General features: G+C 71.9%; 53 protein-coding genes and 1 tRNA gene (1 of these 54 cut by a window edge). 39 read left to right on the forward strand and 15 right to left on the reverse strand.

The window, feature by feature from the left end; translation table 11 throughout:
* Positions 1-152 precede the first annotated feature (152 nt).
* On the reverse strand, positions 153-917 hold the full coding sequence (locus tag ACWD4A_RS20640) for a hypothetical protein (RefSeq protein WP_451195805.1): 765 nt from the start codon (positions 915-917) through the stop codon (positions 153-155).
* 248 nt (positions 918-1165) lie between these two features.
* Here ACWD4A_RS20640 and ACWD4A_RS20645 point away from each other — a divergent pair, with 248 nt between their 5' ends.
* From ACWD4A_RS20645 to ACWD4A_RS20665, 5 genes are read left to right on the forward strand one after another with little or no spacing between them, the layout of a single operon-like run.
* Positions 1166-3811: a sensor histidine kinase gene (locus tag ACWD4A_RS20645; RefSeq protein WP_451195807.1), complete on the forward strand. Its 2646-nt coding sequence runs from the start codon at positions 1166-1168 to the stop codon at positions 3809-3811.
* Positions 3808-4317 (forward strand): roadblock/LC7 domain-containing protein, encoded by a 510-nt coding sequence (locus tag ACWD4A_RS20650; protein ID WP_451195809.1) that lies wholly within the window; start codon positions 3808-3810, stop codon positions 4315-4317. The genes ACWD4A_RS20645 and ACWD4A_RS20650 overlap by 4 nt, the downstream gene beginning before the upstream one ends.
* On the forward strand, positions 4314-4703 hold the full coding sequence (locus tag ACWD4A_RS20655) for a DUF742 domain-containing protein (protein WP_451195811.1): 390 nt from the start codon (positions 4314-4316) through the stop codon (positions 4701-4703). Before ACWD4A_RS20650 ends, ACWD4A_RS20655 begins: the two co-directional genes overlap by 4 nt.
* A 22-nt stretch (positions 4704-4725) precedes the next feature.
* Positions 4726-5358, forward strand: coding sequence for a GTP-binding protein (locus tag ACWD4A_RS20660; protein ID WP_451195887.1), 633 nt, complete (start codon positions 4726-4728; stop codon positions 5356-5358).
* A 21-nt stretch (positions 5359-5379) separates the two neighbouring features.
* Entirely contained in the window at positions 5380-6636 is a 1257-nt protein-coding gene (locus tag ACWD4A_RS20665; protein WP_451195813.1) for a styrene monooxygenase/indole monooxygenase family protein, read from the forward strand.
* Between the two features lie 10 nt (positions 6637-6646).
* Here ACWD4A_RS20665 and ACWD4A_RS20670 read toward each other — a convergent pair whose 3' ends face one another.
* Together ACWD4A_RS20670 and ACWD4A_RS20675 are read right to left on the reverse strand one after the other, a co-directional pair.
* Positions 6647-7747 carry an NlpC/P60 family protein gene (locus ACWD4A_RS20670; protein WP_451195814.1) on the reverse strand — a complete coding sequence of 367 codons (1101 nt, stop codon included), beginning with the start codon at positions 7745-7747 and terminating at the stop codon, positions 6647-6649.
* A 166-nt stretch (positions 7748-7913) separates the two neighbouring features.
* Complete coding sequence (locus ACWD4A_RS20675) at positions 7914-8183, reverse strand: hypothetical protein (protein WP_451195816.1); 270 nt, start codon at positions 8181-8183, stop codon at positions 7914-7916.
* Between the two features lie 435 nt (positions 8184-8618).
* Here ACWD4A_RS20675 and ACWD4A_RS20680 point away from each other — a divergent pair, with 435 nt between their 5' ends.
* Positions 8619-9362, forward strand: coding sequence for a TetR/AcrR family transcriptional regulator (locus ACWD4A_RS20680; RefSeq protein ID WP_451195817.1), 744 nt, complete (start codon positions 8619-8621; stop codon positions 9360-9362).
* Between the two features lies 1 nt (position 9363).
* Here ACWD4A_RS20680 and ACWD4A_RS20685 read toward each other — a convergent pair whose 3' ends face one another.
* A complete protein-coding gene (locus ACWD4A_RS20685; RefSeq protein ID WP_451195819.1) occupies positions 9364-10296 on the reverse strand; it encodes an AurF N-oxygenase family protein in 933 nt (310 codons plus the stop codon).
* A gap of 192 nt (positions 10297-10488) precedes the next feature.
* Here ACWD4A_RS20685 and ACWD4A_RS20690 point away from each other — a divergent pair, with 192 nt between their 5' ends.
* Both ACWD4A_RS20690 and ACWD4A_RS20695 read left to right on the forward strand, forming a co-directional pair.
* Positions 10489-11625: a ferritin-like domain-containing protein gene (locus tag ACWD4A_RS20690; protein WP_451195821.1), complete on the forward strand. Its 1137-nt coding sequence runs from the start codon at positions 10489-10491 to the stop codon at positions 11623-11625.
* Between the two features lie 92 nt (positions 11626-11717).
* Positions 11718-12599: a polysaccharide deacetylase family protein gene (locus ACWD4A_RS20695; RefSeq protein WP_451195822.1), complete on the forward strand. Its 882-nt coding sequence runs from the start codon at positions 11718-11720 to the stop codon at positions 12597-12599.
* A gap of 25 nt (positions 12600-12624) precedes the next feature.
* Here ACWD4A_RS20695 and ACWD4A_RS20700 read toward each other — a convergent pair whose 3' ends face one another.
* Together ACWD4A_RS20700 and ACWD4A_RS20705 are read right to left on the reverse strand one after the other, a co-directional pair.
* Positions 12625-14139, reverse strand: coding sequence for an amino acid permease (locus ACWD4A_RS20700; protein WP_451195889.1), 1515 nt, complete (start codon positions 14137-14139; stop codon positions 12625-12627).
* Between the two features lie 197 nt (positions 14140-14336).
* A tRNA-Arg gene (locus ACWD4A_RS20705) sits at positions 14337-14408 on the reverse strand.
* 109 nt (positions 14409-14517) lie between these two features.
* Between ACWD4A_RS20705 and ACWD4A_RS20710 the strand changes: the two genes are divergently transcribed.
* The 25 genes from ACWD4A_RS20710 to ACWD4A_RS20830 all read left to right on the forward strand — a co-directional run bounded on the left by ACWD4A_RS20710 (position 14518) and on the right by ACWD4A_RS20830 (position 40376).
* Positions 14518-15018: a response regulator gene (locus ACWD4A_RS20710; RefSeq protein WP_451195824.1), complete on the forward strand. Its 501-nt coding sequence runs from the start codon at positions 14518-14520 to the stop codon at positions 15016-15018.
* A 90-nt stretch (positions 15019-15108) separates the two neighbouring features.
* A complete protein-coding gene (nrtL, locus tag ACWD4A_RS20715; protein WP_451195826.1) occupies positions 15109-15936 on the forward strand; it encodes an ArgS-related anticodon-binding protein NrtL in 828 nt (275 codons plus the stop codon).
* Positions 15937-15949: 13 nt separating this feature from the next.
* A complete protein-coding gene (gene lysA / locus ACWD4A_RS20720; protein WP_451195827.1) occupies positions 15950-17341 on the forward strand; it encodes a diaminopimelate decarboxylase in 1392 nt (463 codons plus the stop codon).
* A 142-nt stretch (positions 17342-17483) separates the two neighbouring features.
* On the forward strand, positions 17484-18776 hold the full coding sequence (locus tag ACWD4A_RS20725) for a homoserine dehydrogenase (RefSeq protein WP_451195828.1): 1293 nt from the start codon (positions 17484-17486) through the stop codon (positions 18774-18776).
* A gap of 15 nt (positions 18777-18791) precedes the next feature.
* Positions 18792-19880, forward strand: a complete 1089-nt coding sequence (thrC, locus tag ACWD4A_RS20730; RefSeq protein WP_451195829.1) for a threonine synthase — start codon at positions 18792-18794, stop codon at positions 19878-19880.
* Between the two features lie 272 nt (positions 19881-20152).
* Entirely contained in the window at positions 20153-21067 is a 915-nt protein-coding gene (gene thrB, locus ACWD4A_RS20735; RefSeq protein WP_451195830.1) for a homoserine kinase, read from the forward strand.
* Positions 21068-21486: 419 nt separating this feature from the next.
* Entirely contained in the window at positions 21487-23547 is a 2061-nt protein-coding gene (gene rho, locus ACWD4A_RS20740; RefSeq protein ID WP_451195831.1) for a transcription termination factor Rho, read from the forward strand.
* Between the two features lie 339 nt (positions 23548-23886).
* Complete coding sequence (locus ACWD4A_RS20745; RefSeq protein ID WP_451195833.1) at positions 23887-25002, forward strand: LCP family protein; 1116 nt, start codon at positions 23887-23889, stop codon at positions 25000-25002.
* A gap of 156 nt (positions 25003-25158) precedes the next feature.
* Positions 25159-25368 carry a 50S ribosomal protein L31 gene (gene rpmE / locus ACWD4A_RS20750; protein ID WP_361527219.1) on the forward strand — a complete coding sequence of 70 codons (210 nt, stop codon included), beginning with the start codon at positions 25159-25161 and terminating at the stop codon, positions 25366-25368.
* Between the two features lie 100 nt (positions 25369-25468).
* Positions 25469-26548 carry a peptide chain release factor 1 gene (gene prfA, locus ACWD4A_RS20755; RefSeq protein ID WP_451195834.1) on the forward strand — a complete coding sequence of 360 codons (1080 nt, stop codon included), beginning with the start codon at positions 25469-25471 and terminating at the stop codon, positions 26546-26548.
* A 42-nt stretch (positions 26549-26590) separates the two neighbouring features.
* Positions 26591-27436 carry a peptide chain release factor N(5)-glutamine methyltransferase gene (prmC, locus tag ACWD4A_RS20760; RefSeq protein WP_451195836.1) on the forward strand — a complete coding sequence of 282 codons (846 nt, stop codon included), beginning with the start codon at positions 26591-26593 and terminating at the stop codon, positions 27434-27436.
* Positions 27437-27489: 53 nt separating this feature from the next.
* Complete coding sequence (locus ACWD4A_RS20765; RefSeq protein ID WP_451195837.1) at positions 27490-28137, forward strand: L-threonylcarbamoyladenylate synthase; 648 nt, start codon at positions 27490-27492, stop codon at positions 28135-28137.
* Positions 28134-28790: an arsenate reductase/protein-tyrosine-phosphatase family protein gene (locus ACWD4A_RS20770; RefSeq protein WP_451195839.1), complete on the forward strand. Its 657-nt coding sequence runs from the start codon at positions 28134-28136 to the stop codon at positions 28788-28790. Before ACWD4A_RS20765 ends, ACWD4A_RS20770 begins: the two co-directional genes overlap by 4 nt.
* 195 nt (positions 28791-28985) lie before the next feature.
* Entirely contained in the window at positions 28986-30275 is a 1290-nt protein-coding gene (locus tag ACWD4A_RS20775) for a serine hydroxymethyltransferase (RefSeq protein WP_451195841.1), read from the forward strand.
* A 112-nt stretch (positions 30276-30387) separates the two neighbouring features.
* Positions 30388-31710: an MraY family glycosyltransferase gene (locus ACWD4A_RS20780; RefSeq protein WP_451195843.1), complete on the forward strand. Its 1323-nt coding sequence runs from the start codon at positions 30388-30390 to the stop codon at positions 31708-31710.
* 266 nt (positions 31711-31976) lie between these two features.
* Positions 31977-32414: a hypothetical protein gene (locus tag ACWD4A_RS20785; protein ID WP_451195845.1), complete on the forward strand. Its 438-nt coding sequence runs from the start codon at positions 31977-31979 to the stop codon at positions 32412-32414.
* Positions 32415-32693: 279 nt separating this feature from the next.
* A complete protein-coding gene (gene atpB, locus ACWD4A_RS20790) occupies positions 32694-33488 on the forward strand; it encodes a F0F1 ATP synthase subunit A (RefSeq protein WP_451195891.1) in 795 nt (264 codons plus the stop codon).
* A 77-nt stretch (positions 33489-33565) separates the two neighbouring features.
* Positions 33566-33817 carry an ATP synthase F0 subunit C gene (gene atpE, locus ACWD4A_RS20795; RefSeq protein ID WP_087926250.1) on the forward strand — a complete coding sequence of 84 codons (252 nt, stop codon included), beginning with the start codon at positions 33566-33568 and terminating at the stop codon, positions 33815-33817.
* 56 nt (positions 33818-33873) lie between these two features.
* On the forward strand, positions 33874-34428 hold the full coding sequence (locus ACWD4A_RS20800; protein WP_451195847.1) for a F0F1 ATP synthase subunit B: 555 nt from the start codon (positions 33874-33876) through the stop codon (positions 34426-34428).
* A complete protein-coding gene (locus ACWD4A_RS20805; protein WP_451195848.1) occupies positions 34425-35240 on the forward strand; it encodes a F0F1 ATP synthase subunit delta in 816 nt (271 codons plus the stop codon). The genes ACWD4A_RS20800 and ACWD4A_RS20805 overlap by 4 nt, the downstream gene beginning before the upstream one ends.
* 139 nt (positions 35241-35379) lie before the next feature.
* A complete protein-coding gene (gene atpA, locus ACWD4A_RS20810) occupies positions 35380-36954 on the forward strand; it encodes a F0F1 ATP synthase subunit alpha (protein ID WP_451195850.1) in 1575 nt (524 codons plus the stop codon).
* Positions 36955-36956: 2 nt separating this feature from the next.
* Positions 36957-37877, forward strand: a complete 921-nt coding sequence (locus ACWD4A_RS20815; RefSeq protein WP_451195852.1) for a F0F1 ATP synthase subunit gamma — start codon at positions 36957-36959, stop codon at positions 37875-37877.
* Entirely contained in the window at positions 37877-39319 is a 1443-nt protein-coding gene (gene atpD / locus ACWD4A_RS20820; protein WP_451195854.1) for a F0F1 ATP synthase subunit beta, read from the forward strand. The genes ACWD4A_RS20815 and atpD overlap by 1 nt, the downstream gene beginning before the upstream one ends.
* Before the next feature lie 114 nt (positions 39320-39433).
* Positions 39434-39808, forward strand: a complete 375-nt coding sequence (locus ACWD4A_RS20825; protein ID WP_451195856.1) for a F0F1 ATP synthase subunit epsilon — start codon at positions 39434-39436, stop codon at positions 39806-39808.
* 118 nt (positions 39809-39926) lie between these two features.
* The gene (locus tag ACWD4A_RS20830; protein ID WP_451195857.1) at positions 39927-40376 is read left to right on the forward strand and encodes a DUF2550 domain-containing protein; all 450 of its coding nucleotides are present in this window, start codon (positions 39927-39929) and stop codon (positions 40374-40376) included.
* Positions 40377-40621: 245 nt separating this feature from the next.
* Here ACWD4A_RS20830 and ACWD4A_RS20835 read toward each other — a convergent pair whose 3' ends face one another.
* The 3 genes from ACWD4A_RS20835 to ACWD4A_RS20845 all read right to left on the reverse strand — a co-directional run bounded on the left by ACWD4A_RS20835 (position 40622) and on the right by ACWD4A_RS20845 (position 45353).
* Entirely contained in the window at positions 40622-42937 is a 2316-nt protein-coding gene (locus ACWD4A_RS20835; protein WP_451195858.1) for a glycosyl hydrolase family 18 protein, read from the reverse strand.
* Positions 42938-43077: 140 nt separating this feature from the next.
* Complete coding sequence (locus ACWD4A_RS20840; RefSeq protein WP_451195893.1) at positions 43078-43737, reverse strand: response regulator; 660 nt, start codon at positions 43735-43737, stop codon at positions 43078-43080.
* 440 nt (positions 43738-44177) lie between these two features.
* On the reverse strand, positions 44178-45353 hold the full coding sequence (locus tag ACWD4A_RS20845; protein WP_451195860.1) for a sensor histidine kinase: 1176 nt from the start codon (positions 45351-45353) through the stop codon (positions 44178-44180).
* Positions 45354-45511: 158 nt separating this feature from the next.
* Here ACWD4A_RS20845 and ACWD4A_RS20850 point away from each other — a divergent pair, with 158 nt between their 5' ends.
* The gene (locus tag ACWD4A_RS20850; RefSeq protein WP_451195862.1) at positions 45512-46063 is read left to right on the forward strand and encodes a hypothetical protein; all 552 of its coding nucleotides are present in this window, start codon (positions 45512-45514) and stop codon (positions 46061-46063) included.
* Here ACWD4A_RS20850 and ACWD4A_RS20855 read toward each other — a convergent pair.
* The gene (locus tag ACWD4A_RS20855; RefSeq protein ID WP_451195863.1) at positions 46060-46632 is read right to left on the reverse strand and encodes a cob(I)yrinic acid a,c-diamide adenosyltransferase; all 573 of its coding nucleotides are present in this window, start codon (positions 46630-46632) and stop codon (positions 46060-46062) included. The two genes, ACWD4A_RS20850 and ACWD4A_RS20855, sit on opposite strands and share 4 nt — an antisense overlap.
* Before the next feature lie 257 nt (positions 46633-46889).
* On the opposite strand from ACWD4A_RS20855, the gene ACWD4A_RS20860 reads away from it, so the two are divergent.
* From ACWD4A_RS20860 to ACWD4A_RS20870, 3 genes are all read left to right on the forward strand, one after another.
* The gene (locus tag ACWD4A_RS20860; RefSeq protein ID WP_451195865.1) at positions 46890-47738 is read left to right on the forward strand and encodes a 3-hydroxyacyl-CoA dehydrogenase family protein; all 849 of its coding nucleotides are present in this window, start codon (positions 46890-46892) and stop codon (positions 47736-47738) included.
* A 136-nt stretch (positions 47739-47874) separates the two neighbouring features.
* Complete coding sequence (locus tag ACWD4A_RS20865; protein WP_116213923.1) at positions 47875-48198, forward strand: STAS domain-containing protein; 324 nt, start codon at positions 47875-47877, stop codon at positions 48196-48198.
* 328 nt (positions 48199-48526) lie between these two features.
* On the forward strand, positions 48527-51124 hold the full coding sequence (locus ACWD4A_RS20870) for an ATP-binding protein (protein ID WP_451195867.1): 2598 nt from the start codon (positions 48527-48529) through the stop codon (positions 51122-51124).
* A 259-nt stretch (positions 51125-51383) separates the two neighbouring features.
* Here ACWD4A_RS20870 and nucS read toward each other — a convergent pair whose 3' ends face one another.
* Positions 51384-52046, reverse strand: a complete 663-nt coding sequence (gene nucS, locus ACWD4A_RS20875; RefSeq protein ID WP_451195869.1) for an endonuclease NucS — start codon at positions 52044-52046, stop codon at positions 51384-51386.
* A 210-nt stretch (positions 52047-52256) separates the two neighbouring features.
* On the opposite strand from nucS, the gene ACWD4A_RS20880 reads away from it, so the two are divergent.
* Positions 52257-52649 (forward strand): SCO5389 family protein, encoded by a 393-nt coding sequence (locus ACWD4A_RS20880; protein WP_451195871.1) that lies wholly within the window; start codon positions 52257-52259, stop codon positions 52647-52649.
* Positions 52650-52792: 143 nt separating this feature from the next.
* Here the strand turns inward: ACWD4A_RS20880 and ACWD4A_RS20885 are convergent, their stop codons facing one another.
* The gene (locus ACWD4A_RS20885) at positions 52793-53818 is read right to left on the reverse strand and encodes an LLM class flavin-dependent oxidoreductase (protein WP_451195873.1); all 1026 of its coding nucleotides are present in this window, start codon (positions 53816-53818) and stop codon (positions 52793-52795) included.
* Between the two features lie 205 nt (positions 53819-54023).
* On the opposite strand from ACWD4A_RS20885, the gene ACWD4A_RS20890 reads away from it, so the two are divergent.
* Positions 54024-54356: an ATP/GTP-binding protein gene (locus tag ACWD4A_RS20890; RefSeq protein WP_451195875.1), complete on the forward strand. Its 333-nt coding sequence runs from the start codon at positions 54024-54026 to the stop codon at positions 54354-54356.
* Between the two features lie 31 nt (positions 54357-54387).
* On the opposite strand, the gene ACWD4A_RS20895 is transcribed toward ACWD4A_RS20890, so the two are convergent.
* The 3 genes from ACWD4A_RS20895 to ACWD4A_RS20905 form a co-directional block, all read right to left on the reverse strand.
* On the reverse strand, positions 54388-55305 hold the full coding sequence (locus tag ACWD4A_RS20895; protein WP_451195877.1) for an ABC transporter permease: 918 nt from the start codon (positions 55303-55305) through the stop codon (positions 54388-54390).
* Positions 55302-56474: an ABC transporter ATP-binding protein gene (locus tag ACWD4A_RS20900; RefSeq protein WP_451195879.1), complete on the reverse strand. Its 1173-nt coding sequence runs from the start codon at positions 56472-56474 to the stop codon at positions 55302-55304. Before ACWD4A_RS20900 ends, ACWD4A_RS20895 begins: the two co-directional genes overlap by 4 nt.
* A gap of 89 nt (positions 56475-56563) precedes the next feature.
* Positions 56564-57328, reverse strand: the 3' portion of a protein-coding gene (locus ACWD4A_RS20905) for a hypothetical protein (RefSeq protein WP_451195881.1). It continues 72 nt past the right edge of the window; the window shows 765 of its 837 coding nt (coding positions 73-837); its start codon lies off the right edge, out of view — the gene reads right to left on this strand; the stop codon is at positions 56564-56566.

Below are 57328 nucleotides of genomic sequence, written 5' to 3' on the forward strand. Positions count from 1 at the left end.
CCCGGCCCCGGCCCCCCCCCCCGCGGCCGCAGGCCGCCCCCGCCGCAGGCGGCCAACCGGCCCGCGGCCGGAGTTCCGGCCGCACCCGGCACGACGCGGCCTCCGCCGCAGGCGGCAACGGTGCCGCACCCGAACGCGGAGCCCCGGAGCGGCTACAGCTCCACGTACGCCACCGCCGCATCATCATGCGGCTTCCGCTTGCCGGGCGCCGGCCCCCGCCCCTCCAACTCCCGTACGGCGTCGATCAAGGACTGCGGCCCGCCCTTCGACAGAAGGGCGAAGCACGCGGCCCAGTCGCCCTCGTGGAAGACCTCGACCCAGCGCCCCGCGCCGTCGGTGAGGGCCGCCAGCGCCCGTACCTCCGGGCGCGGCAGCGTGCCCGTCACCGCCAGCCCGGCGACAGCCGGATCCGCCGCGGCGGTGAAGAAGCCGCCCTCCGCGTTGCGTTGCGCGTCCGTCACCGGACCGAGTGACCGCAGCCGTTCGATCCGGTCGTCGAGCACCGCCGAGACCGAACCGTCCGGTGCCTCCAGGAGCAGCGCGGAGTCGGAGAGGACGAGGAAGGAGACCAGTTCGTCGTCCCACCGCGCCAGGACGACGGTCGCCTGCGGCGTGAGCCGGTGGGTGAGGTCGCACGTGTCGCGGTGGTCGTCCGCGGTGCGGGAGACCGCCTCGGCGAGACACCGGGGGAGCGACAGGTCCGGCCGGGAGACGGCGAGTTCGAGGAGGGCGCCGCCGAGCCGCGCGGTGAACCAGGGGACGCCGTGCGCACAGCCCGTCTCCCCGGACGGCGGCGGGGTCACCCCGTCCAGCAGCACCAGCGCCCCGCCCCGGCCCGAAGCGGGCAGCGCAACGGAGACGAAGTCCTCGTTCGGGTGGCGGGGATCCCCCGGCTGGGTGGCGAGTTCGATGCGCATGGGGCCAGTGTGCCGGATGCCGGAAATCCACGCGTGCGAGTGCGCATCCTGTGGGCACCCGCCGCGTTCTCCAGGTGACGTGCTGACCTGGCCCGTATGCGATGAGTGAAGCATCGCGAGTCAATTCCCTTGTCAGGTTCACTCCTTCGAGTGGCCGGATGAGGGGAAGGGCACCCTCTCCTCAGAGGTGCTGAAAGGGTCAAATCAGTACCAGGGGCGGGGCAGGCCAGAGAAGAATGAGAGCACCGGTGCGGAAGAAGCGGCTTCGGGGCGGCGAGCGAGAGCGGCAGTCCACGGCGGTGCGCGAGCGCACGGCTCGCGTGCGTAACCGGCTGACCGCCTCCGTCGCGGTCACCGCCCTCACGGTCCTCGCGGGGAGCGCCCTCGGCACCGCGGACGCCGCCCGCGACCTCACCCGCGCCCAGCGGCTCGCGGCCCTCGCCGACGCCGACGGCCCGGCCCTCGCGCTCGCCCACTCCCTCGCGGACGAGCGCGACGCCATGACCCAGTACGTGGCGGGCGGCCGCACCGACGCGGCGGAAGCCGCGGCGATCAAGAGCCAGCGCGCCCATGTGGACCAGCAGGTCGCCGACTTCCGCCCGGACGCCTCCGCGGCCGTGCGCGCCCGGCTCGACGCCCTCCCCGCCGCGCGCGGCCGGGCCGTCTCCGGCGGCGACGACGCCCTGGCCGTCTTCACCGCCTACACCGGCATCGTCCAGGCCCTCCACGGCGCGGCCGACACCGCGGGACAGCGCGCCCCGGACGGCGGCGAGGGCGACGCGGCCGCGCTCCCCTTCCTCGGGCGCGCCGTCGAACAGGCCTCCGCCACCCGCGCCCTGCTCCTCGGCGCCCTCGGCGCACACGGCGAGGCCGCCCTCGCCCTCGCCGCCCAACGGGCCGCCGCCGCGGAGCGGGACGCCCTCGCCGACTTCAACGGCTTCGCCACCGCCCGCACCCGCGAGGCGTACAGCGGCACGGTCAGCGGCCCCGACGTCACCACCGCCGAGAGCTTCGTCAACCGCCTCACCGGCCCCCAGGCCACCGCGGCGGAGCAGCCCGTCGAGCCCGTGCGCTCGGCGCTCAGCTCCCGCCTCGACCTGATGCGGCAGGCCGAGGCCGACCTCGCCGCCCGCCAGGCCGACCACCTCGAAGCACAGCGGCACGCCGCGCTCACCGGGCTCGAACTGCGCGCGGCGCTGAGCGCGCTGTGCCTCCTCGTCGCCCTCTTCGCCGGCATCCGCACCGCCCGGTCCATCACCCGGCCGCTCGGCTCGCTGCGGCTCGGCGCCCGCCGGGTCAGCGCCGACCCGGTCGTTGAGAGGCCCGTGGACTTCAAGGGCCGCGACGACGAGTTCGCCGAGACCGCCCGTTCCGTCAACCTCCTGCACGAGAAGGTCATCCGCCAGCAGGAACGGATCGCCGTCCTCGAAGGCGAGCGCACCCGCCTCATCGCCGCCCGGCACCTGCTCGCCGAGGAGCACGACGCCCTCCGCGACCGCCACCAGGAACTGTCCGGGCAGCTCGCCGAGGAGGTGACCACCCGCACCGCGGACCGCCCCGACGCGTGCGCGGAACGGGCGCGCGGCCTCTTCGTCGGCCTCTCCCTGCGCACCCTCGGGCTCGTCGAGCGCCAACTCGCCGTCATCGAAGGCATGGAGGCCCACGAGACCGACCCCGAGCGCCTGGAGACCCTCTTCACGCTCGACCACCTCGCCACCCGCATGCGCCGCAACAGCGAGAACCTCCTCGCCCTCGCCGGAGCCGAGAGCGGCACCGGGCGCGCCGGACCCGTCCCCCTCCTCGACGTCCTGCGGGCCTCCGCGGGCGAGATCGAGCGCTACCAGCGCGTACGCATCCAGTCGCTGCCGCCGCACGCCCGGCTGGCCGGCTTCGCCTCCGAGGACGTGAGCCACCTGGTCGCCGAACTCCTGGAGAACGCCACGACGTTCTCCCCGCCCGACGCCCAGGTGCAGCTCTCCGGCTGGCTCCTGGAGACCGGCGACATCGCCCTGTCCGTCCAGGACGAGGGCATCGGCGTCACCCCCGACCGGCTCGCCGAGCTCAACGCCCTGCTCACCGACCCCGACCCGTACGGGCCGCCGCCCGCCGGGGAGCGCACCGTGCGGGCGGGCCGCCCCCGGCACACCCCGGACGCCCACCCGGACGGTCCGTGCGAGGTCCCCGGCCTCGGGCTCTACGTGGTCGGGCGGCTCGCCGCCCGGCACGGCATCCGCGTCCAGCTGCGCGAGCAGCACACCGGCGGCATCACCGCCGTCGTGGTCCTGCCCGCCGCGCTCCTGGCCGACGGACCGCCCGCGGTCACCGGCCTCGGCGACATCCCGCCCGTGCCGGGCGCCGCGGCCGCCCCCCCGATCCACCTCCCCGGATCCATCGCCGACGTCAACTCCCCGGCGCTGCCCGGCAGTCGGCACCGCCCGGTCGGCGCGCACGCCGCCCCCGTCCCGCTGCCGCCCCCGGCCCCCCTGCCCGTGCACCCGGCCGATCCGCCCGCCGGACCGGCCCCGGACGGGATACGGCCCACCGGCCTCCCGCCCGCCGGCCTCCCCGTGGCCAGGCACGCCCGCCCGACGGCGCTCGGCGACAACCCCGCCGCCGCCGTGGTCCCCGCCCAGGGCAGGCAGGGCTCCGCCGCCGAGGTCACCGGCAACGGCCTGCCCCGGCGCACCCCCCAGCCCGTACCGCAGCGGGCCGAACCGCCGCAGCCCCGGCAGGGCGTCGACGCCGAGGTCCTGCGCCGCAAACTGGCGGGCTTCCAGCGGGGCGCCGCCGACGGGCGCCGCGACGCCGCCGCGGAGCTGGCGGGACGCACCACCGATCCGGACCAAGCGGGGCCGCCCGCTCAGGGCGGCACTGTCGAGGAGGCACGCGGTTGACCGCATTTTCCCGGGAGGCGACTCCCGCCACCCCCGCCGTGTACGGGCTCAGCCACGAGGCCCGCAATCTGCACTGGCTGCTCGCCGGCCTGGTCGACGAGGTGCCCGGCGTGCGCTCCGTCGCCGTCGTCTCCTCCGACGGCCTGCTGCTGCTCTCCTCCGACCCCGAGCGGAACCCGGGCGTCCCCGGCTTCGACCCGCCCGCCGGGCCCCGCGGCTCCACCGGGGACCTCGCCACCATCGTGGCCGGACTCGGCAGCCTCACGACGGGAGCCGCCGCCCTCATGGACGGCGGCGTCGTCAAACAGACCATGGTCGCCATGGAAGACGGGAGCCTGTTCGTGATGACGATCAGCGATGGCTCGCTCCTGGGCGTGCACGCCGACCCCGACTGCGACATGAGCGTCGTCGCCTACCAGATGGCGCTCTTCGTCGGCCGGGCCGGACACGTCCTCACCCCCGAACTCCGCAGGGAACTACGGCAGTCGGTGGAGGCGGTCGAGTGAGCCAGGCCGTCCTCTGCCGCAAACCCGCCCGCGTGCGCCCCTACTCCCTCACCGGCGGCAGGCCCCGCCGGTGCCGGGTGCTGCTCGTGGAGACCTTCGTCGCGGCCCTCGACACCCCCGGCGACGGCCCCCACGGACCGGCCGCCCGCACCCTCCCCGAGGAGCGGGCCCTGCCCGAGGCCCGCGCCATCGTCGAACTCTGCTTCCGGCTGCGCTCGGTCGCCGAGATCGCCGCACTGCTGAAGATGCCCCTGGGGATGGTGCGGGTCCTCCTCCTCGAACTGGCGGACCAGGGCAGGATCCGCGTCTTCGACACCGGCCACGGCACGGGCCGGCCCGACCGCGCGCTGCTGGAAAGGGTGCTGGGTGGACTTCACAGGCTCTGACGCCGACCTTCGGAGCACGTCCCTGGCCGTACGCGGCGGGAAGGCCACGCGCGGCGGGCCGCCCGCCGCCCCCGACACCCCCCGCCCCTGGCAGACCGACCGCAGCCGCGCCCCCCACGCCACGAAGATCGTCGTCGCGGGCGGCTTCGGCGTCGGCAAGACGACCTTCGTCGGCGCCGTCTCCGAGATCACCCCGCTGCGCACCGAGGCGGTCATGACGGTCGCGGGCGAGGGCGTCGACGACCGCACCGCCACCCCGGAGAAGCTGACCACCACGGTCGCCATGGACTTCGGGCGCATCACCCTCGACACCGACCTGGTGCTCTACCTCTTCGGCACACCGGGCCAGAAACGCTTCTGGTTCATGTGGGACGACCTGGTGCGCGGCGCGATCGGCGCCGTCGTCATGGCCGACACCCGGCGCCTCGCGGACTGCTTCCCCGCCCTCGACTACTTCGAGAGCACGGGCCTGCCGTACCTCGTCGCCGTCAACCAGTTCGACGGCGCCGCCCGCCACGAGCCGGACGAGGTGCGCGAGGCGCTCGCCCTGCCGCGCCACGTGCCGCTGGTCCACATGGACGCCCGGCAGCGGGTCGGGGTCGTCGACACCCTGCTGATCCTCGTCGGCAGGGCCCTCGACGCCACACCGGGATAGCACGACGAAGGGAGCGGGCCCATGCGCCGGATCCTCATTGTCGGGGCGGGCCAGTCCGGCCTCCAACTGGCCCTCGGACTCCAGTCCCTGGACTACGACGTCACCCTGATCTCCAACCGCACCGCCGACGAGATGCGCTCCGGCCGGATCATGCCGCCCCAGTGCCTCTTCCCGACCGCGCTGCGCCACGAGCGGGAGCTGGGGCTCGACTTCTGGGCGGGCCGCGCCCCGGACATCGAGGGCATCGGCGTCTCGGTGGCCGGCCCCGAGTCGGCCACGGGTGTGCGCACCCGGCTCCTCGACTGGGTCGGCAGGCTCGGCGCCCCCGCCCGCTCCGTCGACCAGCGGGTGAAGACGGCGGGCTGGCTGGACACCTTCGCCGAGCGCGGCGGCCGCCTCGTCATCCACGCGGCGACCGTCTCCGACCTCGACGCCCTGGCGGCCCGCTACGACCTCGTACTGGCCGCCGTGGGCCGGGGCGAGCTGGCCGCGCTGTTCGTCCGGGACGCGGCCCGCTCCCCGTACTCCACCCCGCAACGCGCCCTGGCCGTCGCCGCCGTGCACGGCCTCGGGCCGCGCCCCGAGCACCCCGGCCTCGACGCGGTCCGCTGCAATCTGGTCCCCGGCGTCGGCGAGCTCTTCGTCATCCCCACCCTCACCCTGTCCGGCCGCGCCGACGTCCTCCTCTGGGAGGGCATGCCCGGCGGTCCGCTCGACGTCTTCGAGGAACAGGCGGGCCCGAACGGGCACTTGGCGATGATGCTGGAGCTGCTGGAACGCTTCACCCCGTGGGAATACGCGCGGGCCACCCGGGTCGAGCTGACCGACGCGGGCGCCACCCTGGCCGGGCGCTACGCCCCGACCGTGCGGCATCCCGTCGGGCGGCTGCCGTCGGGCGGGCTGGTCCTCGGGGTGGCGGACACGGTCGTCGCCGACGACCCGGTCACCGGGCAGGGCGGCAGCTCGGCGGCCAAGTGCGCCGCCTCGTACCTCACCTCGATCGTCGAGCGGGGGGAGCTGCCCTTCGACGAGGCGTGGATGCGGGCCGCCTTCGACCGGCACTGGGCGACGGCCCGGCACACCACGCGATGGACGAACACGATGCTCGCGCCGCCGCCCGGCCACGTCCTGGACCTGATGCTCGCCGCCACGGGCTGCCAGGCCGTCGCCGACCGCCTGGCGCGGGGCTTCGACGACCCCGCGGACTTCGCGGGCTACTTCTACGACGCGGACCGGGCGGCGGCCTATGTGTCCCGGGCGGCGGCGGAGGCGGGCTGAGCCCGCCGGTTCACGACGCCGTGTCCGGCACCCGCGGCGGTACGTACGCCTTCAGCGGGGCCGCCCCCGGGTCCGGGCGCACGGCCCCCAGCAGCGGGTTGGAGGCGATCGGGGAGACCTTCACCGCGGTCCCCGGGCGGGGCGCCTGTATGACGAGGCCGTTGCCGATGTAGATCGCTACGTGGGTCGCGCCCTCGAAGTACACCACGAGGTCCCCGGGCCGGATCTCGTTGAGCGGCACCTTCGGCAGGGACTTCCACTGCTCCTGGCTCGTCCGGGGAATGACGTCGCCCGCGTGGGCCCACGCCTGGGAGGTGAGGCCCGAGCAGTCGAAGGAGTTCGGGCCGTCGGCGCCCCACACGTAGGGCTTGCCTATCTGCTGGAACGCGAACTCCAGAGCCTTGTCGCCGAGCGCGGACGGCGCCGCCGCGCCGCCCAGCCGGCCGGAGGCGAGCAGCTTGCTCTGGGCCTCGCCGATGTCCTTCTGCTCCAGCTTCTGGAGCTCGGAGAGCTGCTCGCCGGTCAGCGAGGCCAGCATCTTCTCCACCTGCGCGAGGCTCTTGCGCACGTCGTCGCGCTGCTGCTTCTGCTTCGCCGCGAGCGTCTGCTGGGCGTTGAGGGCGTCCCGCGCCTTGACGGCGAGGTCCGCGGCCCGCTTCTCACCCTCCGTGAGCTTGCCGACGGTGGCGGCCCGCTGCCCGGCGGCCCGCTGGAGCTGATGGCCGCTGTCGAGGACCTGCTGCGGGTCGGAGCCGAAGAGGAAGCCCATGTACGGGGAGAGGGTGCCGCTGCCGCCGCCCTGGTACTGCTCCCGGGCGAGCCGCCCGGCCGCGTCACGGCTGCCGGTGAGCGCGATGCGCGCGGCCGCCAGATCGTCGTCGATCTTCTTGACCTTGTCGCGCTGCTTCCGCAGGCTCTCCTCGGTCGCGTTGTACTTCTCCGTGGCCTCCTCCGCCTTGCGGTAGAGGGTCTGGAGCTGGCCGAGCAGGGTGCTGACGGGCTGGTCGGGCGGGGCCGGGGCCGCCGTGGCGACGGGCGCGGGCAGGACGAGCGAAGCGGCGCCGGCTATCAGCGCCGCCGTGCAGACAGAACGCGCGAGCCGTCCCGACACGGATTCACCTCCGAAGTGTGGGCGTGATCGTTTGCCCAAGGAGGATCGTGCCATGGTGGCGGCCGTTACGGCAGTGGGGTGGGCGAATCCGCCTAACCCGCTCACCCCCTGGCTGCCCACCCGTCACCCGTTCGGGGGGCGCTCGCCATATGCTCACGCGCCTTGGTCACGCGCCGGGGCGCGACCAGGGCCATTTGAGGCCGCCGCCCGGCCTGCCGTCCGGGTCGTACTCGTATTTCCAGCCCTTGTGCAGCCCCAGGCGCCGTGTCGTGCCCGCCTGGACCCGCTTGTACACGTGTACGACCTCGGTCCCCCCGTCCTCGCCGGGCACGGGGATCTCGTAGGTCTTCGGGGGGTGCCCGGTGGGCCCGAGCAGTACCGGCAGTACGCGCCCGTCCAGCGGGCCGCCCACGAAGGGCGTATTTTCGCTTCTCACGTCACCAGTCTCCGTCAGCGGCGGCCCTGACCCGCGTCCGTAGCGGGGCCGTGCGGGTCGGTCGCGTCCGCCGCGCGGTACGAGGCGCCGGAGGTACGCCTCGGCGCTCCGCGGGGAGCGCGGTTCGGGCACTGCGGGCCGTCCGTGGCTGATCGCGCCCAGGCGGCGGAGCCGCGGTTCGGCGCTTCCCCGCGCCCCTTACGGGGCGCGGCACCGCCCCCCACTACGGCAAGACCGCTCAGCGGCCCTTCTTCCGTGCCCGGGGCCCCGCCGAGGTGAGGTCCAGGCGCATGGCACTGCCGGGCACGACGGCGGCCGGTCGTTCCCGTACTTCTGCCAGGCCCGCCCGCCCCACCGGCCACCCGGCCCGCCGGGACAGCCCCACCGGAACGGAGCCCCCCGTGCCCGCCCGCGAGGGCGGATACGCTGCGGTGCATGAACGGCAGCGGAACCGCACCGACTTCGTCCCCCCGCGCCACCTACCGCAGGCTCAGCGTCGAGGAGCGCCGCACCCAGCTGATCGCCGCCGCGCTCGCGCTCTTCGCGCACCGCGCGCCCGAGGACGTGTCCCTGGACGAGGTCGCGGCCGCCGCCGACGTGTCACGGCCGCTGGTGTACCGCTACTTCCCGGGCGGCAAGCCCCAGTTGTACGAGGCGGCGCTGCGCAGCGCCGCCGACGACCTCCAGCTGTGCTTCGCCGAGCCGCAGACCGGCCCCCTCACCGGGCGCCTGGCCGCGGCCCTCGACCGCTACCTGGCCTTCGTCGGCGAGCACGACGCGGGGTTCAGCGCCCTGCTGCAGGGCGGCAGCGTCGCGGAGACCTCCCGTACGGGCGCGATCGTGGACGGCGTCCGGCGGGCGGCCGCCGAACAGGTCTTCACCCACCTGCGGGAACCCCGCCCGGGGCCGCGGCTGCGGATGATGGTCCGCACATGGATCACGGCGGTCGAGGCGGCCTCCCTGATCTGGCTGGACGAGGGCAAACAGCCGCCCCTGGAGGAGCTCCGCGACTGGCTGGTCGACCACTTCGTGGCCCTGCTCACGGCCACCTCGGCGAGCGACGAGCAGACCTCCCGGGCGGTCCGGGCCGCACTGGCCCTGGAGACCTCGGAAGGCCGTGCGGGCCACCTCGCCCGCCGGGTGGCGCCCGTGCTCTCGGAGGCGGAACACCTGCTCTGACCTACCCCGCCAGCAGCCCCGAGCTCACCCACAACCGCCGCCCGGCCCCGCGCAGCACCCCGATCTCGTCCAGGAAGTCCGTGAGCCGCCGGGCCCCCGCCCGCATCACCTCGCGCCGGTGCCCGCTCGCCCGTACCTGCGCGACGGCCTTCCGCCGGTCCAGCCCCACGTTCGTGTAGACGGCCGGATTGACGAACGCCAGCGAGAAGACGCGGGCCGCCTCCCCGGAGCTCAGCCGCGTCAGCCCCGCCTCCCACCGCGGGCAGGTCACCATCTGGCGGCGCAGCTCCTCCCGCGCGTACCGCACATGGCGTGCCTCCTCCACCACGTGGATGCGGGTCACGCCGCGGACAAGCGGCTGCACGCGCTCGTCCGGGAACGTCAGCCGCTGCATGTGGTCGAGGATCTCCTCGCCGAGGAGGGTGCAGGCGAACGAACCGGGCGTGGTGGAGACGGTCTTGAGGATTCTGGCCAGATTGTGGTGGAAGCCGGAGACCGGATAAGCGGGGGCGCCCGACGCGGCGATCATGCGCGCGAACATCTTCGAGTGCCTGCACTCGTCGGCTATCTCGGTGAGGGCGTAGCGGACGTGCGCGCTGCCCACGGGCTTGTCGTAGATGTGCCGCACCAGCAGCTGCATCAGGATGATCTCGAACCAGATGCCCAGGGAGGCGAGCGACGCGGCCTCGTGCCGGGAGAGCTCCAGCCGCTGTTCCTCCGGCATCCGCCGCCACATCGGGGTGTCGTAGAGGGAGAGCAGCTCGGGCGGCCAGAACCATTTTCCGTCCACCGGCGGTGCGTTCCAGTCCAGTTCGGTGTCGGGGTCGAAGGAGTGTCTGGTCGAGGACTCCAGCAGGCGTTCGGCGACCTTCTCGCGGTCCTTGAGCGGGCCGAGCGCGTCCCGGAGCGGTGGTCCTGCGGTCTCGGTGGTCATGGCTGAGGACACCTCGTCTGTGAGTTACCCGCGGTCACCTGCTTATGAGACTGCTTGTCAGCAAGGACGTCAATCCCCCTGGCGTACCTCGGCGCCCGCCGCCCCGGAGGACCGGACACCCGGTCATTGACCCGGCGGTAACCACCGTGTGAGCCTGCCGACTACCCAACCGCACAAGGCTCGGGAGGCGTCATGACCACGTGGAACCACTACGCGCACGACCCCGGCGACCCGACCTGGCAGGTGCCCGCCGCCGGCGCCGCCCGCCTCTCCTGGGAGTACGGGGACGGCCGGGAGCGCCTGCTGGCCCTCTACCAGAAGGGCAAGGACAAGCAGTGGGACGCGGTCACCCGCATCGACTGGGACCTGCCCGTCGACCCGTACGACCCCCTCGGCGTCCCCGACCGGAACCTCCCGGTCCATGACACCCCGTACTGGGGCAGGATGAGCGAGCGCGACAAGCGCGAGCTGCGCCGCCGTTACGCCTCCTGGCAGTTCAGCCAGTTCCTCCACGGCGAGCAGGGCGCGATGGTCTGCGCGGCCCGCATCGTGGAGTCCGTGCCCGACCTGGACGCCAAGTTCTACTCCGCCACCCAGACCATGGACGAAGCCCGGCACGCCGAGATCTACGGCCGCTTCCTCCAGGAGAAGGTCGGGATGGTCTACCCCATCGACGACAACCTCCGGTCGCTGCTCGGCGACACCCTGCGGGACTCCCGCTGGGACATGCCCTACCTCGGGATGCAGGTGCTCATCGAGGGACTCGCCCTCGCCGCCTTCGGCATGCTGCGCGACACCACCGAGAAGCCGCTGCCGAAGCAGATCCTCGCGTACGTCATGCAGGACGAGGCCCGCCACGTCGCCTTCGGCCGCATGGCCCTGCGCGACCACTACCGGCAGCTGACCGACGCCGAGCTCCGCGAGCGCGAGGAGTTCGTCATCGAGGGCTGCTACCTGATGCGCGACCGGCTGCGCGGCGAGGTGGTGCTCACCGACTTCGGCATCCCGGTGGCCGACGCCGTCGAGCTCGCCGAACGCTCCGAATTCACCCAGCTGTTCAGAAAACTGCTGTTCAGCCGCATCGTCCCGTGCGTCAAGGACATCGGCCTGTGGGGTGAACGGCTCCAGCGCGCGTACGTCGACATGGGCGTGCTCGAACTGGGCGACACCAGCCTGGACCTCCTCATGGCACAGGACGAGGAGGCCGCCGCACAGCTCGACGCGCAGCGCTTCGCCGCGGAGGAGGCCGCCCGGCGGGCGGAGGTCGCGGCCGCGATCGCCGACGGCGGGACGGCGGACGGCGGAGCGGAGGCCGCCACCGAGGTTTAAAAACGGGCATGTTGCCCTTGGAACCCCCTTTTCGGCCGGGACGTCTTTGTTGTGCACCTCCTGCACAACTCGTACCGAGGGAGGGGAAGTTCATGGCACGACTCACTGCCGGGAAGCGACGCTTCGCGATGGCGGCGGTATCGGTGCTGGCACTCGCCGCGGCGATGCCGGGTTGCGTGGCCATGGCCACGGAAGGGGGAGGCCCGGAACCCGGCCAGGGCGACGGGGCCGCGCACAGCCCGTCATCCGCACCGCCGACCCCGTCGTCGACGTCGCCGTCCTCGTCGCCGTCACCGCCGTCCTGGTCGTCGCCGTCCTGGCCGTCACCGTCGCCAACGCCGTCACCCGCTTCGGAGCCGCCCGGACGCGTGTCCGCCGAGATCACCCACGAGTCGGACACGCCGGGCAAGGCGGTCAACCTCACCATAGACGACGGCCCGGAACCGGTCTGGACGCTGAAGGTGCTGGACATACTGAAGAAGTACGAGGCGAAGGCCACCTTCTGCATCATCGGTTCGCGGGCCAAGGAGTACCCCGAGCTCGTCAAGAAGGTCGTCGCCGCCGGACACCGGCTCTGCGACCACTCCGTCGACCACAACACGGAAATGGACCGGCGCCCCGAGCCGTACCAGCGGCAACAGGTCCTCGACGCCCAGCAGATGATCCTGGCCGCCGCGGGTCCGGGCGCCAAGGTGCTCTACTACCGTGCCCCCGGCGGCGCGTTCACCCCGTACAGCCGCGAGGTCGCCGCCTCCCACGGCATGCGCCCGCTCGGCTGGAACGTCGACACCCGGGACTGGACCAACCCCGGCACCCAGAAGATCATCGACACGGCCGAACGGGACCTGCACGAGGGCCCCACGGTCCTCTTCCACGACGGGGGCGGCAACCGCGGCCAGACCGCCGCTGCCCTCGACACCTTCATCCCGTGGCTCAAGAGCCACGGCTACACCTTCGGTTACCCGAAGACGTAGCCGCCGCCCCGCGAACCCGCCACTGTCATACGGCGGGTTCGCGCCCGCCACTCTCCCGAGCCGGCCCGACCGGTTCCCGCCGGTCGAGGAACCAGTGCCGGGCCGACGTCAGCCACCGGACCCCCGCGAATCCGGCCACCGCGACCACGGCGATCGGCGCGTAGTTGAACGTGTCCACCGTGACCGGCCCGGACTGCGGCAGCATGAACAGCACCGTGATCACCGCCACCCAGGAGACCGCCACCACCCCGACCGGCCGCGACCACCGCCCGAGGTGCCACGGCCCGCGCTCCAGCGCGTCCCCCTGCCGCAGCCGCAACAACGTCGGCGCGGCATACGCGAGGTACAGGCCGATGGTGGCGATCGAGGTCACCGCCGCGTACGCCGTGGAGTTCACCAGATACGGCAGTCCCAGGACCAGCGCACCGCCCGCGGCCAGCCAGACCGCGTTCGTGGGCGTCCGCGTCCGCGGATCGACCCGGCACCAGACCCCCGAGAACGGCAGCCCGCCGTCCCGCGAGAACGCGTAGATCATCCGGGAGTTGGCCGTCACCAGCGCCATCCCGCAGAACAACTGCGCCACGATCACCACGAGCAGCAACAGCTTCCCGGCCGTCGCACCGAGCGCGTCCAGGAAGATCTGCGCCGGGGGCACCCCGGTCTCCGTCCCCTCCTCGCCCGCCCAGTCCTGGATCGCGTACGTCATCCCCGCCAGCAGCACGAACCCCGCGATCCACGACAGCCAGATCGACCGGACGATGCCCCGCGGCCCCGCCACCGCCGCGTCACGGGTCTCCTCCGTCATATGCGCCGAGGCGTCGTACCCCGTGAACGTGTACTGCGCCACCAGCAGCGACAACAGCCCCACATAGAGCCCCGAGCCCCACCCCGTCTCGTTCACGAAGCGCGTGAACACGAACGACGTCGACTGATGGCGCCCCGGCACGAACGCCAGCGCCCCCACGATCAGCAGCACCCCGGACACGTGCCACCACACGCTCACCGCGTTCAGGAAGGCGACCAGCCGCACCCCGAACGTATTCAACAGCGCGTGCACCACGAGCACCCCGCCGAAAAGGGCGATCGTGCGCCCCGGAGTCGCCGCGAACCCGAACTGCAGGTCCAAATAGGCATTCAGGAACGACGCCGCACCGAAATCCACCCCCGCGGTGCACGCCACCTGCCCCAGCACGTTGAACCACCCGGTGAACCACGCCCAGGCCGCCCGGGATCTCTCGGGCCCCATCCGGTGCGCCCAGAAATACAGCCCGCCCGACGTCGGATAACAGGAACACACCTCCGCCATCGCGAGCCCCACCACCAGGGTCATCGCCCCGACCCCGACCCACCCCCACATCAGCATCGCCGGACCGCCGGTCCGCATGCCGAACCCGTACATCGTCATGCACCCGGAAAGCACCGAAATAATCGTGAACGAAACAGCGAAATTCCCGAACCCCGACATCCGCCGGGCCAGCACCTGCCGATAACCCAACTCCCGCAACCGCTCTTCATCGCCCACCCGGGCGGCTTCGTCCAACGGCACGTGATCCTCCTTGGCGAGCGACGGTCAAGGGGTGTGCGGTGCGCGTACGGCCAAGTCGGTTGAGCCGGTGAGCGGTTCGGCCGTAAAGAAAGAACTCAACGACAAAGAGCCGGACCCAGTTGTACTGGGTCCGGCTCTCGATGTCAGGCACTCCGGCAGCCGACGACCTTGCGGTGCCAGCTGAAGCGAAGTGCCCCCGGCAGGATTCGAACCTGCGCACACGGCTCCGGAGGCCGTTGCTCTATCCCCTGAGCTACGGGGGCTTTGTCGGCGCTTGTCGCGGCGACAGGAAGAACATTAGCAGCTCCGGACGGGTGCACGGCAACGTGGTTGGGGGTGGGGGGAGGGGAGGGACCCCTGTGTGGGGTGGAAGTGGGGAAAACCCGGACGCGGCGCGGCGGGCGCGCTTACTCTCGGGGTGTGCCTGGCTTGTCCGGCCGGGTCCTTGTCGTCGACGACAACAAGGTCATCCGGCAGCTGATCAGGGTCAACCTCGAGCTGGAGGGCTTCGAGGTCGTGACCGCGGCCGATGGTGCCGAATGCCTGGAGATCGTGCACCGCGTGCGCCCCGACGTGGTGACCCTGGACGTCGTCATGCCCCGGCTCGACGGTCTGCTCACGGCCGCGCGGCTGCGGGCCGACGCGCGGACCCGGAACATACCGATCGCGATCATCAGCGCCTGCACCCAGCTGGAGGTCGACAGCGGCAGGTCCGCCGGGGTCGATGCGTTCCTGGCGAAACCCTTCGAGCCGACCGAGATGATCCGGCTCGTCCGGAGGCTGATGCGCCGCCGCAAGGGGGACGACGGCGACGGGTTGCCGGGGGCCCCGGCCCCCGGGGACTGCGTGGAGTCCGTCGGGGGACGCGAGTAGTCCACCGGTCCACCGCCGATCGAGAGTCGGACGAGAGCCGATCGAAACCTGTTCGCCTGGCCGCCCCCCTTCTCCCCTAGGCTTGGCCCCGTGACCCCCGCCGATCTCTCCCGTACCGTCTTGCACACGGTGCGCCGCGCCATCGAGGCCGACGAGCTGAGTGCCGTCGTCCCCGACCGGGTCACCGTGCGGGTCCCGCCCCGCCCCGGATGCGGGGACTACGCCACCAACGTCGCCCTCCGTATCGCCCAGGACACCGGCCGCCCCGCCCACGAGGTCGCCGAGGTGCTGCGCCGCAGGCTCGCCGCCGAACCCGGCATCGCCCGGGTCGACATCGCCGGACCCGGCTTCCTCAACATCACCCTCGAGGGCACCTCGTACGTCCAGCTCGTACGGGAGCTCGTACAGGACCCGGGCCGGATGCCCGGGAGCCCGCCGCTGCCGGCCGACCCGCCCCCCGGACTCGTCCGCCGCCTCGGCCCCGACGCCGCCCGCTGGGCACTCGTCAGCCCGCCCGGCGTCGACCGCGACCTGCTGCTCGTCCAGCGCGAGAGCAACCCCCTCTTCCGCGTCCGGTACGCCCACGCCCGCAGCCGGGCCCTCCGGCGCAACGCCCGCGACCTGGGCTTCGCGCCCGAGCCGGGGGACGTCCCGGACGAGACGGCCGGCCCGGTGCTCGCCGGCCTGGCGGACCACCGGCGGATCACCGCCACCCGGGCGCCCGAGCGGCTCGCCCGCCATCTCGAACGTCTCGCTGATGCCTTCCTCCGCTGGCAGGCCGCGTGTCCCACGCTGCCGCGCGGGGACGAGAAACCCTTGGCCGTCCACCGCGCCCGACTGGCCCTCGCCGAGGCCACGGGCAAGGTGCTGGCCGACGGCCTCCACCAGCTCGGCATCACCGCACCCGCACACCTCTGAGGAGATCAGAGCCATGAGCCGTTCCGCACACCCCGCCGGGCCCCGCTACGCAGACGTCCTGCCCGAAGGGCACTACGCCGGGCCGCCCGCCGACCTCAACGCGCTCGACCCGCGCGTATGGGCCCGCACGGTCACCCGCGACGCCGACGGCGTGGCCACCGTCGGCGGCCTCAAGGTCACCGAACTCGCCGAGGAGTTCGGGACGCCCGCGTTCTTCCTCGACGAGGCGGACTTCCGGGCCCGCTGCCGGGCCTGGCGCGACGCCTTCGGCCCGGACGCCGACGTCTTCTACGCGGGCAAGGCCTTCCTCTCCCGCGCCGTCGTCCGCTGGCTGCACGAGGAGGGCCTCAACCTCGACGTCTGCTCCGAGGGCGAACTGGCCACGGCACTGTCCGCCGGAATGCCCGCCGAACGCATCGCGCTGCACGGCAACAACAAGTCCACCCACGAGATCACCCGCGCCGTCGAGGCGGGCGTCGGACGTATCGTCCTCGACTCCTTCCAGGAGATCGTCCGCGTCGCGCGCATCGCCGAACGGCTCGGCAGGCGCCAGCGCGTCCAGATCCGGGTGACCGTCGGAGTCGAGGCGCACACCCACGAGTTCATCGCGACCGCCCACGAGGACCAGAAGTTCGGCCTCGCCCTGGCCGGGGGGCAGGCCGCCGAGGCCGTGCGCCGCGCGCTCAAGCTCGACGGCCTGGAGCTCGTCGGCATCCACTCCCACATCGGCTCGCAGATCTTCGACACCTCCGGCTTCGAGGTCGCCGCGCACCGCGTCGTCCAGCTGCTCAAGGAGGTCCGCGACGAACACGGCGTCGAGCTGCCCGAGATCGACCTCGGCGGCGGCCTCGGCATCGCCTACACCTCCGACGACGACCCCCGCGAGCCGCACGAGATCGCCAAGGCGCTCGGCGACATCGTCACCCGCGAATGCGCGGCCGCCGGGCTCTCCGTGCCCCGGCTCTCCGTCGAGCCGGGCCGCGCCATCGCCGGACCGACGGCCTTCACGCTCTACGAGGTCGGCACCGTCAAGGAACTGCCCGGCCTGCGGACCTACGTGAGCGTCGACGGCGGCATGTCGGACAACATCCGTACCGCGCTCTACGACGCCGAGTACAGCGTCGCCCTCGTCTCCCGCACCTCCACCGCCGAACCGATGCTCTCGCGCGTCGTCGGCAAGCACTGCGAATCGGGCGACATCGTCGTGCGCGACGCCTTCCTCCCCGCCGACCTGGCCCCCGGCGACCTGCTGGCCGTGCCCGCGACCGGCGCCTACTGCCGCTCCATGGCCAGCAACTACAACCACGCGCTGCGCCCGCCGGTCGTCGCCGTGCGGGACGGCTCCGCGCGCGTGATCGTCCGGCGGGAGACGGAAGAGGACCTCCTCCGCCTCGACGTGGGGTGACACCCCGCCGTCCGGCGGCCGAAGGAAAAACGAAAGTAAAAATCTCGGATACTGGACGGGGGAGGGAAACTCCCGTCCGGTGAGTGAGACTGGTGCACTACCGAAGATGTTCGAGGCTGTGTCGATGAGAAGCAGGGGTCGGATGATGCGTACGCGTCCGCTGAAGGTGGCGCTGCTGGGCTGTGGTGTGGTCGGCTCAGAGGTGGCGCGCATCATGACGACGCACGCGGACGACCTCACGGCGCGCATCGGCGCGCCGGTCGAGCTCGCCGGCATCGCGGTGCGCCGTCCGGGCCGGGTCCGCGAGGGGGTGCCGCAGGAGCTCGTCACCACCGATGCCACCGCCCTGGTCAAACGCGGCGACATCGACGTGGTCATCGAGGTCATCGGCGGCATCGAGCCGGCCCGCACCCTGATCACCACCGCCTTCGAGCACGGCGCGAGCGTCGTCTCCGCCAACAAGGCGCTGCTCGCCGGGGACGGCGCGGCGCTGCACGCCGCGGCGGAGGCGCACGGCGCGGACCTCTACTACGAGGCCGCCGTGGCCGGTGCCATCCCGCTCGTCCGCCCGCTGCGCGAGTCCCTCGCGGGCGACAAGGTCAACCGGGTGCTGGGCATCGTCAACGGCACCACCAACTTCATCCTCGACAAGATGGACACCAGCGGCGCGGGCTACTCCGAGGCGCTGGACGAGGCCACCGCGCTCGGGTACGCGGAGGCCGACCCGACCGCCGACGTCGAGGGCTTCGACGCCGCCGCCAAGGCCGCGATCCTCGCCGGGATCGCCTTCCACACCCGGGTGCGCCTCGACGACGTCTATCGCGAGGGCATGACCGAGGTCACCGCCGCGGACTTCGCTTCCGCGAAGCAGATGGGCTGCACCATCAAGCTCCTCGCCATCTGCGAGCGCGCCGCCGACGGGCGGTCCGTCACCGCCCGCGTGCACCCGGCGATGATCCCGCTGAGCCACCCGCTGGCGTCCGTCCGCGAGGCGTACAACGCGGTGTTCGTGGAGGCGGAGGCAGCGGGTCAGCTGATGTTCTACGGGCCCGGGGCGGGCGGCTCGCCGACCGCCTCCGCGGTGCTCGGCGACCTCGTCGCCGTCTGCCGGAACAAGGTCGCCGAGACCACCGGACCCGGCGAGTCCGCCTACACCCGGCTGCCCGTGAGCCCGATGGGCGAGGTCGTCACGCGCTACCACATCAGCCTCGACGTGGCCGACAGGCCGGGCGTCCTGGCCCAGGTCGCGACGGTCTTCGCCGCGCACGGGGTGTCGATCGACACGGTCCGTCAGAAGGGCAAGGACGGCGAGGCGTCCCTCGTCGTCGTCACGCACCGCGCCCCCGACGCCGCCCTCTCGGCGACCGTCGGCGCGCTGCGCGAGCTGGACACGGTCCGCGGTGTCGCGAGCATCATGCGGGTCGAAGGCGAATAGGGAGCAAGAGAAGCAATGTCTGGCAGCAACGGACTCCGGTCCTCCGGCACCCACCAGTGGCGCGGCATCATCGAGGAGTACCGCGACAGGCTCCCCGTCTCCGCCGACACGCCGGTCGTCACCCTGCGCGAGGGCGGCACGCCGCTCGTCCCCGCGCAGGTGCTCTCCGAGCGCACCGGGTGTGATGTCCATCTCAAGGTCGAGGGCGCCAACCCGACCGGGTCCTTCAAGGACCGCGGCATGACGATGGCCATCACCCGCGCGAAGGAAGACGGCGCGAAGGCCGTCATCTGCGCCTCCACCGGCAACACTTCCGCCTCCGCGGCGGCCTACGCCGTACGGGCCGGGATGGTCTGCGCCGTCCTGGTGCCGCAGGGCAAGATCGCGCTCGGCAAGATGGGCCAGGCCCTCGTCCACGGCGCGCGCATCCTCCAGGTCGACGGCAACTTCGACGACTGTCTGACGCTGGCGCGCGGGCTGTCCGAGGAGTACCCCGTCGCGCTGGTCAACTCCGTGAACCCGGTGCGCATCGAGGGCCAGAAGACCGCCGCGTTCGAGATCGTGGACGCGCTCGGCGACGCCCCGGACATCCACGTCCTGCCGGTCGGCAACGCGGGCAACATCACCGCCTACTGGCGGGGCTACCGCGAGTACGCCGCCGACGGCGTCTCCTCCCGCACCCCCCGGATGTGGGGCTTCCAGGCGTCCGGTTCGGCGCCGATCGTGCGCGGCGAGCCGGTGCTGAACCCGCACACCATCGCCACCGCGATCCGGATCGGCAACCCCGCCTCATGGAAGTTCGCCGAGGAGGCGCGCGACGAATCGGGCGGCCTCATCGACGAGGTGACCGACCGCCAGATCCTGGCCGCGTACCGCCTGTTGGCGGCACAGGAGGGCGTCTTCGTCGAGCCGGCGTCCGCCGCGAGCGTGGCCGGCCTGCTGAAGGCCGCCGAGCTCGGGCTGGTCGACCGGGGCCAGCGGATCGTCTGCACGGTCACCGGCAACGGCCTCAAGGACCCCGACTGGGCGGTCGCGGGCGCCCCGCAGCCGGTCACCGTCCCGGTCGACGCGGCGGCCGCCGCGCGGCAGCTCGGGCTGGTCTGACCCCACGACCGTGGCCCGGCCCCCGGACCTCCTGACTTTCGCGTGCGAAAGGGGGGTTCGGGGGCCCTGTCCACGGGAATTGCTCACCTCGTCGACACCCCGGCGCGCCGCAGGCCAAACGTGCGCCCTATGTCGCCGCAGAACCTTCCTTCGATAGGCTGTGCTCACTCCGCCCCGTCGCAGACCCCCGCCGCCACCGTGCGGCGTATCGTCGCGGCCCTTGCGGACGTTGCACGCCCTGCCGAGGCCACACCAAGGAGAGTCATCGAGCGATGGCCGGTCCCGCGTTCCGCGCCGCCGCTGTCCGCGTGCGCACCCCCGCCACCAGCGCAAACCTGGGCCCCGGCTTCGATGCCCTGGGCCTGTCGCTGGGGCTCTACGACGACGTCGTGGTCCGGGTGGCCGAATCCGGGCTGCACATCGACATCGCGGGCGAGGGCGCCGAGACCCTGCCGCGCGACGAGCGCCACCTTCTCGTACGGGCCCTGCGCACCGCCTTCGACCTGCTCGGCGGCCAGCCGCGCGGCCTGGAGGTCGTGTGTGCCAACCGCATTCCGCACGGCCGGGGCCTGGGCTCCTCGTCCGCGGCCATCTGCGCGGGCATAGTCGCCGCCCGCGCCGTGACCATAGGCGGGGCCGAAAAGCTCGACGACGCGGCGCTGCTGGAGCTCGCCACGGAGATCGAGGGCCACCCGGACAATGTCGCGGCCTGCCTGCTCGGCGGATTCACCTTGGCGTGGATGGATTCGGGCGTGGCACGGGCCATTCGGATGAACCCTGCGGATTCCATCGTTCCGGTGGTCTTCGTGCCCGCGAAGCCCGTCCTGACCGAAACGGCGCGCGGGCTGTTGCCGCGCAGCGTCCCCCATGTGGACGCGGCGGCCAACGCCGGGCGCGCCGCGCTGCTCGTCGAGGCGATGACCAGGCGCCCCGAGCTGCTGCTGCCGGCCACCGAGGACCGGCTGCACCAGGAGTACCGCGCCCCGGCGATGCCGGAGAGCGTGGCCCTGGTCAACCGACTGCGCGCGGACGGTGTCCCCGCGGTCATCTCCGGCGCGGGCCCCACGGTGCTCGCGCTGGCCGAGAACGGTGCGGCCGACCAGGTCGCACGGCTGGCGGGCGAGGGGTGGGCGGCCAACCGGCTGGCCCTCGACGCCGGGGGGACGAGCGTGCTGCCGCTCGCCTGACCAGCGCGGCGCCCGGGGCGTGCCCCGGGCCCGCGAAAAATAGCGGTTGCCGGTCTTGGAGAGGGGGAATGTTTGTGGGATCCGGTAGTGTTAACCTCAAGTCTGCACTCGAAGCCACATCGGCTCGGTGTTCTGTGTCCCGATCAGGGACCGCTTTTCTTCCGGGAGCCTCCCAAACTGCCTGAGCAGCCTGCCTGAGCAGATTCGAGCACGCTCCGGAATCGGCGTGGGCGACATGAGTGAAGTTGATGCGTCATGTCTTCACCTCATTTCTTCACGCCGGAACCAATGAACTGATTCTTCCGCCGTACCGGCGGACCACCGCCCCGGCCCGGTCCGCACAGCCAGACCGCAGCCGGACAGCACAACCGGTCGCCGAGCCAGACAGGCCGACGCCCGCTCCAGGGAAGGACCCCTTCGTGAGCGACACCACCGATCTGATGGGCGTGACCGCCGACAGCTCTGTCGGCAATGCCTCCGCGCCCGCCACGGACGCTCCCGCCGCGCCTGCCACCGGTGCTGCCACCGCCCCCAAGCGGCGACGCTCGGGCACGGGCCTCGACGCCATGGTCCTGGCGGAGCTCCAGCAGCTCGCCTCCAGCCTCGGCATCAAGGGCACCGCGCGGATGCGTAAAGGCCAGCTGATCGAGGTCATCAAGGAGAGGCAGGCCGGCGCCGCCGCGCCCGCCAAGGCCACGGGCACCGCGCCCGCCAAGGCGGCCTCCGAGACCGAGACCAAGCCGAAGCGCCGTGCCACCTCCAAGGCCCGTACGGGCGAGGCGGCCCCCGAGGCGGCCGACAAGCCCGCCGAGAAGGCCGCCACCCAGCAGCAGATCGAGATCCCGGGCCAGCCGGGCAGCGACGAGCAGCCCGCGGGCGAGCGCCGTCGCCGCCGGGCGACCGCGGCCGCGGGCAGCCCCGAGCCGACGGCCGAGGCCAAGGTCGAGGCGCGCGTCGAGGAGCGTGCCGAGGCCGCGGCGGACACCGCCGAGGGCAGGGCCGCCAAGACCGGCGACCGCCAGGACCGCGGTCAGAAGGGCGACCGCCGTGAGCGCGGTCAGCGCGGCGACCGTGAGCGCGGCGAGCGCGGTGACCGTGAGCGCGGCGAGCGCGGTGACCGTGAGCGCGGCGACCGCCGGGGCAACCGCGGCGAGGACGCCCAGCAGGGCAACCGCCAGCAGCGGGACGGCCGTGGCGCGCCGCAGGGCGTGCAGGGCGGCCCGCAGGACGAGGACGACTTCGAGGGCGGCCGTCGCGGCCGTCGCGGCCGCTACCGCGACCGCCGTGGCCGCCGTGGCCGCGAGGAGGGCGGCTTCGGCAACGAGCCGCAGGTCTCCGAGGACGACGTCCTGATCCCCGTCGCGGGCATTCTGGACATCCTCGACAACTACGCGTTCATCCGTACGTCCGGCTACCTGCCGGGCCCGAACGACGTCTATGTCTCCCTCGCCCAGGTCCGCAAGAACGGCCTGCGCAAGGGCGACCACGTCACCGGCGCGGTCCGGCAGCCGAAGGACGGCGAGCGGCGCGAGAAGTTCAACGCCCTCGTGCGCCTCGACTCGGTGAACGGCATGGCGCCCGAAACCGGGCGCGGTCGGCCGGAGTTCAACAAGCTCACCCCGCTCTACCCGCAGGACCGGATGCGGTTGGAGACGGACCCGGGCGCGCTGACGACCCGGATCATCGACCTGGTCGCGCCGATCGGCAAGGGCCAGCGCGGTCTGATCGTGGCCCCGCCGAAGACCGGCAAGACCATGATCATGCAGGCGATCGCCAACGCGATCACCATCAACAACCCCGAGTGCCACCTGATGGTCGTCCTGGTCGACGAGCGTCCGGAAGAGGTCACCGACATGCAGCGGTCGGTCAAGGGCGAGGTCATCTCCTCGACCTTCGACCGTCCCGCCGAGGACCACACCACCGTCGCCGAGCTGGCCATCGAGCGCGCCAAGCGCCTCGTGGAGCTGGGTCACGACGTGGTGGTCCTGCTGGACTCGATCACCCGTCTGGGCCGCGCCTACAACCTGGCCGCCCCGGCCTCGGGCCGCATCCTGTCCGGTGGTGTCGACTCGACCGCGCTCTACCCGCCGAAGAAGTTCTTCGGTGCCGCGCGCAACATCGAGGACGGCGGCTCGCTGACCATCCTGGCCACCGCGCTGGTCGAGACCGGCTCGCGCATGGACGAGGTGATCTTCGAGGAGTTCAAGGGCACCGGCAACATGGAGCTCAAGCTCGACCGGAAGCTCTCGGACAAGCGCATCTTCCCGGCGGTGGACGTGGACGCCTCCAGCACCCGCAAGGAGGAGATCCTCCTCGGCAGCGAGGAGCTGGCGATCGTCTGGAAGCTCCGCCGGGTGCTGCACGCGCTCGACTCGCAGCAGGCCATCGAGCTGCTCCTCGACAAGATGAAGCAGACGAAGTCCAACGCCGAGTTCCTGATGCAGATCGCGAAGACCACGCCTTCCAACGGCAACGACTGATCGGCGTCCCGCCTCGCAGGACCTCCCGGAAGCCTCCCCGTCACCTCGGTGGCGGGGAGGCTTCCGCCGTTCCCGCTCCCGCCGGTTCCGGTCCGGCCCCACACTGTGATCTTCCTGTGACCTTTTGAGACATGTGCCACAGCCGTACGGCCCGCCGCTGGCCGGATCGGTGTCCCGTAATTGGCCGAAATCGCAGGTGGGGGAGGCGGAAAGGGCCCTCGGCCGGGCCCGTCACCAGGGGCTTTCTAAGACAGTCCTCAGAAACCGCTGTGCAACCCTGACGCAGACTTCCCCGTCAACCAGCAGGGGGCCGACAGACAGTGAAGGACTGAGGAGCGCATGGGCGACGACAGCAAGGGCACGCCGACGGGTTCGCGCCGCCGCCGCGCCGGCGGTGGGCGTGGCCGACGCCGCAAGCCCCAGCGCCGCAAGGGCTGGCGAATAGCCGCCTGGACGGCCGCCGGAGTGGTCCTCGTCGGCGGCGCCGGTGCCGGATTCCTCTACTTCAAGTTCAACGGCAACCTCACCAGCGTCGACATCAACGCGGCCCTGGGCAAGAACCGCCCGGCCAACATCGACAACGGCTCCCAGGACATCCTCGTCCTCGGCTCCGACTCCCGCGCCGGTGACAACGGCAAGTACGGCAAGGACGAGGGCAGCTCCCGCTCCGACACGGCGATGATCGTGCACATCTACGCGGGTCACAAGAAGGCCAGCGTGGTCAGCATCCCGCGCGACACGATGGTCCCCCGCCCCGCGTGCAAGAAGCCCGACGGCAAGACCAGCCCGGCCGTCCAGCGCGCGCAGTTCAACGAGGCGTACACGGTGGGCGGCGCGGCCTGCGCGGTCGCCACCGTCGAGCAGATGACCAACATCCGCATGGACCACTACATGGAGGTCGACTTCGCCGGCTTCCAGAAGCTGATCGACAAGCTCGGCGGGGTGCAGGTCACCACCACCAAGCCGATCCGCGACAAGTGGAGCCACCTCGACCTGGAGCCGGGCACCCACACCCTCAACGGCGAGCAGTCCCTCGGGCTCGTCCGCACCCGGCACGGCGTCGGCGACGGCAGCGACCTCGGGCGGATCAAGCTCCAGCAGGCGTTCATCAAGGCCCTGCTCGACCAGGTCAAGCACGTCGGCCTGTTCACCAGCCCCACCAAGCTCTACGGGATCGCCGACACCGCCACCAAGACGCTCACCACCGACAGCGAGCTGGGCTCCCTGGAGAAGCTCTCCTCCTTCGCCGACGGGCTCAAGGGCATCGGCTCCGGCGACATGCACATGGTGACGCTGCCGGTCGGCGACGACCCCGTCGACACCAACCGCGTCATCCCGATGCCCGAGCAGTCCAAGCAGCTCTGGGACGCCCTCCGGGACGACAAGCCCATCCCCGACTCCGCGGTCAAGGACGGCGCGGGTGCCAAGACCGGCGCCGACGACGTCGTGAAATAGCCACCGGAACGCCCCGCCGCACCCGCTGGAATAACCGGCCGCCACCTCTCGTTTTGGGGGATACGGCCAGTGCTGGCAGACTGGTACGTCGGCCCCGGTTCACGTAAGGCAATCCCGCCTCTACGACCCGGAGCCCTCCCGAACCTAGGAGATCCCTTGAAGCGCGAAATCCACCCGGATTACGTCGAGACCCAGGTCAGCTGCACCTGTGGCGCCTCGTTCACGACCCGTAGCACCGTCGCCGACGGCACCATCCGTGCCGACGTGTGCTCCGAGTGCCACCCGTTCTACACGGGCAAGCAGAAGATCCTCGACACCGGTGGCCGTGTGGCGCGGTTCGAGGCCCGCTACGGCGCGAAGAAGTAGCGACCCGCAGGCGCCGGTCCTCGGTCGTCCTCCGTGCGAGGGCGACCGGACCGGCGCTTTGTCGTCCAGCAGGCCCGTCACTTCCGCTGAAGGAATCTTGATGTTCGAGGCAGTCGAGGAACTGATCGGTGAGCACGCCGACCTCGAGAAGCGGCTCGCCGACCCCGCGGTGCACGCGGACCAGGCCAACGCCCGCAAGCTCAACAAGCGCTACGCCGAGCTGACCCCGATCGTCGGGACCTACCGCTCCTGGAAGCAGACCGGCGACGACATCCAGACCGCCCGCGAGTTCGCGGCGGACGACCCGGACTTCGCCGCCGAGGTCAAGGAGCTGGAGAAGCAGCGCGAGGGGCTCACCGAGAAGCTCCGCCTGCTGCTCGTGCCCCGTGACCCCAGCGACGACAAGGACGTCATCCTGGAGGTCAAGGCGGGCGCGGGCGGCGACGAGTCGGCGCTCTTCGCCGGCGACCTGCTCCGGATGTACCTCCGCTACGCCGAGCGCGTCGGCTGGAAGACCGAGATCATCGACGCCACGGAGTCCGAGCTGGGCGGCTACAAGGACGTCCAGGTCGCGGTGAAGACCAAGGGCGGCCAGGGCGCCACCGAGCCCGGCCAGGGCGTCTGGGCCCGGCTGAAGTACGAGGGCGGCGTGCACCGCGTGCAGCGCGTGCCCGCGACCGAGTCCCAGGGCCGTATCCACACCTCCGCGGCCGGCGTGCTCGTCACGCCCGAGGCCGAGGAGATCGACGTCGAGATCCACGCCAACGACCTGCGCATCGACGTCTACCGCTCGTCGGGCCCCGGCGGCCAGTCCGTCAACACCACCGACTCCGCGGTCCGCATCACCCACCTGCCGACCGGCATCGTCGCCTCCTGCCAGAACGAGAAGAGCCAGCTCCAGAACAAGGAGCAGGCCCTGCGTATCCTGCGGTCCCGGCTGCTCGCCGCCGCCCAGGAGGAGGCGGAGAAGAACGCCGCGGACGCCCGCCGCAGCCAGGTCCGCACCGTGGACCGGTCCGAGAAGATCCGGACCTACAACTTCCCGGAAAACCGCATCTCGGACCACCGGGTCGGTTTCAAGGCGTACAACTTGGACCAGGTGCTCGACGGCGACCTGGACGCGGTGATCCAGGCGTGCGTCGACGCCGACTCCGCCGCGAAGCTGGCCGACGCCGGCTGACCGACCCCAGTACGACAGCGAAGAACGCGCGAGAGGATCACTGTGAATCTGCTGCTCGCCGAGGTGGCACAGGCCACTCAGCGGCTGGCCGACGCCGGCGTACCTTCTCCGCGCTTCGACGCGGAGGAGCTCGCGGCCTTTGTGCACGGCGTCAAGCGGGGTGAGCTGCACAACGTGGCGGACGCCGACTTCGACGCCCGTTACTGGGAGGCGATCGCCCGGCGCGAGGCCCGGGAACCGCTCCAGCACATCACCGGCCGCGCCTTCTTCCGCTACCTGGAACTCCAGGTGGGCCCCGGCGTCTTCGTGCCCCGGCCCGAGACCGAGTCGGTCGTCGGCTGGGCCATAGACGCCGTGCGCGCCATGGACGTCGTCGAGCCCCTCATCGTCGACCTGTGCACCGGCTCCGGGGCCATCGCCCTCGCCCTCGCGCAGGAGGTGCCGCGCTCCCGCGTGCACGCCGTCGAGCTCGACGAGACCGCGCACGGCTGGGCCCGCAAGAACGTCGAGGGCTCCCGGGTCACCCTGCACCACGGGGACGCCCTCGCCGCTCTCCCCGAGCTCGACGGCCAGGTCGACCTGGTCATCTCCAACCCGCCGTACATCCCGCTCACCGAGTGGGAGTACGTCGCCCCCGAGGCCCGCGACCACGACCCGGAGCTCGCCCTGTTCTCCGGCGAGGACGGCCTCGACACCATCCGCGGCCTGGAGCGCACGGCCCACCGCCTGCTGCGCCCCGGCGGCGTCGTCGTCATCGAGCACGCCGACACCCAGGGCGGCCAGGTGCCGTGGATCTTCACCGAGGAGCGGGGCTGGGCGGACGCGGCCGACCACCCCGACCTCAACAACCGGCCGCGGTTCGCCACCGCCCGGAAGGCGATGCCGTGAGCACGGCATCCCGCATTTCTGTCCTGTTTGTTCCGCACGAGGAGGTCTCGTAGATGGCACGGCGATACGACTGCAACGACGCGACCGACCGCAAGACCGGTCTGCGCGAGGCCGTCGCCGCGGTCCGCCGCGGTGAGCTGGTCGTGCTGCCCACCGACACCGTCTACGGCATCGGCGCGGACGCCTTCAGCCGGGACGCCGTGGGCGACCTCCTGGAGGCCAAGGGCCGCGGCCGGGGCATGCCCTCGCCCGTCCTGGTCGGCTCCCCGAACACCCTGCACGGACTCGTCACCGACTTCTCCGAGCAGGCGTGGGAGCTCGTCGACGCCTTCTGGCCCGGCGCGCTCACCCTCGTCGCCAACCACCAGCCGTCGCTCACCTGGGACCTGGGGGAGACCCGCGGCACCGTCGCCGTCCGGATGCCGCTGCACCCGGTCGCCATCGAACTGCTCACCGAGTTCGGCCCGATGGCCGTCTCCAGCGCCAACCTCACCGGCCACCCGGCGCCGCAGGACTGCGACGCCGCCCAGGGGATGCTCGGCGACTCCGTCTCCGTCTACCTCGACGGCGGGCCGACCCCCGCCGACGTGCCGTCCTCCATCGTGGACGTCACCGGCAAGGTGCCGGTCCTGCTGCGCGCGGGCGCCATCAGCGCCGAGCAGCTCCGCGAGGTGGTACCCGACCTCGAGGTGGCGAATTGATCGCCCCGCAGGGGCGTGGCATAGCGGGACCGGGCACGGACAGTTCCACCGACACCTTCCGCATCCTCCACGTCAGCACCGGCAACGTCTGCCGCTCGCCCATCACCGAGCGGCTGACCCGCCATGCCCTCACCGACCGCCTCGGCGACCCCTTCGCGGGCGGCCTGGTGGTGGAGAGCGCGGGCACCTGGGGACACGAGGGCGCCCCGATGGAGGCGCACGCCGCCACCGTCCTGGCCGACCTCGGCGCCGACCCCCAGGGCTTCATCGGCCGTGAGCTCCTGGACGAGCACGTCATCCGCGCCGACCTGGTGCTCACCGCCACCCGCGACCACCGTGCCCAGGTCATCTCCATGGGCCACTCCGCGGGCCTGCGCACCTTCACCCTGAAGGAGTTCACCCGGCTGGTACGGGCCATAGACCCCGCGACCCTCCCGGACCCCGAGCGGGCCGGCGGGGTGGTCGACCGCGCCCGCGCCCTGGTGCAGGCCGCCGCCGCGCTGCGCGGCTGGCTGCTGGCCCCGAACGCGGAGGCCGACGAGGTCCACGACCCCTACGGCGCCCCCATCACCTTCTTCCGCTCCATCGGCGACGAGATCAACCAGGCCCTGGACCCGGTCGTCACGGCACTGACGGGCGTACCGCGCCCCTGAAAGGGGCGCGGGGCCGCGAGCAACGCACGCCGGGCCCCGTCAGGGGCGCGGGGAACTGCGCGATCAGCCATGACGCGACCCGCAGCCGCGCGCGGCGCGCAAGAGGCACTCCCGCAGGCGCCAAGGCAAACCGGACATCCGCGGCACGGCGGGCCTACATTGGTGGTGAACCTTCCGTATCGCCGGGAGCCCGCCATGTCCGTCATCTCACCGACCACCCGGGACGCGGCCACCGCGCCGGACTGGAGCCGCGGCCTGGAGACGCTGGCGCGGCAGGACCCGGAGCTCGCCGACCTGATCCTCGGCGAGGCCCGCCGCCAGGCGTCCGGCCTCCAGCTGATCGCCGCCGAGAACTTCGCCTCGCCCGCCGTGCTGGCGGCACTCGGCTCCCCGCTCGCCAACAAGTACGCCGAGGGCTACCCCGGCGCCCGCCACCACGGCGGCTGCGAGATCGTCGACCTCGCCGAGCGGACCGCGATCGACCGCGCCAAGGCCCTCTTCGGCGCCGAACACGCCAATGTCCAGCCGCACTCCGGCTCCGCCGCCGTCCTCGCCGCCTACGCGGCCCTGCTGCGGCCCGGCGACACCGTGCTCGCCATGGCCCTCCCGCAGGGCGGCCACCTCACCCACGGCTCCCCGGCCAACTTCTCCGGCCGCTGGTACGACTTCGTCGGCTACGGCGTCCGCCGCGACACCGGCCTGATCGACTACGACCAGGTGCGCGCCCTCGCCCGGAAGCACCGGCCGCGGGCGATCGTCTGCGGCTCGATCTCCTACCCCCGGCACCCCGACTACGCCGCGTTCCGGGACATCGCGGACGACGTGGGCGCCTTCCTCATCGTCGACGCCGCGCACCCGGCCGGGCTGATCGCCGGGGGAGCGGCACCGAGCCCCGTGCCGTACGCCGACGTGGTCTGCGCCACCACCCACAAGGTGCTGCGCGGCCCGCGCGGCGGGCTGCTGCTGTGCCGGGCACAGCTCGCGGACGGCGTCGACCGGGCGGTCTTCCCCTTCACACAGGGCGGCGCGCAGATGCACACCGTCGCGGCGAAGGCCGTCGCCTTCGGGGAGGCCGCGACCCCGGCCTTCACCGCGTACGCCCACCAGGTGGTGGCCAACGCCCGCACCCTTGCCGCCACGCTGGCCGCTGAAGGGGTCGCTGTGACCACGGGCGGCACTGACACGCACATCGTCACCGGCGACGTCTCCGCGCTCGCCCTGGACGCCGTCACGGCCCGCGGCAGGCTCGCGGCGGCGGGCATCGTCCTGGACGTCTGCGGACTGCCGCACGGCACGGCCCACGGCCTGCGGCTGGGCACCGCGGCGGTCACCACCCAGGGCATGCGCGAGCCGGAGATGGCGCGGATCGCGGTGCTGCTGGGTTCCGTGCTGCGCGCCCAGGGGCCGTACGGGGGGAATTCCGCGGCGCGCGCGGAGGTCGCCGGGCTCACCGGGGAGTTCCGTCCTTATCCGGAGCTCACCTGAGAGCTGCAACCATCGCGGGATGGCCGTACGTCTACCGCTGTATTCACGGATCGGGGGCGGACGCGAATATGGTGTGGGGCTGTGATGACCAGCGCGACCTCTGGGGCGGCCCGTGCGTGAATACCTCCTGACGTTGTGCGTCACCGCGGCGGTCACCTACCTGCTGACGGGACCCGTGCGGAAGTTCGCGATCGTGGCCGGTGCCATGCCGGAGATCCGCGAACGCGACGTGCACCGCGAGCCCACTCCGCGGCTCGGCGGCATCGCCATGTTCGGCGGGCTCTGCGCGGGGCTGCTGGTGGCGGCGCACCTGTCGAACCTCGGGAAGGTCTTCGACCTGGGGAGCGAGCCACGGGCCCTGCTCTCCGGGGCCGGGCTGATCTGGCTGCTCGGCGTGCTGGACGACAAGTGGGGCGTGGACGCCCTGGTGAAGCTCGGCGGGCAGATGATCGCCGCGGGTGTGATGGTGCTCCAGGGCCTGACGATCCTGTGGATCCCGGTGCCCGGCGTCGGGACGGTCGCCCTCACCTCGATGCAGGGCACCCTGCTGACGGTCGCCCTCGTCGTGATCACCATCAACGCGGTGAACTTCGTCGACGGCCTGGACGGGCTCGCGTCCGGCATGGTCTGCATCGCCGCCGCGGCGTTCTTCCTCTACGCGTACCGGCTGTGGTTCGGGCACAACATCGAGGCGGCCGCGCCCGCGACGCTGTTCGCCGCGGTCCTGATGGGCATGTGCCTGGGCTTCCTGCCGCACAACATGCACCCCGCGCGGATCTTCATGGGCGACTCCGGCTCGATGCTCATCGGGCTGGTGCTGGCCGCGGGCGCGATCTCCATCACCGGCCAGGTCGACCCGGACCTGCTCTACCAGCAGGTCGGCGGCGAGCGGCAGGCCGTGCAGGCGATGGTGCCGGTCTACATCCCGCTGCTGCTGCCGCTGACGGTCATCGCGGTGCCGGTCGCCGACCTGCTGCTGGCGATCGTGCGGCGCACCTGGAACGGCCAGTCGCCGTTCGCGGCGGACCGCGGCCACCTGCACCACCGGCTGCTGGAGCTCGGGCACTCGCACAGCCGCGCCGTATTGATCATGTACTTCTGGTCGGCGCTGATCGGCTTCGGCACGGTGGCCTATTCCGTCCATTCGGCGAGCGTGTGGATCGTGCTGCTGATCGTGGTGCTCAGCGCCGTGGGCCTGGTGCTCCTGCTGCTGCCGCGCTTCAAGCCGCGGGCGCCGCGCTGGGCGGAGGCCTTCGTCCCGCCGCGCTACCGGCGCAAGGGCGTGCCCGCCGCGGCCCCCGCCCCGGCGGCCGAGAGCCTCCCGGAGGAGCGCGAACACGAGCGCGAGCCGGTGACCGCGGGCCTGCACGGCGCGACCGCCATCGGCGACCGCTCGCGTTTCCACCACGCCAGGAGGATCAGCGACCAGCGCTGAGCCGCGCCTGGAAGCGGCGCGCTTAGCAGAGAAAACGCGACCGTGTCAGCGCAATGACCAGCGGCTTGACCCTTGCGTGTGATGTGCAGCACACGATGTAGGTAAAGACCTCATCAAATAGTTTGTGATACCGTTCACGAAACCCGGTGCTAGAGCCGAAGGACCGTAGTGCGACGGCCCTTCGTCGAGAGTCATGCCTCACTCCCGGGGATACGCTCGTCCACGACGAATCGTTTGCTTCCGACCCCTCGCCGGAGAAACCCTTCATGCAGTCCAACGACGCCCGAACACTCCTGCAGTGCGCCGTCCCGACCGCCGTCGCCGGCGTTGTCGCAGTCGTCGTCAGCGGTGTGCTGGCCGGTGGCAAGGGCGCGGTCGGCGCCGCCGTCGGCACGTTGGTCGCGGGTGGCGTGATGGCCCTGGGCCTCTACGTTCTCCAGCGCACGGCCCGGTCCTTCCCGCACCTGTTCCAGTCCATGGGACTGGTGCTCTACGTGGTCCAGTTCCTGATCTCCGCCGTCGTGCTGGCGGTCTTCCGGGACACCACGCTCTTCAACACCCGGGCCTTCGCCTTCGCGCTCCTCGCCGCGGTCCTCGTGTGGACCGGGGCTCAGACGCGTGCCTACCTGAAGGCCAAGATCCTGTATGTCGATCCGGAATCCGCCGAGGCGAAGAAGTCCGCGCCCGCCGGGTCTCCGACGTGACCGGTAGGGCCGCGATAAAGGTGCCGGCGCTCACCTGCTATCGTCCGGTGCCATCTGAGGCACAGTGGGCGCAGGCAGCTGAACACCCGAGTCATCCGGGACGGAATCGGCAGTCCATGCAGCTGATGCCGAATACCCAGACCGGCCCCGCGCCGATCACCTGCCCCCCCATCCGCAAGACCAGTCCAGTGCCGTTCCGCGGCTTTGCGCCGCGCCGACACAACGAGGTTGCCGTACCTATGCGCCACGCTGAAGGAGCTCGCGGTGAGTGCTAACGAGATGCTCGCCTTCGAGACCGATTGCCACATCTTCGATGGGTGCGGCTTCCCAGCCCCAGGGCTCCACTCGTTCTTGTTTGAACCGCTCTTCACTGTCGGCGGCTACGACTTCAACAAGCCGATGCTGCTGGCCGTGCTGACCACGGTCATTGTCGTCGGCTTCTTCTGGGCGGCGTTCGGCAAGGCCAAGGTGGTCCCCGGCAAGCTGCAGATGGTCGGTGAGGCGGGTTACGACTTCGTCCGCCGCGGCATCGTCTACGAGGCGCTCGGCAAGAAGGAGGGGGAGAAGTACGTCCCCCTCATGGTCTCGCTGTTCTTCTTCGTATGGATCATGAACCTGTGGTCGATCATTCCGGTCGCCCAGTTCCCCGTGACGTCGATCATCGCCTTCCCGGCGGCCCTCGCTCTGATCGTCTACGTCCTCTGGATGTACCTGACCTTCAAGAAGCACGGCTTCGTCGGTGGTCTGAAGAACATCACCGGCTACGACAAGTCCCTCGGCCCGGTGCTGCCGCTCGCCATGACCATCGAGTTCTTCTCGAACGTCCTGGTGCGGCCCTTCACCCACGCGGTGCGACTCTTCGCGAACATGTTCGCGGGTCACGTGCTGATCCTGATGTTCACCATCGCCAGCTGGTACCTGATGAACGGCATCGGCTTCGCCTACGCGGGCGTCTCCTTCGTGATGACCGTCGTGATGACCGCCTTCGAGCTCTTCATCCAGGCCGTCCAGGCGTACGTCTTCGTGCTGCTGGCCACCAACTACGTCCAGGGCGCGCTCGCCGAGCACCACTGAGCACCCCCGCTCCCCAGAACCGTAAATCGTCCGGTGGCCAACCCCCACCGGTCCGTGAAAGAGAAGGAAGAACGAGCATGTCTGCTGCTCTCCAGACCATCGCCGCTGGTGTCGAGATCAAGGGCAACCTGGGCTCGATCGGCTACGGCCTCGCCGCGATCGGCCCCGGCGTCGGCGTCGGCATCGTCTTCGGTAACGGCACCCAGGCGCTGGCCCGTCAGCCCGAGGCCGCCGGCCTGATCCGCGCCAACCAGATCCTCGGCTTCGCCTTCTGTGAGGCGCTCGCCCTGATCGGTCTGGTCATGCCGTTCGTCTACCCGTCTGCCTGATCGCAGCCTGACGACCACTGTTTTCGACGGAAGGCATTGATGTGAAAGACGCCCTGATGCATATGGCGTCCGAGGGCGAGGTGGAGAACCCCCTTCTCCCGCCGATCCCCGAGCTCGTCATCGGCCTGATCGCCTTCGCCATCGTCTTCATCTTCCTGGCCAAGAAGCTCCTCCCGATGATCAACAAGACGCTGGAGGAGCGTCGCGCGGCCATCGAAGGCGGCATGGAGAAGGCGGAGGCCGCCCAGGCCGAGGCCCAGCAGGTCCTCGAGGACTACCGGGCCCAGCTCGCCGATGCCCGCCACGAGTCCGCTCGGCTGCGCCAGGAGGCGCAGGAGCACGGTGTCGCGGCCATCGCCGAGATGCGTGCCGAGGGCCAGCGTCAGCGCGACGAGATCATCGCTGCCGGGCACGCCCAGATCGAGGCCGACCGCAAGGCCGCCGCGGCCTCGCTCCGTCAGGACGTGGGCAAGCTCGCCACCGACCTGGCCGGCCGGATCGTCGGCGAGTCCCTCACGGACCACGCCCGGCAGAGCCGTGCCATCGACCGCTTCCTCGATGACCTCGAGGTCAAGGCGGCCGACGTGACGAAGGCCGAGGCCACCCGATGAGCGGCGCGAGCCGGGAGGCACTCGCCTCCGCACGTGAGCGCCTCGACGCGCTGGCGGACAACACGTCCGTGGACGCGGCGAAGCTCGCCGAGGAGCTGGCCGCCGTCACCGGGCTGCTCGACCGCGAGGTGTCGCTGCGTCGGGTCCTGACCGACCCGGCACAGTCCGGTGAGGCCAAGGCCGAGCTGGCCCGCCGCCTGATCGGCGGCCAGGTCGGCGGCGAGACCGCCGACCTGCTGGCGGGCATGGTCCGGTCCCGCTGGTCGCGCTCGCGCGACCTGGTGGACGCGACCGAGGAGCTGGCCGCCGGTGCCGACCTCGTCGCGGCCGAGCGGGCCGGGGTCCTGGACGACGTCGAGGACGAGCTGTTCCGCTTCGGCCGGATCGTCGCCTCCAGCGCCGAGCTGCGCTCCGCGCTGACCGACAAGGTCGCCGTGCGCACGGCCAAGGTCGCGCTGGTGCGCGAACTGCTGGGCGGCCGGGCCAACCCGGTCACCGAGCGGCTCGTGGTGCGCCTCGTGGCCCAGCCGCGTGGCCGTAGCCTGGAGGCGGGCCTGACCGCCCTGTCCAAGCTGGCCGCCGACCGCCGGGACCGGATGGTCGCGGAGGTCACCTCCGCGGTGCCGCTGAGCGATGCCCAGAAGCAGCGCCTCGGCGACGCCCTGGCCAGGATGTACGGGCGCCGGGTCCACCTCAACATGGACATCGACGCCGGGCTCCTCGGCGGCGTCCAGGTGCGGATCGGCGACGAGGTCATCAACGGCAGCATCGCGGACCGCCTCGCCGAGGCGGACCGGCGGATGGCCGGCTGACAGCCACCAACTCAAGAGCATGACTGACGGCCCGAGTTGGGCCGACGGTGACCTCCGGGGGACCGCAGCGCAACCGCTGCGGACCCACACCCCCGGAGCAGAAATACTTCGGGCCCAACAAGGAGAGCAGGGAACCCAGATGGCGGAGCTCACGATCCGGCCGGAGGAGATCCGGGACGCGCTGGAGAACTTTGTCCAGGCGTACAAGCCGGACGCGGCCTCGCGCGAGGAGGTCGGTACGGTCAGCGTTGCCGGCGACGGCATCGCTAAGGTCGAGGGCCTTCCCTCGGCCATGGCGAACGAGCTGCTGAAGTTCGAGGACGGCACCCTCGGTCTCGCCCTCAACCTCGAGGAGCGCGAGATCGGTGCGGTCGTCCTCGGCGAGTTCAGCGGCATCGAGGAGGGCCAGCCGGTGCAGCGCACCGGTGAGGTGCTCTCCGTCGCGGTCGGCGAGGGCTACCTCGGCCGCGTCGTCGACCCGCTGGGCAACCCGATCGACGGCCTCGGCGAGATCAGCGGCATCGAGGGTCGTCGCGCCCTCGAACTGCAGGCCCCCACGGTCATGCAGCGCAAGTCGGTCCACGAGCCGATGGAGACGGGCTACAAGGCCGTCGACGCGATGACCCCGGTCGGCCGTGGCCAGCGTCAGCTGATCATCGGTGACCGCCAGACCGGCAAGACCGCGCTGGCCGTCGACACGATCATCAACCAGCGCGACAACTGGCGCACCGGCGACCCGAAGAAGCAGGTCCGCTGCATCTACGTCGCCATCGGCCAGAAGGGCTCCACCATCGCCGCCGTGCGCGGCGCCCTGGAGGAGGCCGGCGCCCTGGAGTACACGACGATCGTCGCCGCTCCCGCGTCCGACCCGGCCGGCTTCAAGTACCTGGCCCCGTACACCGGTTCGGCCATCGGTCAGCACTGGATGTACCAGGGCAAGCACGTCCTGATCATCTTCGACGACCTGTCGAAGCAGGCCGACGCCTACCGTGCCGTCTCCCTGCTGCTGCGCCGCCCGCCGGGCCGCGAGGCGTACCCGGGTGACGTCTTCTACCTGCACTCGCGTCTGCTGGAGCGCTGCGCCAAGCTCTCCGACGAGATGGGCTCCGGTTCCATGACCGGTCTGCCGATCGTCGAGACCAAGGCCAACGACGTCTCGGCGTTCATCCCGACCAACGTCATCTCCATCACCGACGGCCAGTGCTTCCTGGAGTCGGACCTGTTCAACGCCGGTCAGCGCCCCGCGCTGAACGTCGGTATCTCGGTCTCCCGTGTCGGTGGCTCCGCCCAGCACAAGGCCATGAAGCAGGTCTCCGGCCGCCTTCGCGTGGACCTCGCCCAGTTCCGTGAGCTGGAGGCGTTCGCCGCCTTCGGTTCCGACCTGGACGCGGCCTCCAAGGCCTCGCTGGAGCGCGGCAAGCGCATGGTCGAGCTGCTGAAGCAGGCGCAGTACGCCCCGTACTCCACCGAGGACCAGGTCGTCTCCATCTGGGCCGGCACCACCGGCAAGATGGACGACGTCCCGGTCACGGACATCCGCCGCTTCGAGCGTGAGCTGCTGGACTTCCTGCACCGCGAGCACAAGGGCCTGATGACCAGCATCGTCGAGGGCGGCAAGATGTCCGACGACACGCTGCAGGCCGTGGGCGACGCGATCGCGTCCTTCAAGCAGCAGTTCGAGACCTCGGACGGCAAGCTGCTGGGCGAGGGCTGAGCATGGGTGCCCAGATCCGGGTCTACAAGAGGCGGATCAAGTCCGTCTCCGCGACCAAGAAGATCACCAAGGCGATGGAGATGATCGCCGCCTCGCGCATCGTCAAGGCACAGCGCCAGGTGGCCGCGTCCACTCCGTACGCCAGTGAGCTCACCCGGGCAGTGACCGCGGTTGCCACCGGCTCCAACACCAAGCACGCCCTGACCACCGAGGCGGAGAACCCGGTCCGGGCCGCGGTGCTGCTCGTCACGAGCGACCGCGGTCTGGCCGGCGGCTACTCCTCCAACGCCATCAAGGAGGCGGAGCGGCTCACCGAGCGGCTCCGCGCCGAGGGCAAGGAGGTCGTCACGTACGTCATCGGCCGCAAGGGCGTCGCGTACTACGGCTTCCGGGAGCGCCCGGTGGCGGAGTCGTGGACCGGCTTCACCGACAGCCCCACCTACGCCGACGCCAAGCGCGTCGCGGGGCCGTTGATCGAGGCCGTGCGGCGGGACACCGCCGAGGGCGGTGTGGACGAGCTCCACATCGTCTTCACGGAGTTCGTGTCGATGATGACGCAGACCCCGGCCGGCAACCGGCTGCTGCCGATGAGCCTGGAGAAGGCTCCGGCAGAGGCGGAGGCCGCCCCGGGCCGGATCCTTCCGCTGTACGACTTCGAGCCGTCGGCGGAAGGCGTGCTCGACGCGCTGCTGCCGCGGTACGTCGAATCCCGGATCTACAACGCGCTGCTGCAGGCCGCCGCTTCCGAGCACGCCGCCCGCCGTCGTGCGATGAAGTCCGCGACCGACAACGCCGAAGATCTCATCAAGTCGCTCAAGCGGCTTGCCAATGCGGCCCGACAGGCCGACATCACCCAGGAAATCAGCGAGATCGTCGGTGGCGCGAGTGCTCTCGCCGACGCGACCGCGGGGAGTGACAACTAATGACGACCACTGTTGAGACGGCCGCCGCCACGGGCCGCGTCGCGCGGGTCATCGGCCCCGTCGTCGACGTGGAGTTCCCCGTCGACGCGATGCCGGAGATCTACAACGCCCTCCACGTCGAGGTGGACGACCCGGCCGAGGCAGGCGCTCGCAAGACGCTGACCCTCGAGGTCGCGCAGCACCTCGGCGAGGGCCTGGTCCGCGCCATCTCCATGCAGCCCACCGACGGTCTGGTCCGCCAGGCCCCGGTGTCCGACACGGGCAAGGGCATCACCGTCCCGGTCGGTGACGTGACCAAGGGCAAGGTGTTCAACACCCTGGGCGAGGTCCTCAACGAGGACCCGGCCACGGTCGCCGACGCCGAGCGCTGGACGATCCACCGCAAGGCCCCGGCCTTCGACCAGCTCGAGTCCAAGACCGAGATGTTCGAGACCGGCCTGAAGGTCGTCGACCTGCTGACCCCGTACGTCAAGGGCGGCAAGATCGGTCTGTTCGGTGGTGCCGGTGTCGGCAAGACCGTGCTGATCCAGGAAATGATCATGCGTGTGGCCAAGCTGCACGAGGGCGTTTCCGTCTTCGCCGGTGTCGGTGAGCGCACCCGTGAGGGCAACGACCTCATGGTCGAGATGGAGGAGGCCGGCGTTCTCGACAAGACCGCGCTGGTCTTCGGCCAGATGGACGAGCCCCCGGGCACCCGTCTGCGCGTGGCCCTGGCCGGTCTGACCATGGCGGAGTACTTCCGCGATGTGCAGAAGCAGGACGTGCTGTTCTTCATCGACAACATCTTCCGCTTCACGCAGGCCGGTTCCGAGGTCTCGACCCTGCTCGGCCGTATGCCCTCCGCGGTGGGCTACCAGCCGAACCTGGCCGACGAGATGGGTCTCCTCCAGGAGCGCATCACCTCGACCCGTGGTCACTCGATCACCTCGATGCAGGCGATCTACGTCCCCGCGGACGACCTGACCGACCCGGCCCCGGCGACGACCTTCGCCCACCTGGACGCCACGACCGTGCTGTCGCGTCCGATCTCGGAGAAGGGCATCTACCCGGCGGTCGACCCGCTGGACTCGACGTCCCGCATCCTGGACCCGCGCTACATCGCGCAGGACCACTACGACGCCGCCATGCGCGTCAAGGGCATCCTGCAGAAGTACAAGGACCTCCAGGACATCATCGCGATCCTCGGTATGGACGAGCTCGGCGAAGAGGACAAGCTGGTCGTCCAGCGCGCCCGCCGCGTCGAGCGCTTCCTGTCGCAGAACACCCACGCGGCGAAGCAGTTCACCGGCGTGGACGGTTCGGACGTGCCGCTGGACGAGTCCATCGCCGCGTTCAACGCGATCTGCGACGGTGAGTACGACCACTTCCCGGAGCAGGCCTTCTTCATGTGTGGTGGTCTCGAGGACCTCAAGAAGAACGCCAAGGAGCTCGGCGTCTCCTGAGCCCCGTGCTCGACGGCCGGGGGTGGGGTGCCCCCGCCCCCGGCCGCCACGTCCCCTATCCTTTGACCCAACGCCTGCCGGACCCCCGGCGGGTGTCAGACCCGAGGAGCCACGTTGGCTGCTGAGCTGCACGTCGAGCTGGTCGCGGCGGACCGGAGCGTCTGGTCCGGCGAGGCCACGCTGGTCATCGCGCGTACCACATCGGGTGACATCGGCGTCATGCCCGGCCACCAGCCGCTGCTCGGTGTGCTGGAGTCCGGCCCGGTGACCATCAAGACCGCCGACGGCAATGTCGTCGCCGCGGTGCACGGCGGGTTCATCTCGTTCGCGGACGACAAGCTCTCGGTGCTCGCCGAGATCGCGGAGCTCGCCGACGAGATCGATGTCCAGCGCGCCGAGCGGGCGCTGGAGCGCGCGAAGTCGGAGGCCGACGCGGCCGCCGAGCGTCGCGCGGATGTCCGGCTGCGTGCGGTCACGGGCGTTCACTAGCCCGCGACCCACAGAGAACGTCCCTCAGCCGCGGACCGCCTGGAACAATTCCAGGGCGGTCCGCGGCTGAGGCAATACAGGTGCGGTTGCTCTAGATGATGCGAGGAGGTCGGTGGAGATGGTCCTCGCTCTGCTCGTGAGCGGCATCGTCGTCTTGCTGGTGTTGATCGGGCTCTTCGTCTTCGGGTTGCGCAGGCGGCTCATCCAGCGGTCGGGCGGTACCTTCGACTGCAGCCTCCGGTGGAACGTCCCGGAGAAGGACCCGGCGCCGGACGGCAAGGGCTGGGTCTATGGCGTGGCCCGCTACAACAGTGACCGGATCGAGTGGTTCCGGGTCTTCTCCTACGCGGTGCGCCCGCGGCGCGTGCTGGAACGGGCGTCCATCGAGGTGCTCGAACGGCGGTCGCCGTTCGGGGACGAGGAGCTGGCGCTGCTCTCGGACGCGGTCGTTCTCATCTGTCTCCATCAGGGGACCCGCCTCGAACTGGCGATGAGCGAGGACGCCCTGACGGGCTTCCTGGCGTGGCTGGAGGCGGCGCCTCCGGGGCAGAGAGTCAATGTGGCTTAAAAAGGTGTCTCTCTGAATGGGGGCACCTCCCAGCGGTAGCTGGGGGAGCGTCAACGTGGCGTAGCTACCCCTGTGACCGGGGCTGCGCCCCGGACCCCGCCGGGGGGGGGCTGCGCCCCGGACCCCCGCGCCCAGCGGGCTGCCGCCCGGGCGCCGTGTGCGTCTGCGGGCCGTCGCCGGTTGCTCGCGCAGTTCCCCGCGCCCCTTACGGGGCGCGGTCGACGTCGTACACGGAGTCCCGGTGGCTAGCCCAGTCCGCTGCTGACGGCCGTCATCAGCGGGCCGGTGTCGCCCGACATCTCCCAGATCATCACGCCGCCCAGGCCCTTCTGGCGGAGCCAGGCCGTTTTCTTCGCGATGGACCAGTCGTCGTCGAACGTCCACCACTGGCCGTTGTCACCGGTGTAGCCGTACGTGGCCACGACCTGCTCGTCGTGGTAGACGGTCAGATTCGGTACCGAGGCGATCAGGTTGGCATAGCCGCGTGTCCCCGCCTCCTCGGGGAACTGTCCCGGCGCCGCCCCGTTCGCCGTCTGCCACGTGCCGTGCGCGCCGCCGTCGGCCACCTGCTGCCAGCCGCGCCCGTAGAAGGCCAGCCCCAGCAGCACCTTGCGCGGGTCGACGCCCGCGTCGAGATAGGTCTGGACGGTCTTGTCCACGCTGAACTTCGTGGTGTACGGGTCCTTGGGGTCGGCGTAGAGGTTGCCCTGGTGCCCGGTCCGGTTGGGTTCCCAGCTGTTGTCGCTGCCGGAGCCGTGGAAGTCGTAGCCCTGGACGTTGGCGAAGTCCATGTAGTCGAAGACGTTGGGCTTGCCGCCGATCTGCCAGCCCGCCGCGATCTTCGCCGGGTCGGCCGGGGTGAAGGCGGTCAGCAGGTAGTGCTTGCCCGTCGTCGCGCCCAGCGCGTCGAGCTGCTTGCGGAACTCGGCGAACAGCAGGGTGTTGTTGGCCTTGTCGTCCGCGGAGACGTGATTGCCCGCGTGGCCGTCGGAGCCCGGCCACTCCCAGTCGATGTCGAAGCCGTCGAAGATCCCGGCGGCAACGCCGTTCCCGCCGCGGCCGTTGGTGACCGGCAGGTTGCCCTTGATGTACATGTCGATGCAGGACTGCACGAACTTCTGCCGGGAGGCGTCCGTTCTGGCGACGTCCGAGAAGTACTTGCTGTAGGTCCAGCCGCCCACCGAGATATTGATCTTCAGCTCGGGGTGCTTGGCCTTGAGCTTCTTGAGCTGGTTGAAGTTGCCCGCCAGCGGCTGGTCCCAGGTGTCGCCGGTGCCGTCGACGGACTCGCCCGCCGCGAAGCCCTTCTCGTAGTCCGCCCAGGAGTCGCCCGCGCCGTCGCCCTGGTTGGGGTCCTGCGGGTTGGACGTGGTCGCCTTCGTCACGCCATTGAGACACGTGAGGTTGGTGGGGTCGATATTGGAGAAGGCGTAGTTGAGGTTGGTGAGCCGGGCGGCAGCGCCCGAGTCCTCCAGGGACTTCACGGTGTAGGCGCGTCCGTAGATGCCCCACTGCACGAAGTAGCCGACCTTGGCGTAGCCGGCGGGCTGTCCGCCGCCCCCGGTGGTCCGTACGGTCACCGGCGGGCTCGCGGGGCCCGTCCGGTCGGCGGTGTCGCGGGCGACGACCGTGTAGGTGTAACTGGTGCCCGGGGTCAGGCCGGTGTCCGTGTAGGCGAGCTTGGCGACGGTGGCGGCCTTCGCTGTGCCGCGGTACACGTCGTAGTTCTTGATGCCCTTGTCGTCGGTGGCCGCGGTCCACTTCAGGCTGACCGAGGTGTCCGTGACGGCCGTCGCCTGCGGGGTGCCGGGCGCGGACGGCGGCTTGTCCGAACCGCCGCCGCTGGTACGGAGGGTGACGGACGGGCTGGCGGGGCCGGTCTGCCCGGCGGTGTCCCGGGCCACGACCTTGTAGGTGTAGGCCGTGTCGGCGGTCAGCCCGGTGTCGGTGAACGAGGTGCCGGGGACCGTGCCGACGACGGTGTCGCCGCGGTAGACGTCGTAGTTCTTGATGCCGTGGTCGTCCGTGGCGGCGGCCCAGCTCAGCGAGATGCTGTTGGCCGTCACGCCGGTGGAGACCGGGGTGCCCGGGGCGCTCGGCGGGGAGTCGACGGGGGAGCCGTCGCAGGGGCCGCCGTTGAGCTTGCAGCCGCCGGGGCTGCCGTCACCGGCGGCGACGAAGCCGAAGGTGACACTGGCGCCGGGGGCGATGGTGCCGTTGTACTCCCGGTTCTTGGCCGTGAAGTGCGAGCCCGAGCTGCTCAGCAGGGTGTCCCAGTAGGCGCCGACCGTGGTGGTGGCGGGGAAGTCCCACTCCACCGTCCAGGCGTTGACGGTGGTGGTGCCGGTGTTCTTGACCGTCCACTCCGCCTGGAAGCCGGTTCCCCAGTCGGAGGTCTTGACGAAGGTGGCGGTGGCCGCGGCCGCCTTCGGGGACGGCGCGGCGTGGGAGGGGCCGGCGGCCAGGCCGACGAGCGCGGCGGCCGGGAGGAGCAGCGCGGACGCGGCCGCGGCGGCTCTGGAGAGGGGGTGTCTGGTGCGACGTAAGGTTCCTGTGCTCAAGGGAGCTCCTCGAGTGGGCCGATGGGTGGGGGCCGTTCTTCGAAACCTGTTGCGGGAGCTGTGCCGCCCGGTGGGTGTGCGCTATTCGGACATGAATACGGCGGCTGTGGTGGGGAGGGTAAGAAGGTCTGTACCAACGGTCAAGAGGTCTGGACCAGCCCCAACTCCTGGGCCAGTACGGCCGCTTGCACCCTGCTGCGCAGCTCCAGCTTGCCCAGAAGACGGCTGACATGCGTCTTCACCGTCGCCTCCGCCATGTTCAGCCGTACCGCGACGTCCGCGTTGGACAGGCCCTCGCCCAGGCACGCCAGCACCTCGCGCTCGCGGCGGGTGAGCGGTTCGAGGATGCGTGGGTCGGGGGCGTTCGCCGGCCGCGCGGGTGCCGTGGGGCGCGCGAACTCCGCGATCAGCCTGCGGGTGACCGCGGGGGAGATCAGGCCCTCACCGCGCGCCACGGTCCGCACCGCCGCGATCAGGTCGGCGGCCTCGCTGTCCTTCAGCAGGAAGCCCGCGGCGCCCGCGCGGAGCGCCCCGAAGACGTACTCGTCCAGGTCGAAGGTGGTCAGCACCAGCACGTCCGCGAGCCGCTCGCCGGTGATGGCCCGGGTGGCCGACACCCCGTCCAGGCGCGGCATCTGCACGTCCATCAGCACCAGGTGGGGCCGGAGCGCGCGGGCCAGCCGCACGGCCTCCTCGCCGTCCACGGCCTCCCCGACGACCTCGACACCGGGCGCGGAACGCAGGATGAGCACGAGCCCGGACCGCACGGCGGCCTGATCCTCGGCGACGACCACGCGGATCGCCTCCGGCGGGGTGCGCGGGATCGGCGGGGGCGCCGTGTCCCCGGCGGTGCCGGTGCCGGGGCCGTGCCCCGCGTGGTCGTCGCCGGGCCGCGGGCCGGTGCCGGGTGTCGCCGGGTTCGTCGTGTCTCCGTCGTGGGCCGGACCGGTGCCGGGGTGGTGTGCAGGGCCGCTGCCGCCGTGGCCCGGGGCGGTTCGGGGCGGGTTCGTCGGGTTTTTGCTGTGGCCTAGGTCGGTGCCGGGCGGGCCTGTCGTGTCTCCGCCGCCCGCGGCCGACGTGGTGGGTGGCTGTGCCGTGTGTCCGCCGCAGTCCGGGTCGGCCGTACCCCCGTCGTGGCCCGTGCTCGGTGCGTCGTGCGGGCGCGCCGGGCTTCCGCCGGGTGTCGCCGGGTTCGTCGTGTCTCCGTCGTGGCCCGCGTCCGACGCGGCTCGGGGGTCGGTCATGGTGTTGTCTCCTCCGTGACGGGCAGGCATGCCCGTACCCGCCATAGCCTTCCCGTCGGGCCGTCCATCGGGCCCGCCGTGAACTCGCCCTCCAGGAGGGCCACTCGCTCGCCCATCCCCACCAGCCCCGCGCCCGCGCCCGGCGCGCGCGGGCCCGGCTCCGTGCCGAGTGTGCTGGTCACCTCGACCAGCAGCGCGCCGTCCTCGTCCGCCAGCCGCACCGTGACCTCGCCCGGGGCCGCGTGCTTGACCGTGTTGGTCAGCGACTCCTGCACGATGCGGTACGCGGCCAGCTCAACGGGCGCGGGCAGCGCGGCCGTTCCGCGCTCGTCGCGCAGTGCGAAGCGGAAGCCGTCCCCGGGCGCGGCGGTGCGGGCCTGCGCGAGCAGCGCGTCGATCCCGTCGAGCCGGGGCGCGGCCGCGGGCTCCTCCGCCGACCCCGCGTCCCGCAGGATGCCGATGAGGCGGCGCATCTCGGCGAGGCCCTGCACGCTGTTCTCCCGGATGACCGCCAGGGCCTCGCAGGACGCCCTCGGGTCGCCGATCGACAGCGCGGCCGTGGAGTGGATCGCGATCGCCGAGAGGTGCCCGGCGACCACGTCGTGCAGCTCGCGCGCCATCCGGGCGCGCTCCGCGCCCACCGCCTCCCGGCGGTCCAACTCCGCGAGCAGCGCGGTCCGCTCCGCCTCCAGGCGGGCCGCCCGCGCGGCGTCCCGGTGCACGCGGACGCCCACGCCGGTCCAGGCGGGGGCGATGGTGAGGATGCCCAGCGCGATGCCGATCAGCAGCGCCTCCGGCCGGTGGATGAGCGCGACGGCCAGCAGCGTGCCCACGACGGTGAGCAGTTCGGCGGCGCGCGGGATGCGGCGGTAGGCGGCCGGAGGCCCGTACAGCACCGCCGCGTACACGAGGTCCGTGAACATCACGACGTTCGCGACGAGGCTGCCCGAGCACACGTCGAGCGCCAGCGCGCCCGTCCCGACGGCGAGCCCCGTCAGCGGGGCGTTGCGGCGCAGCAGCTCGGCACCGGCCATGACGGCCAGTGCCACCAGCGCGAGCTGCTTGGGCACCGGGAGCGCCGGCGCGCTGCTGAGGCCCAGCGCGTACAGCACGGCGCCGCCGAGCAGCCCGGTGGCCGCGATGAGGACGGCGTCACGGTCGGGAGCGGACATACGTCCATCTCAGCACGTCACCGCAGGTGCGTTCGTCCCCGGCGGGGCCGTTCCGGGCGGCCGCGCTACATCGAAGGATGCAGTCGTGGATCGCCCCGCGCGACGAGGAAACGGGCCGGAGCGGGGGTGACGCTGAGGGGGAGGGAAGGGAGAACCCCGTGATCGTCACGTTGATCCTCGTCTGCGAGGTCGGCTTCTGGGTGCTGCTGGCGGGCGGCCTCAGCCTCCGCTATCTGGCCCGGAAGCCGCGGGCGGGGGTCGCGGTGCTGCTGCTGGAGCCCGTGCTGGAGCTGGTCCTGCTGATCGCCACCGCGGTCGACCTGAGGAACGGCGCCCAGGCCGACTGGAAGCACGGCCTGGCCGCCGTCTACCTCGGCTTCTCGGTCGGCCTCGGGCACTCCACCATCCGCTGGGCCGACCAGCGCTTCGCCCACCGCTTCGCGGGCGGCCCGCCGCCGGTCAAGCGGCCGGAGTACGGCCGGGCCCGTACGGTCCACGAGTGGCGGGCCGCGGGCCGCTGGTGCCTGGCGGCGGCCGTCGCGGCGGGACTGCTGCAGGCGGCGGTCTGGTACGTCGGCGACTCGGGCGACGTCAGCTCACTGCGGGCCTGGCAGACGAAGATGCTCCTGGTGATCGGCGTCAACCTCGTGATCGCGGCCAGCTACACGATCTGGCCCAAACAGCCGCAGCAGGACCGGAAAACGGACTAGCGGTTCTCGCCGGGCACCCACAGCACGTCCCCGACCTCCTTGTTGGCCGTCCTGGCCAGAATGAACAGCAGGTCCGAGAGGCGGTTGAGGTAGGTCGCCGTCAGCGGGTTCATGATGTCGGCGTGGAGTTCCATCGCCGCCCAGGTGGAGCGCTCCGCGCGGCGGACCACCGTGCACGCCTGGTGGAGGAGGGCCGCGCCGGGTGTGCCGCCGGGGAGGATGAAGCTGCGCAGCTTCTCCAGGTCCTCCAGGAAGCGGTCGCAGTCCGCCTCCAGCTTGTCGATGTACGACTGCTCGACGCGCAGCGGCGGGTACTTGGGGTCCTCGGCGACCGGGGTCGCCAGGTCCGCTCCCACGTCGAAGAGGTCGTTCTGGACGCGCGTCAGCACGGTGACGACGTCCTGCGGCAGCTGTCCGAGCGCGATCGCGACGCCGATGACCGCGTTGGCCTCGTTGGCGTCGGCGTAGGCGGCGATCCGGGTGTCGGTCTTCACGGTGCGGCTCATGTCACCGAGGGCCGTGGTGCCCTTGTCGCCGGTGCGGGTGTAGATGCGCGTCAGATTGACCATGGGTACGAGCCTAGCCACTCGCCCCCGGAATGGGCGGCCGCCCGGGTCGCACGGGCGGCGTCACCGTGACGGCTGGGGCTGGAGGGGCCCAACTGGACGGTGGGGTCAGGCTGGTGAGCGTCTCGGTGTGATGTCCGTCATGTGGGACGTGACGCGCATCTCTTACCGCACAAAGGCGCCGTCACGGGCGCTAATGTCCGCCGGGAGAGTGCGTACGGAACAGCACAGCTCTATGCACAGGGAGTAAGGGGACAGCCGTGGCCAAGAAGCTCGCCGTCATCGGTGCCGGACTGATGGGTTCGGGGATCGCCCAGGTCTCCGCCCAGGCCGGGTGGGACGTCGTCCTGCGGGACGTCACCGACGAGGCGCTGCGCCGGGGCACGGACGGCATCAAGGGCTCGTTCGACAGGTTCGTCGCGAAGGGGAAGCTCGACGCGGCCGACGCCGGGGCGGCGCTCACGCGGATCACCACCACCACGGACCTCGACGCCGCCGCGGACGCCGACTTCGTCGTCGAGGCCGTCTTCGAGGACGTCGACACCAAGCGGGACATCTTCCGCACCCTGGACGGGCTGGTGAAGGACGGGACGGTGCTCGCCTCCAACACCTCCGCCATCCCGATCACCAAGATCGCGGCGGCCACCCGGCGGCCCGAGCGCGTCGTGGGCACGCACTTCTTCTCGCCGGTGCCGATGATGCAGCTGTGCGAGCTGGTGCGCGGCCACAAGACCAGCGACGAAACGCTCGCCGCGGCACGGGAGTTCGCCGAGGGCGTCGGCAAGACCTGCATCGTCGTCAACCGCGACGTCGCGGGCTTCGTCACCACCCGCCTCATCTCGGCGCTCGTCGTCGAGGCGGCCAAGCTCTACGAGGCCGGGGTGGCCACCGCCGAGGACATCGACATCGCCTGCAAGCTGGGCTTCGGCCACGCGATGGGCCCGCTGGCCACCGCCGACCTGACCGGCGTCGACATCCTGACGCACGCCACGGAGAACATCTACGCCGAGTGCCGGGACGAGAAGTTCGCCCCGCCGGAGATCATGCGCCGTATGGTCGACGCCGGGGACCTCGGCCGCAAGAGCGGCCAGGGCTTCTACCAGCACTGACGGAACACCCGCTATCCGATTCACCCTGAAGGGTGAATTAGGTATCGGTTCGCCAATAAGCGGCAACCTTGTCGTGTGAGAGGCAGTCAGTTCTTTAGATCCTCATCCACCTCACGCACCACTCCCAGGAGCGCATATGCACATCAGGGGCGACCACGCCGAACTGGTCGTCGGGGGGCGCCTCGACGTCCGCAGCGCGGCGGACGCCCGTACGGTCCTGCACTCCGCGCTGGACGCGGGCCGCGGTGACCTGGTGCTCGACCTCACCGAGCTGGACTCCTGGGACGCGACGGGGCTGGGCGTCATCATGGGCGCCCACCGCCGCGCCGGCCGCACCGGCCGCCGGCTGGTCCTGCGCGGAGTGCCCGACCGGATGCAGCGGCTGCTCGTCGCCACCCGGCTGCACCGCATCCTCGCCATCGAGGGCGGCATCGAGGCGGAGTCCCTGCCGCGGGTGTGACCCCCCGTCGGGCCCTTGCCGGAAATCGCTCCCGGCCGGGGCCGCTGGGGCGCTCGTGGTCCACTCCGCCGTTTGCCCGGTTCCTCCCCCCGGGCTCACGAGATCCTCATGAGACTGTGACGTCCCCCGGGCGGCGGGGCACCCCCGGATTCATGGATACTGTCCGGAGGTCTGAGGTTCGGTTTTCCCGCCGCATAAGGCCGTATAACCATGCCCACGGCGGGCACCGGACCCGAAGCGCCGTGCTGGGTGGCACCCGGCATGAGGTCGAGGGAGTGCGGACAGGCCGGGGCACGACGGCACGCCACGCATTTGGGGGGCTTTCACCATGGACCCGACGAACCGTTCCGAGAACTTCGGCGACGGCGCCCACGAGTCCGCCACCACCGAGGGCGGCCCGGCGCAGGAGACACGGAGTCAGGAGAGCGGCGGTCAGGGGCCCGCGCCCGCCCGCGTCGTCCGTCTCGTCGCGGGCGACTACCTCCTGACCGTCAATCCGATCGACGGCAGCGAGATCGAGCCCTGCCTGCCCCACCAGCGGCCCGCGTCCCCCGGCAAGCACGGCCCCGCCGAGCGCGCCGAGCGCGACCGCGCCGCCGCACCCCCGCCGCCCGCCCGCCCGGCCGGGCCGGAACTCCCCTTGCTGGAACGGCAGGACGAGCGCGAGCGCCTGGTGCGCCTGCTGTCGCGCGGCCGCTCCGTCCGCCTCACCGGCCCCTCCGGCTCCGGCCGCAGCGCCCTGCTGGACGCCGTGGCCGCCGACTGCGCGGACCTCGCCCCCGACGGCGTCGTCCGCCTCAGCGGCCACCACCGCACCACCGCCGACCTGCTGTACGAGCTGTTCGCCGCCGTCCACGACGCGCCGCTGCACCGGCCCGACCGGGCCGAACTCCTGGCGCTGGTCCACGAGATCGGCGCGGTCGTCGTCCTGGACGACCTGGAATTCGGCGGTGCCGCGCTCGACGAGCTCCTCGACGCCACCCCCGAGTGCGCGTTCCTGCTCGCGGCCACGCCCGAGATCGCCGCGCCCTCCGCCGACTCGCACCTCGAAGAGGTCTTCCTCGGCGGGCTCGACCGCACCGGCTGCCTGGAGCTGCTGGAGCACGCCGTGGGCCGCGCCCTCACGGACGAGGAGGCCGACTGGGCGGCGGACCTGTGGTTCGCCACCGAGGGCCTGCCGCTGCGCTTCGTACAGGCCGGCGCGCTGCTGCGGCAGCGCGACAACCCGCCGGGCGCGGAGGCCGCCGTGGCCGACGAGTTCGGCGTCGTCGCCGAGCGGCCGTACGTCGCCGCGGAGGGCGCCGCGCCCGAGCCCGGCACCGGCGCCCCGGCCGACGTCCCGCTGCCCGCCCTCGCCTCGGCGACGGCCCCCGCGGCCCGGCTCGCCTCCCGGCTCGGCGAGGCCGCCCGCGACACCCTGCGCTTCGCCGTCGCCCTCGGCGGCGAGGTCCCGCACCAGGCGCACCTGCCCGCCCTCATCGGCGACACCCACGCGGACGCCGCCCTCGGCGAGCTGCTCGCGGCCGGGCTGATCACCGTCACCGGCGCGCACTACCGGCTGGCCGCGGGCGTCGTCGACGAGCTGCTCGCCGACGGGTACGGCCGGGACGCGGCCGACCTCGCGCACACCGCCGCCCAGCACTACGCCTGGTGGACCGGGCACCCGTCCGTCACCCCCGAGCGCGTCGTCCTGGAGGCCGACGCGGTCCTCGCCGCGACGGCGGCCCTGACCGGCGGCACCGAGGCCGGGCACGCGGAGACGGCGGTGGTCCTCGCCCGTACGGCGGCGCCCGCCTTCGCCGCGGCCCTGCACTGGAGCGCCTGGGAGCGCTGCCTCCGGCACGGCCAGGCGGCCGCCCGGCGGACCGGCGAGGTCGGCGAAGAGGCGTACTTCCACCACGAGTTGGGCGTCCTCGCCCTGTGCACCGGCAATGTGGACCGGGCCCGCGCCGAGCTGGAGGCGTCCATCGGGATGCGCGGGGTGCTGGCGGACAAGCGCGGCGCCATAGCGGGCCGTCGCGCCCTCGCCCTGGTCGCCGACCGCTCCGGTGCGGCGGCGCAGGGGCCCACGGTGCCACGGCCGGGGACAGGTATGGGCATGGGCACGGGCATGCCGACCCCGGCGCCGACGGCCGTGCCGGCCCCGCCGCGGCCGCCGGCGCGCCCCGCCGGGCCGACCGCGGGCGAGGAGATCCCGGACGCGCGCCGCGAGGAGTCGGCCACCCCGCCGTCCGCCTTCGCCGCGGCCGCCGCCGTGCACCAGGACCAGATCACCACCGCCGCGATCAAGCGCCCGCAGCCGCGCCAGCAGTGGGCGAGAAAGCTGATGGTGAACGGCACCCGGCGCAACCTCGCCGCGGCGGGCGCGGGCGCGCTGCTCGCGGCCGTGCTCGGCACGGTGGTGACGCTCGGCGCCACGTCCGGCGGCCACGACGGGAACGCCCCCGACGGCGGTCCGAAGCCGGACCGCTCCGCCTCCCAGCAGGACGGCGAACCCGGCCTCACCGCGGACCAGCAGCGGCCGGGCGAGGCCGGGCACGCGGAGGTGCCGGGCAAGCCCGGGAAGCCGGGGCAGTCGGCGTCCCCGGGGGCGTCCGGGAACGCCTCGCCCGGGGCGTCGGGCAGCGCCGCGCCGAGCACGGGCCCGAGCGACGGCGGCCACCCCTCGGGCTCCGCCTCGACGCCGGGGGAGCCGTCGCGGTCCCCGTCGTCGCCCGGCGTGCCGACCACACCGTCGAAGCCGCCGGAGTCGCCGTCGAAGCCGCCGACGGATCCGCCCACGACACCGCCCACGACGCCGTCGCAGCCGTCCACCGGGGGCGGGACGGGGCACTCCTCCGCCGCCGCGGGCACGGCGGGGGGTACGGGCGGTACGGGTAACCGTCCGTCGGACGTGGGGGGCGGCAGCGGCAGCCCGTCGGCGTAGCGGGGGTCTTTCCCTGAACTGGGGCTGCGCCCCAGACCCCCAAAGCGGCTTCGCCGCTTGTCCTCAATCGCCGGACGGGCTGGATTTCGCGGACCGTGGCTCTTTGACCTGCGGCCCGCAGGCTGCGGACTACGCCCGCACAATCAGCCTGTCCGGCGTTTGAGGACGCGGCCGCAGGCCGCCCCCGCCGTAGGCGGCGACGGTGGGAACGGGGAAAGGCCCGCCGCAGGTGCGACGGGCCTTGTTCGTGCGCTGCCGGTCAGAACAGGCGGAGCTTGTCGTCCTCGATGCCGCGGAGGGCGTCGTAGTCGAGGACGACGCACCCGATGCCACGGTCGGTCGCGAGGACACGGGCCTGCGGCTTGATCTCCTGCGCGGCGAAGATCCCCCGGACGGGAGCCAGATGCGGATCCCGGTTGAGCAGCTCCAGGTAGCGTGTGAGCTGCTCGACGCCGTCGATGTCGCCGCGCCGCTTCAGCTCCACGGCCACGGTCGCCCCGTCCGCGTCCCGGCAGAGGATGTCCACCGGCCCGATCGCCGTGGGGTACTCCCGGCGGATCAGGGTGTAGCCCTCGCCGAGCGTCTCGATGCGGTCCGCGAGCAGCTCCTGGAGGTGTGCTTCCACGCCGTCCTTGATGAGGCCGGGGTCGACGCCGAGCTCGTGGGAGGAGTCGTGCAGGACTTCCTCCATCGTGATGATCAGCTTCTCGCCCGCCTTGTTGACCACCGTCCAGATGTTGTCGTCGCCCTCCTTGAGGGTGCACGGCGGGGACATCCAGTTGAGGGGTTTGTAGGCCCGGTCGTCCGCGTGGATCGAGACGCTGCCGTCCGCCTTGACCAGGATCAGTCGCGGGGCGGAGGGGAGGTGGGCGGTGAGCCGGCCCGCGTAGTCCACGGAGCAACGGGCAATGACGAGACGCATGGTGGGCAACGCTACTCGACACCCGCCCCTTGACGCGATTCGCCCTTGAAGAACCCGTTCTGCGGTTGGCTGGTTGTCGGTGCGTTCTCCTGGTGCCCCCGCAGTGGCCGAATTACCGTTGAAGCGGGCGGTCGTCGTACGGGCACCGGGCGTCGTCGTCCGCTCGCCCATCCCTGAGACCCCGCTCGCGGGGTCGCGAGAGGAGAACCCATGTCGCTCGACGTCTCACCGGCCCTTCTGGCACAGGCCGAGCGAGGCGAGGTCGATGAAGCGGAATTCGTCGACTGCGTCCGGACCTCCCTGCCCTACGCGTGGGAGATGATCAGCTCCCTGGTGGCCCGGCTCAAGATCGACGGCGGTGAGTTCGCCGACAACCAGACGCCTCCGCCGGACGAGCAGGCCCGCGGGCAGCTGCTGCGCGCCCTGGCGAGTGATGCGATCCGGGGTGCGCTGGAGCGGCACTTCGCGGTGCGCCTGGCGTTCCAGAACTGCCACCGGGTGGCGGTCTTCCCGCTCGACCCGGCGGCCGACGACCGCCTCGCCCGTTTCACCTCGATCCGGGGCCAGCTGCTGAACCAGTCCCCGGAACTGCGGGACTGCTGAGGCATCCGTGCTGCCGCTCCGCTCGTGGGAGGTGCGATCAGTGCCGGGGCGGCAGCTCCAGGGGCTGATCGACAGCTCCGGCGGGCCGAACGACGGCGCGCGGGCGACAGCCGGACGTACGCGGGCGGTACGGGTGCGGCGGGTCAGCCGAGCAGCGGCAGCACCTCGGTGCCGACCCGGCGGAGGTTCTCCTCGGTGGCGGCGAGATCGCCGGAGCCCTCGGTCAGCAGGGCGAAGCGGGTGATGCCCGTACGCTCGGCGGTGGCCGCGAGGCGGTCCGCGCAGAGCCGCGGCGAGCCCACCGGGTGCAGCTCGCAGAGCCGCTGGGTGTACGCGAGCGGGTCGCGCATCTGCCGCGCCCGCCCGTCGACCGTCTCATAGGCGGAGAGCCCGTGGTGGAACCAGCCGGGCATGGCTTTGACCAGGGTCTCCGCCGCCTCCTCGCGCCGGTCCGCGACCTGCACGACACCGGCCGACACATGCCCGGCCGCCGCCACCTCCTCCGGTGAACTCCCGGACTCCAGTGCACACTTGCGCCACAGGGCGACCATCTCCGCCTTCTCCTCGTCGGTGCTGTGCATCCCGAGGAGCATCGGCAGCCCGTACGCGGCCGCCAGCCGTACGCTCGCGGGCGAGGTGCAGGCGAGCAGCACCGGCGGGCCGGAACGATCCTCCAGATCGTCCGGGCGCGGCACCACCGGCACTTCGCGGAAGCGGAAGCGGGGCCCGGCCGCGCCCACCCGGGGCGTGCGCAGCCACCGCATCAGCAGATCGAGCGACTCGGGGAACTCCTCCTCGTACGCCGCGAGGCCGGTGCCGAAGACCTCCAGGTCCACCCACGGCCCGCCACGGCCCACCCCCAGGGTGAACCGGCCCTCGGAGGCGAGGTGCAGCAGTGCCGCCTGTTCGCCCAGGGCCACGGGGTGCGTCGTGGGCAGCACGCTCACCGCCGTCCCCACCCGGATCCGCCGGGTGCGCCCCAGCATCAGCCCGGCCAGCGTCACCGCCGACGGGCAGACCCCGTACGGAATGAAGTGGTGCTCCGCGATCCAGACGGAGTCCAGTCCGGCCTCCTCGGCGACCACGGCCGTCCGGACGGCCCGGTGCAGCGCCTCCCCGTGTCCCTGGCCGGGGAACTGCGCGGCCAGGACGAATGCTCCAACGCGCATCGCTCTCAATCTCCTTGCTGGCGACCGACGCGGCATCCCCCACCGGAAACAACGGCGGACACGTGCCATGGGCACGGCCGCGCGTGAAGTTTTCATGATGATCGGAGAACGCTCGGGTGGTGCTTGGGGGATGCCTGCCCGAGACGGTGACGGTGACGCGTAACCTGGTTACGGCCCGTAGCTCTCCAGACTGTCGAGGTGCCCTGTGTCCCCGCGCCGAAACCGCCCGCGAGGCGGCGCAGACAAGCCAGCCGACGCCCCGCGCGACTTCGTCGGCGACCGTTATGGCCTGGAGCGCACCGAGAGCTGGCAGGGCGAGGAGTGGGCCGTGCGCACGGTCGGCGGCGGCGCGGCCGCCAAGCACTACCGCTGCCCCGGCTGTGACCAGGAGATCCCGCCCGGGGTGCCGCACCTGGTGGCCTGGCCGACCTACGGTGCCGGGGTCGAGGACCGCCGCCACTGGCACAAGGCCTGCTGGAACGCGAAGGACCGCCGGAGCGCGAGGCTCCAGCGGTCCCGTAACGCCCCTCGGTACTGAGGCGCGCCGTCGTTTCCGTGCGCTGCGGCGGTTACGCGTCGCGGTTGCGGAGGGCGGCGTAGGCGCCGCCCAGGGCGACCGCCGCGACGCCGGCCATGATCCAGACCGAGTCCCAGCCCTCCGGGCCCGACCCCGAATCCCCGCCGGGGGTGACGTAGACGGCGAAGAGCAGGCTCGGGATCGAGTACTCCAGGAGGAAGCGCCGGACGCCGGAGAGGCTCTCCGTGAACATGAACGTCGCCATGATCATCGGCAGCAGCATCGCACCCAGCATGGCCGTGATCGCACCGGCGGAGTGCCGGATCAGCGTGCCCACGGCGAGGGCCACCACTCCCAGTAGCGCCACGAAGAGGCTGATGCCGAGGGTCGCCTGCAGCCACATCGACGCCGTCGTCGTCTCGGCGAACCGGTTGCCGTTGACCATCGCCACGTCGACCATCCCGACGAGCGTCGTCGACACCAGCGTGATCACGAAGACCAGCAGGAAGAACACGATCGCCTTCGCCGCGAGCACCCGGCCGCGGTTGGGGCAGGCGGTCAGGGTGGTGCGGATCATCCCCGTGTTGTACTCCGAGGACATCGTCAGCACGCCCTGGGTCATCACGCAGATGATGCTCAGCAGCACGCCGAACACGGCGAGGCCCAGAACGGACATCTGACCGTTCACGTCCCGGCCCGAGTCGTTGCTCATGGACCCGGCGGCCATCGCGATCACACAGCCGATGCCGAAGATCAGCAACACCATGATGCCCATCGTCCACATCGTGGACCGCAGCGAGCGGATCTTGGTCCACTCGGAGGCGAGGGCGTCGGCGAGGGTCGCCCTCCGCACCGGTATCGGGGAGACGTAGCCGCTGACGGACGGCATCCCGCCGGTCCACTGCCGGGCGTCGAAGGGAGTGGCTTCCGGCGGCGCGGGCGGCTGCTGGGGCTGGGAGGGGGCGGTCATCGGGCGTCCTCGTCACGCTTGGTCAGGTCGGCGGGGGCGGCGGCGGGAGCGGCGGTGGGCGCCGCCACCGGTGCGGCCGGGGCCGCGGGCGGCTGCTGCTGGGCGTACGGGTTCGGCTGCTCGCCCGGCAGTACGGGGTACGGATTGCCGTCCGGCGCCGGCGCCGGCGGGGCCCAGCCCTGCGGCGGCATGCCGTGGCCGTAGCCCTGGCCGTACGGGCCGGGGGCCTGCCACAGCCCGGCCCGCTGGTCGGCGGTCGAGCGGTAGTCGACGGCGGCCTGGGTCATCCGCATGTACGCCTCCTCCAGGGACGCCTGGTGCGGCGAGAGCTCCCAGAGCCGGACGTCGGCGTCGTGCGCGAGGTCGCTGATCCGGGGCAGCGGCACGCCGGTGACGCGCAGCGCGCCGTCCGGCTCCGACAGCACCTGGCCGCCCGCCTCCACCAGCGCGGCCGTCAGCTTCTCGCGGCCCTCCGGCTCGGTGTCCGGGGTCCGCACGCGCGCGAAGCCCGCGGAGTTCGCGGCGATGAAGTCCTGGACGCTCATGTCGGCGAGCAGCTGGCCGCGGCCGATGACGATCAGGTGGTCGGCCGTGAGGGCCATCTCGCTCATCAGGTGCGAGGAGACGAAGACCGTACGGCCTTCCGCCGCGAGCTGCTTCATCAGATTGCGGACCCAGAGGATGCCCTCCGGGTCGAGGCCGTTGACCGGCTCGTCGAAGAGCAGCACCTGCGGGTCGCCGAGCAGCGCCGCGGCGATGCCCAGGCGCTGGCCCATGCCGAGCGAGAAGCCCTTGGAACGCTTGCTCGCCACGTTCTGGAGACCCACGACACCGAGCACCTCGTCGACCCGGCGCGCGGGGATGCCCGCGAGCTGGGCGAGGGAGAGCAGGTGGAGCCGGGCGCTGCGCCCGCCGTGCACCGCCTTCGCGTCGAGGAGGGCGCCGACCTGCCGGGGGGCGTTGGGCAGCTGGGCGTAGGGGTGGCCGCCGATGGTGACCTGCCCGGACGTCGGCCTGTCCAGGCCAAGGATCATGCGCATCGTCGTCGACTTGCCGGACCCGTTGGGTCCCAGGAAGCCGGTGACGACCCCGGGCCGCACCTGGAACGACAGATTGTGCACGGCCGTCTTGGCGCCGTAGCGCTTCGTCAGACCGACTGCCTCGATCATGCTCCGCCCCTCGCGAGCTTCTTCGGGGCATAAGCCCCCGTAAGGGGTATGAGCATAACGAGGTCTTGACGGTTCCCGTTATGTGAAATTTATACGAGTGACGGGAGCCCGTCGTAGGTGCGCGGGACCGCGCCCGGTTCCTCCGGTGCGGGAAAGCTGGTGACGGGCAGCACCCAGCCGAGCTCCCGGAAGATCCGCTTCCCTTCCTGCCGCACGGCCTCGTCCGCCCGCGCCCGCTCGACCCAGCTCTCGGGACCGGGCCCGAGCAGCTCCCGCAGGGCGGGGGAGCCGGCGAGCAGCCGTGCCAGCAGGGCGCGCTGGTCACCGCCGCCGGGGAGCGGGCGGCCGTCGCCGTGCGGGGCCAGCAGACCGTGCGCGCTGACGTAGACGTACGCGCCGCCGAGCGCCTCGCCCGACGGCATGGTCATCGTGAACCGCCCGCCGGGCCCGCCGGGCAGCAGCACCCTCCGGTAGTTGAACTCGGTCCCGTCCACCGCCCGCAGCTGCGCGCCGTCCAGCCAGCTGATCACCAGGGTGAGCTCGGCGCCGGGATCGGGGTACGGTGCCGCGGCCACGTATCCGTTCCGCCCGATGTGCGCGGAACACCCGACGCCCACGCCCCTGATCCGCACCGGCACCATCGGCACCGTGACGGGCAGCCGCTTCTCGGTGAGCTTGTGGTGGAGCTGCGCGGGGGAGGCGTTGGAGCCCACGGCGATGACGGGGTGGCGGTGGCCGGTGACCGTCTCCCCGAGGGCGTCGTCGAGGGTGCGGCCGGCGGGGGTGAGCCAGGTGCCCAGGCGGGCGGCCGGTGTGGGGGTGAGCGGTAGCAGTTGCCGCCCTGTGAGCAGCAC

The sequence above is a fragment of the Streptomyces sp. NPDC002537 genome (assembly GCF_053594975.1).

Bases quoted from the DNA above. Each gene is read 5' to 3' on its own strand.
- ACWD4A_RS20640 (WP_451195805.1), bottom strand. From the start codon at position 917: ATGCGCATCGAACTCGCCACCCAGCCGGGGGATCCCCGCCACCCGAAC.
- ACWD4A_RS20665 (WP_451195813.1), top strand. From the start codon at position 5,380: ATGCGCCGGATCCTCATTGTCGGGGCGGGCCAGTCCGGCCTCCAACTG.
- ACWD4A_RS20680 (WP_451195817.1), top strand. From the start codon at position 8,619: ATGAACGGCAGCGGAACCGCACCGACTTCGTCCCCCCGCGCCACCTAC.
- ACWD4A_RS20685 (WP_451195819.1), bottom strand. From the start codon at position 10,296: ATGACCACCGAGACCGCAGGACCACCGCTCCGGGACGCGCTCGGCCCG.
- ACWD4A_RS20690 (WP_451195821.1), top strand. From the start codon at position 10,489: ATGACCACGTGGAACCACTACGCGCACGACCCCGGCGACCCGACCTGG.
- ACWD4A_RS20695 (WP_451195822.1), top strand. From the start codon at position 11,718: ATGGCACGACTCACTGCCGGGAAGCGACGCTTCGCGATGGCGGCGGTA.
- lysA (WP_451195827.1), top strand. From the start codon at position 15,950: ATGAGCCGTTCCGCACACCCCGCCGGGCCCCGCTACGCAGACGTCCTG.
- ACWD4A_RS20725 (WP_451195828.1), top strand. From the start codon at position 17,484: ATGATGCGTACGCGTCCGCTGAAGGTGGCGCTGCTGGGCTGTGGTGTG.
- thrC (WP_451195829.1), top strand. From the start codon at position 18,792: ATGTCTGGCAGCAACGGACTCCGGTCCTCCGGCACCCACCAGTGGCGC.
- thrB (WP_451195830.1), top strand. From the start codon at position 20,153: ATGGCCGGTCCCGCGTTCCGCGCCGCCGCTGTCCGCGTGCGCACCCCC.
- ACWD4A_RS20745 (WP_451195833.1), top strand. From the start codon at position 23,887: ATGGGCGACGACAGCAAGGGCACGCCGACGGGTTCGCGCCGCCGCCGC.
- prfA (WP_451195834.1), top strand. From the start codon at position 25,469: ATGTTCGAGGCAGTCGAGGAACTGATCGGTGAGCACGCCGACCTCGAG.
- ACWD4A_RS20765 (WP_451195837.1), top strand. From the start codon at position 27,490: ATGGCACGGCGATACGACTGCAACGACGCGACCGACCGCAAGACCGGT.
- ACWD4A_RS20775 (WP_451195841.1), top strand. From the start codon at position 28,986: ATGTCCGTCATCTCACCGACCACCCGGGACGCGGCCACCGCGCCGGAC.
- ACWD4A_RS20785 (WP_451195845.1), top strand. From the start codon at position 31,977: ATGCAGTCCAACGACGCCCGAACACTCCTGCAGTGCGCCGTCCCGACC.
- atpB (WP_451195891.1), top strand. From the start codon at position 32,694: ATGCTCGCCTTCGAGACCGATTGCCACATCTTCGATGGGTGCGGCTTC.
- atpE (WP_087926250.1), top strand. From the start codon at position 33,566: ATGTCTGCTGCTCTCCAGACCATCGCCGCTGGTGTCGAGATCAAGGGC.
- ACWD4A_RS20800 (WP_451195847.1), top strand. From the start codon at position 33,874: ATGCATATGGCGTCCGAGGGCGAGGTGGAGAACCCCCTTCTCCCGCCG.
- ACWD4A_RS20805 (WP_451195848.1), top strand. From the start codon at position 34,425: ATGAGCGGCGCGAGCCGGGAGGCACTCGCCTCCGCACGTGAGCGCCTC.
- atpA (WP_451195850.1), top strand. From the start codon at position 35,380: ATGGCGGAGCTCACGATCCGGCCGGAGGAGATCCGGGACGCGCTGGAG.
- ACWD4A_RS20815 (WP_451195852.1), top strand. From the start codon at position 36,957: ATGGGTGCCCAGATCCGGGTCTACAAGAGGCGGATCAAGTCCGTCTCC.
- atpD (WP_451195854.1), top strand. From the start codon at position 37,877: ATGACGACCACTGTTGAGACGGCCGCCGCCACGGGCCGCGTCGCGCGG.
- ACWD4A_RS20830 (WP_451195857.1), top strand. From the start codon at position 39,927: ATGGTCCTCGCTCTGCTCGTGAGCGGCATCGTCGTCTTGCTGGTGTTG.
- ACWD4A_RS20845 (WP_451195860.1), bottom strand. From the start codon at position 45,353: ATGTCCGCTCCCGACCGTGACGCCGTCCTCATCGCGGCCACCGGGCTG.
- ACWD4A_RS20855 (WP_451195863.1), bottom strand. From the start codon at position 46,632: ATGGTCAATCTGACGCGCATCTACACCCGCACCGGCGACAAGGGCACC.
- ACWD4A_RS20865 (WP_116213923.1), top strand. From the start codon at position 47,875: ATGCACATCAGGGGCGACCACGCCGAACTGGTCGTCGGGGGGCGCCTC.
- ACWD4A_RS20870 (WP_451195867.1), top strand. From the start codon at position 48,527: ATGGACCCGACGAACCGTTCCGAGAACTTCGGCGACGGCGCCCACGAG.
- nucS (WP_451195869.1), bottom strand. From the start codon at position 52,046: ATGCGTCTCGTCATTGCCCGTTGCTCCGTGGACTACGCGGGCCGGCTC.
- ACWD4A_RS20880 (WP_451195871.1), top strand. From the start codon at position 52,257: ATGTCGCTCGACGTCTCACCGGCCCTTCTGGCACAGGCCGAGCGAGGC.
- ACWD4A_RS20885 (WP_451195873.1), bottom strand. From the start codon at position 53,818: ATGCGCGTTGGAGCATTCGTCCTGGCCGCGCAGTTCCCCGGCCAGGGA.
- ACWD4A_RS20895 (WP_451195877.1), bottom strand. From the start codon at position 55,305: ATGACCGCCCCCTCCCAGCCCCAGCAGCCGCCCGCGCCGCCGGAAGCC.
- ACWD4A_RS20900 (WP_451195879.1), bottom strand. From the start codon at position 56,474: ATGATCGAGGCAGTCGGTCTGACGAAGCGCTACGGCGCCAAGACGGCC.